The sequence below is a fragment of the Variovorax sp. FG153 genome, assembly GCF_057809595.1.
In genome coordinates this window covers 1-55,778 of sequence record NZ_JBMDKG010000005.1, presented here as the reverse complement: position 1 = coordinate 55,778, position 55,778 = coordinate 1, and the positions used below count along the sequence as shown (strand labels likewise).

Annotated in this window: 47 protein-coding genes (1 of these 47 running past the window's edge); 27 read left to right on the top strand and 20 right to left on the bottom strand. The window is 70.3% G+C overall.

The genetic code is table 11. The annotated features are described in order from the left end of the window. The 3 genes in view from ACODT0_RS08155 to ACODT0_RS08145 are tightly spaced (at most 26 nt apart) and all read left to right on the top strand, a layout consistent with a single transcriptional unit that may run on beyond the window. Nucleotides 1–129, top strand: partial view of a DUF3830 family protein gene (locus ACODT0_RS08155; RefSeq protein WP_489041026.1) — the end only. The gene continues 288 nt to the left of window position 1, outside the view; 129 of the gene's 417 nt are visible here — the last part of the coding sequence; its start codon lies beyond the left edge, outside the window; the stop codon is at nt 127–129. Between the two features lie 26 nt (nt 130–155). Beyond that, nucleotides 156–1,199, top strand: coding sequence for an ABC transporter substrate-binding protein (locus ACODT0_RS08150; RefSeq protein WP_489041025.1), 1,044 nt, complete (start codon nt 156–158; stop codon nt 1,197–1,199). 10 nt (nt 1,200–1,209) lie between these two features. Continuing rightward, the gene (locus ACODT0_RS08145) at nt 1,210–2,712 is read left to right on the top strand and encodes an amidohydrolase family protein (protein ID WP_489041024.1); all 1,503 of its coding nucleotides are present in this window, start codon (nt 1,210–1,212) and stop codon (nt 2,710–2,712) included. A 136-nt stretch (nt 2,713–2,848) separates the two neighbouring features. Here the strand turns inward: ACODT0_RS08145 and ACODT0_RS08140 are convergent, their stop codons facing one another. After that, nucleotides 2,849–3,652, bottom strand: coding sequence for an exodeoxyribonuclease III (locus ACODT0_RS08140; protein WP_057591267.1), 804 nt, complete (start codon nt 3,650–3,652; stop codon nt 2,849–2,851). A gap of 11 nt (nt 3,653–3,663) precedes the next feature. Between ACODT0_RS08140 and pyrE the strand changes: the two genes are divergently transcribed. Beyond that, a complete protein-coding gene (gene pyrE / locus ACODT0_RS08135; RefSeq protein WP_057591266.1) occupies nt 3,664–4,347 on the top strand; it encodes an orotate phosphoribosyltransferase in 684 nt (227 codons plus the stop codon). 12 nt (nt 4,348–4,359) lie between these two features. Continuing rightward, on the top strand, nt 4,360–5,070 hold the full coding sequence (locus ACODT0_RS08130; RefSeq protein WP_261215356.1) for a DUF4124 domain-containing protein: 711 nt from the start codon (nt 4,360–4,362) through the stop codon (nt 5,068–5,070). Between the two features lie 80 nt (nt 5,071–5,150). On the opposite strand, the gene gatB is transcribed toward ACODT0_RS08130, so the two are convergent. Genes gatB through gatC form a run of 3 tightly spaced genes read right to left on the bottom strand, consistent with a single transcriptional unit; the run spans nt 5,151 to nt 8,453 of the window. Further along, on the bottom strand, nt 5,151–6,641 hold the full coding sequence (gene gatB / locus ACODT0_RS08125) for an Asp-tRNA(Asn)/Glu-tRNA(Gln) amidotransferase subunit GatB (protein ID WP_057591264.1): 1,491 nt from the start codon (nt 6,639–6,641) through the stop codon (nt 5,151–5,153). 1 nt (nt 6,642) lies between these two features. After that, nucleotides 6,643–8,157 carry an Asp-tRNA(Asn)/Glu-tRNA(Gln) amidotransferase subunit GatA gene (gene gatA, locus ACODT0_RS08120; RefSeq protein ID WP_489041023.1) on the bottom strand — a complete coding sequence of 505 codons (1,515 nt, stop codon included), beginning with the start codon at nt 8,155–8,157 and terminating at the stop codon, nt 6,643–6,645. After that, on the bottom strand, nt 8,154–8,453 hold the full coding sequence (gene gatC / locus ACODT0_RS08115; protein WP_057591262.1) for an Asp-tRNA(Asn)/Glu-tRNA(Gln) amidotransferase subunit GatC: 300 nt from the start codon (nt 8,451–8,453) through the stop codon (nt 8,154–8,156). The genes gatA and gatC overlap by 4 nt, the downstream gene beginning before the upstream one ends. A 224-nt stretch (nt 8,454–8,677) precedes the next feature. On the opposite strand from gatC, the gene ACODT0_RS08110 reads away from it, so the two are divergent. From ACODT0_RS08110 to ACODT0_RS08065, 10 genes are all read left to right on the top strand, one after another. After that, complete coding sequence (locus ACODT0_RS08110) at nt 8,678–9,721, top strand: rod shape-determining protein (RefSeq protein ID WP_057591261.1); 1,044 nt, start codon at nt 8,678–8,680, stop codon at nt 9,719–9,721. Nucleotides 9,722–9,805: 84 nt separating this feature from the next. Further along, complete coding sequence (gene mreC / locus ACODT0_RS08105; protein WP_057591260.1) at nt 9,806–10,813, top strand: rod shape-determining protein MreC; 1,008 nt, start codon at nt 9,806–9,808, stop codon at nt 10,811–10,813. Further along, nucleotides 10,810–11,331, top strand: a complete 522-nt coding sequence (gene mreD / locus ACODT0_RS08100) for a rod shape-determining protein MreD (RefSeq protein WP_057591259.1) — start codon at nt 10,810–10,812, stop codon at nt 11,329–11,331. The genes mreC and mreD overlap by 4 nt, the downstream gene beginning before the upstream one ends. After that, nucleotides 11,328–12,092: a hypothetical protein gene (locus tag ACODT0_RS08095; RefSeq protein ID WP_489041022.1), complete on the top strand. Its 765-nt coding sequence runs from the start codon at nt 11,328–11,330 to the stop codon at nt 12,090–12,092. The genes mreD and ACODT0_RS08095 overlap by 4 nt, the downstream gene beginning before the upstream one ends. 26 nt (nt 12,093–12,118) lie before the next feature. Next, nucleotides 12,119–14,089, top strand: coding sequence for a penicillin-binding protein 2 (mrdA, locus tag ACODT0_RS08090; protein ID WP_413761763.1), 1,971 nt, complete (start codon nt 12,119–12,121; stop codon nt 14,087–14,089). A gap of 229 nt (nt 14,090–14,318) precedes the next feature. Beyond that, the gene (xylF, locus tag ACODT0_RS08085) at nt 14,319–15,341 is read left to right on the top strand and encodes a D-xylose ABC transporter substrate-binding protein (RefSeq protein WP_057591256.1); all 1,023 of its coding nucleotides are present in this window, start codon (nt 14,319–14,321) and stop codon (nt 15,339–15,341) included. Nucleotides 15,342–15,441: 100 nt separating this feature from the next. Next, complete coding sequence (locus ACODT0_RS08080; RefSeq protein ID WP_057591255.1) at nt 15,442–16,632, top strand: sugar ABC transporter permease; 1,191 nt, start codon at nt 15,442–15,444, stop codon at nt 16,630–16,632. Between the two features lie 2 nt (nt 16,633–16,634). Then, nucleotides 16,635–17,435 carry an ATP-binding cassette domain-containing protein gene (locus ACODT0_RS08075; protein ID WP_296732839.1) on the top strand — a complete coding sequence of 267 codons (801 nt, stop codon included), beginning with the start codon at nt 16,635–16,637 and terminating at the stop codon, nt 17,433–17,435. A 23-nt stretch (nt 17,436–17,458) separates the two neighbouring features. After that, on the top strand, nt 17,459–18,613 hold the full coding sequence (locus ACODT0_RS08070; RefSeq protein WP_489041021.1) for an ROK family transcriptional regulator: 1,155 nt from the start codon (nt 17,459–17,461) through the stop codon (nt 18,611–18,613). Between the two features lie 175 nt (nt 18,614–18,788). Beyond that, nucleotides 18,789–21,188 carry a membrane-bound PQQ-dependent dehydrogenase, glucose/quinate/shikimate family gene (locus tag ACODT0_RS08065; protein ID WP_489041020.1) on the top strand — a complete coding sequence of 800 codons (2,400 nt, stop codon included), beginning with the start codon at nt 18,789–18,791 and terminating at the stop codon, nt 21,186–21,188. On the opposite strand, the gene ACODT0_RS08060 is transcribed toward ACODT0_RS08065, so the two are convergent. The 4 genes from ACODT0_RS08060 to ACODT0_RS08045 all read right to left on the bottom strand — a co-directional run bounded on the left by ACODT0_RS08060 (nt 21,185) and on the right by ACODT0_RS08045 (nt 24,962). Then, nucleotides 21,185–22,180, bottom strand: coding sequence for a Bug family tripartite tricarboxylate transporter substrate binding protein (locus tag ACODT0_RS08060; protein WP_489041019.1), 996 nt, complete (start codon nt 22,178–22,180; stop codon nt 21,185–21,187). The two genes, ACODT0_RS08065 and ACODT0_RS08060, sit on opposite strands and share 4 nt — an antisense overlap. 43 nt (nt 22,181–22,223) lie before the next feature. Further along, nucleotides 22,224–23,096 carry an isocitrate lyase/PEP mutase family protein gene (locus ACODT0_RS08055; RefSeq protein ID WP_261215388.1) on the bottom strand — a complete coding sequence of 291 codons (873 nt, stop codon included), beginning with the start codon at nt 23,094–23,096 and terminating at the stop codon, nt 22,224–22,226. Nucleotides 23,097–23,178: 82 nt separating this feature from the next. Then, a complete protein-coding gene (locus ACODT0_RS08050) occupies nt 23,179–23,694 on the bottom strand; it encodes a LeuD/DmdB family oxidoreductase small subunit (protein WP_489041018.1) in 516 nt (171 codons plus the stop codon). After that, nucleotides 23,691–24,962 carry a 3-isopropylmalate dehydratase large subunit gene (locus tag ACODT0_RS08045; RefSeq protein WP_489041017.1) on the bottom strand — a complete coding sequence of 424 codons (1,272 nt, stop codon included), beginning with the start codon at nt 24,960–24,962 and terminating at the stop codon, nt 23,691–23,693. Before ACODT0_RS08045 ends, ACODT0_RS08050 begins: the two co-directional genes overlap by 4 nt. 123 nt (nt 24,963–25,085) lie before the next feature. Here ACODT0_RS08045 and ACODT0_RS08040 point away from each other — a divergent pair, with 123 nt between their 5' ends. Then, the gene (locus tag ACODT0_RS08040) at nt 25,086–25,931 is read left to right on the top strand and encodes an IclR family transcriptional regulator (protein WP_489041016.1); all 846 of its coding nucleotides are present in this window, start codon (nt 25,086–25,088) and stop codon (nt 25,929–25,931) included. A 1-nt stretch (nt 25,932) separates the two neighbouring features. Here ACODT0_RS08040 and ACODT0_RS08035 read toward each other — a convergent pair whose 3' ends face one another. Beyond that, nucleotides 25,933–27,195 (bottom strand): helix-turn-helix domain-containing protein, encoded by a 1,263-nt coding sequence (locus ACODT0_RS08035; protein ID WP_057591246.1) that lies wholly within the window; start codon nt 27,193–27,195, stop codon nt 25,933–25,935. A 133-nt stretch (nt 27,196–27,328) separates the two neighbouring features. Between ACODT0_RS08035 and ACODT0_RS08030 the strand changes: the two genes are divergently transcribed. Next, complete coding sequence (locus ACODT0_RS08030; protein WP_489041015.1) at nt 27,329–29,458, top strand: PQQ-dependent dehydrogenase, methanol/ethanol family; 2,130 nt, start codon at nt 27,329–27,331, stop codon at nt 29,456–29,458. 26 nt (nt 29,459–29,484) lie between these two features. Here ACODT0_RS08030 and ACODT0_RS08025 read toward each other — a convergent pair whose 3' ends face one another. After that, nucleotides 29,485–30,465, bottom strand: a complete 981-nt coding sequence (locus ACODT0_RS08025) for a response regulator transcription factor (protein ID WP_489041014.1) — start codon at nt 30,463–30,465, stop codon at nt 29,485–29,487. Between the two features lie 188 nt (nt 30,466–30,653). Here ACODT0_RS08025 and ACODT0_RS08020 point away from each other — a divergent pair, with 188 nt between their 5' ends. Next, nucleotides 30,654–32,783: a carboxypeptidase regulatory-like domain-containing protein gene (locus ACODT0_RS08020; protein ID WP_489041013.1), complete on the top strand. Its 2,130-nt coding sequence runs from the start codon at nt 30,654–30,656 to the stop codon at nt 32,781–32,783. An 83-nt stretch (nt 32,784–32,866) separates the two neighbouring features. On the opposite strand, the gene ACODT0_RS08015 is transcribed toward ACODT0_RS08020, so the two are convergent. After that, a complete protein-coding gene (locus ACODT0_RS08015) occupies nt 32,867–33,844 on the bottom strand; it encodes a tripartite tricarboxylate transporter substrate-binding protein (RefSeq protein ID WP_057597706.1) in 978 nt (325 codons plus the stop codon). A gap of 263 nt (nt 33,845–34,107) precedes the next feature. On the opposite strand from ACODT0_RS08015, the gene ACODT0_RS08010 reads away from it, so the two are divergent. The 3 genes from ACODT0_RS08010 to ACODT0_RS08000 all read left to right on the top strand — a co-directional run bounded on the left by ACODT0_RS08010 (nt 34,108) and on the right by ACODT0_RS08000 (nt 37,578). Next, nucleotides 34,108–35,289 (top strand): M48 family metalloprotease, encoded by a 1,182-nt coding sequence (locus tag ACODT0_RS08010; RefSeq protein ID WP_489041012.1) that lies wholly within the window; start codon nt 34,108–34,110, stop codon nt 35,287–35,289. A 116-nt stretch (nt 35,290–35,405) separates the two neighbouring features. After that, nucleotides 35,406–36,872, top strand: coding sequence for an NAD-dependent succinate-semialdehyde dehydrogenase (locus ACODT0_RS08005; protein WP_057597704.1), 1,467 nt, complete (start codon nt 35,406–35,408; stop codon nt 36,870–36,872). Nucleotides 36,873–36,999: 127 nt separating this feature from the next. After that, the gene (locus tag ACODT0_RS08000; protein WP_057597703.1) at nt 37,000–37,578 is read left to right on the top strand and encodes a type 1 glutamine amidotransferase domain-containing protein; all 579 of its coding nucleotides are present in this window, start codon (nt 37,000–37,002) and stop codon (nt 37,576–37,578) included. Nucleotides 37,579–37,587: 9 nt separating this feature from the next. Here ACODT0_RS08000 and ACODT0_RS07995 read toward each other — a convergent pair whose 3' ends face one another. Then, on the bottom strand, nt 37,588–38,757 hold the full coding sequence (locus tag ACODT0_RS07995; RefSeq protein WP_296732793.1) for a citrate synthase: 1,170 nt from the start codon (nt 38,755–38,757) through the stop codon (nt 37,588–37,590). An 83-nt stretch (nt 38,758–38,840) separates the two neighbouring features. On the opposite strand from ACODT0_RS07995, the gene ACODT0_RS07990 reads away from it, so the two are divergent. Both ACODT0_RS07990 and ACODT0_RS07985 read left to right on the top strand, forming a co-directional pair. Beyond that, a complete protein-coding gene (locus ACODT0_RS07990) occupies nt 38,841–39,953 on the top strand; it encodes a citrate synthase/methylcitrate synthase (protein WP_296732789.1) in 1,113 nt (370 codons plus the stop codon). Nucleotides 39,954–40,032: 79 nt separating this feature from the next. Then, nucleotides 40,033–41,070, top strand: a complete 1,038-nt coding sequence (locus ACODT0_RS07985; protein ID WP_413761751.1) for a hypothetical protein — start codon at nt 40,033–40,035, stop codon at nt 41,068–41,070. Here the strand turns inward: ACODT0_RS07985 and ACODT0_RS07980 are convergent. The 7 genes from ACODT0_RS07980 to ACODT0_RS07950 form a co-directional block, all read right to left on the bottom strand. Beyond that, nucleotides 41,061–42,308, bottom strand: a complete 1,248-nt coding sequence (locus tag ACODT0_RS07980; RefSeq protein ID WP_057597144.1) for a phenylacetate--CoA ligase family protein — start codon at nt 42,306–42,308, stop codon at nt 41,061–41,063. The two genes, ACODT0_RS07985 and ACODT0_RS07980, sit on opposite strands and share 10 nt — an antisense overlap. Before the next feature lie 335 nt (nt 42,309–42,643). Continuing rightward, nucleotides 42,644–43,456 (bottom strand): ABC transporter ATP-binding protein, encoded by an 813-nt coding sequence (locus ACODT0_RS07975; protein WP_057597143.1) that lies wholly within the window; start codon nt 43,454–43,456, stop codon nt 42,644–42,646. A gap of 149 nt (nt 43,457–43,605) precedes the next feature. Next, nucleotides 43,606–44,937, bottom strand: coding sequence for an ABC transporter substrate-binding protein (locus ACODT0_RS07970; protein ID WP_057597142.1), 1,332 nt, complete (start codon nt 44,935–44,937; stop codon nt 43,606–43,608). A 65-nt stretch (nt 44,938–45,002) separates the two neighbouring features. Further along, complete coding sequence (locus tag ACODT0_RS07965) at nt 45,003–46,067, bottom strand: branched-chain amino acid ABC transporter permease (protein ID WP_057597141.1); 1,065 nt, start codon at nt 46,065–46,067, stop codon at nt 45,003–45,005. 3 nt (nt 46,068–46,070) lie between these two features. After that, nucleotides 46,071–47,000 (bottom strand): branched-chain amino acid ABC transporter permease, encoded by a 930-nt coding sequence (locus ACODT0_RS07960; protein ID WP_422099660.1) that lies wholly within the window; start codon nt 46,998–47,000, stop codon nt 46,071–46,073. A 1-nt stretch (nt 47,001) separates the two neighbouring features. Continuing rightward, entirely contained in the window at nt 47,002–47,784 is a 783-nt protein-coding gene (locus ACODT0_RS07955) for an ABC transporter ATP-binding protein (protein ID WP_057597139.1), read from the bottom strand. 1 nt (nt 47,785) lies between these two features. Continuing rightward, nucleotides 47,786–49,759, bottom strand: a complete 1,974-nt coding sequence (locus ACODT0_RS07950) for an AMP-dependent synthetase/ligase (RefSeq protein ID WP_261215420.1) — start codon at nt 49,757–49,759, stop codon at nt 47,786–47,788. Nucleotides 49,760–49,844: 85 nt separating this feature from the next. On the opposite strand from ACODT0_RS07950, the gene ACODT0_RS07945 reads away from it, so the two are divergent. Both ACODT0_RS07945 and ACODT0_RS07940 read left to right on the top strand, forming a co-directional pair. Continuing rightward, nucleotides 49,845–50,633: a Crp/Fnr family transcriptional regulator gene (locus tag ACODT0_RS07945; RefSeq protein ID WP_057597138.1), complete on the top strand. Its 789-nt coding sequence runs from the start codon at nt 49,845–49,847 to the stop codon at nt 50,631–50,633. Further along, nucleotides 50,630–51,100, top strand: a complete 471-nt coding sequence (locus ACODT0_RS07940; RefSeq protein ID WP_261215422.1) for a hypothetical protein — start codon at nt 50,630–50,632, stop codon at nt 51,098–51,100. Before ACODT0_RS07945 ends, ACODT0_RS07940 begins: the two co-directional genes overlap by 4 nt. 15 nt (nt 51,101–51,115) lie before the next feature. Here ACODT0_RS07940 and ACODT0_RS07935 read toward each other — a convergent pair whose 3' ends face one another. Continuing rightward, nucleotides 51,116–52,549, bottom strand: a complete 1,434-nt coding sequence (locus ACODT0_RS07935) for a sigma-54 interaction domain-containing protein (protein WP_057597136.1) — start codon at nt 52,547–52,549, stop codon at nt 51,116–51,118. Nucleotides 52,550–52,834: 285 nt separating this feature from the next. Here ACODT0_RS07935 and ACODT0_RS07930 point away from each other — a divergent pair, with 285 nt between their 5' ends. Further along, nucleotides 52,835–53,767 (top strand): 3-hydroxyacyl-CoA dehydrogenase family protein, encoded by a 933-nt coding sequence (locus ACODT0_RS07930; RefSeq protein WP_489041011.1) that lies wholly within the window; start codon nt 52,835–52,837, stop codon nt 53,765–53,767. Between the two features lie 99 nt (nt 53,768–53,866). Next, entirely contained in the window at nt 53,867–55,666 is a 1,800-nt protein-coding gene (locus ACODT0_RS07925; RefSeq protein ID WP_489041010.1) for a tannase/feruloyl esterase family alpha/beta hydrolase, read from the top strand. Nucleotides 55,667–55,778 lie beyond the last annotated feature (112 nt).

The window sequence follows — 55,778 nt, the reverse complement described above, 5'->3', positions numbered from 1 at the left end:
TCGAGCCGCATGGGCCAGCTCGCGGGCAACCACTTCCTGAGCATCGTCGAGGGGCGCGAGCAGTTGCGCGAACTCGGCCGGCGGGTGCTGTGGGAGGGCGCGCAGGACGTGCTCTTCGAGGCCGCCTGAACTTCACGCAAGACCAAGGAGCTGCCATGCTGCAAACCCTCTCGCGCCGCGGCGCACTCGCGGCCCTGCCCGCGCTGGCGGCCGCGCTCGGCGCGCCGCGTGCCTTCGCGCAGGCACCCACGCCGATCAAGTTCGTGCTCGACTGGAAGCTGCAGGGCATCCATGCCTGGTACTACCTCGCGCAGGACCGCGGCTACTTCGCGGCCGAGAAGCTGGCCGTGAGCATCGACCAGGGCGACGGCTCGGCGGCCGCCGTCACCAAGGTGATGAACGGCGCCTACCAGGCCGCCTTCGGCGACATGAACGCCATCGTGCAGAACGCCGCCACGCGGCCGGCCGACGCGCCCGTGATGGTCTACATGCTCTACGACCGCGCGCCCTTCGCGCTGATCGTGAAGGCGTCGGGACCGATCAAGACGCTCAAGGACCTCGAGGGCCGCACGCTCGGCAGCCCGGCCGGCGGCGCCGCGGCGCGCATGTTCCCGGTGATCGCGGCGCGCGCGGGCATCGACCCGGCCAAGGTGCAGTGGACCGGCATGGCGCCCAACCTGCAGGAGCAGATGCTGCTCAAGGACCATGTCGACGGCTCGGCCGTGTTTTCGGTCACCAGCTACATGAACCTGGTGGCGCAGGGCGTCGACCCCGACCGCGACATCCGCTGGTTCCACTATGCCGACCATGGCGTGGACCTCTACGGCAACGGCGTGATGGTGTCGCGCGCGCTGCTGCGCGACAGGCCCGAGGCCGTGGCCGGGCTGGTGCGTGCGATCCACCGCGCGGTGCTCGACACCATCGCCGATCCCGACGCGGCCATCGCCGCGCTCGCCAAGCGCGAGCCGCTGCTCGATGCCGCGCTCGAGAAGCGGCGCCTGCTCTACACGCTGCGCACCGTGATGCTGACGCCCTCGGTCGCGCAGGCCGGCATCGGCGATGTCGACGATGCGCGCATGGGCCGCGCCATCGCGCAGCTGCGCACCGCCTTCGAGCTGCCGCGCGCGCCCGCGCCCGGCGAGGTGTTCGACCGGCGCTTCCTGCCGCCCGCGGCCGCGCGCCGAGTGGTGGCGAGCTGAGGCGTCGCGCATGAGCCTCGCCCCGCACCCCGACGCCATCGACTGCGCCTGGCTGCTGGCCGAGCCGGGCCTGCGGCCCGCGCAGGCCGGCATGCGCATCGCGCTCGAGGGCGAGCGCTTCGGCGCGATCGCGCCGCGCGATGCCGCCGGCCCCGCGCCGCGCCGGCTCGCGCTGCCGGCGCTGGCCAATGCGCACGACCATGCGCGCACCTTCCGCAGCGCCACGCTCGGCGCCTTCGGCCAGCCGCTCGAGAGCTGGCTGCCCTTCCTGGGCACGGTGCCGGGCATGGACCCCTACCTCTGCGCCGCCACCTCGTTCGCGCGTTCGCTGCGCCATGGCGTGACGCACCTGATGGTCCACTACACGCGCGTGCAGGGCGGCATGGACTACGTCGACGAGGCGCGCGCGGTGGCGCGGGCCGCGCGCGACGTGGGCGTGCGCATCGGCTTCGCGGTCGCGATGCGCGACCGCCACGGCATCGCCTACGACGACGATGCCGCCGTGCTGGCCCTGCTGCGCCCCGGCATCCGCGACGCGGTGGCGCGGCGCCTCGCGGTGCAGCCCGTCGAGCCCGCGCGGCAGCTCGCGCAGGTCGACGCCGTGGCGCGCATGGTCGAGGAGGAGGGCCTGGGCGCGCACGTCACCGTGCAGTACGGGCCCACTGCGGTCCAGTGGTGCGGCACGCCGCTGCTCGAGGCCATCGCGCGCGCTTCGGCCGATACCGGCCGGCCGGTCCACATGCACCTGCTCGAGACGCGCTACCAGCGCGACTGGGCCGATGCCCACCATCCGGGCGGCATCGTGCGCTTCCTCGATGCGATCGGCCTGCTGAGCCCGCGCCTCACGCTCGCCCACTGCACCTGGGCGCGGCCCGACGAACTCGCGCTGATCGCCGAGCGCGGCGCCACCATCGCCGTCAACACCAGCTCGAACCTCGGCCTCCAGTCGGGCATCGCGCCGCTGGCCGAGATGCTGCGCCAGGGCTGCCGCGTGGCCATGGGGCTGGACGGCATGGCCTTCGACGAGGACGACGACGCCCTGCGCGAGATGCGCCTGGCCTACGCGCTGCACCGCGGCTGGGGCTACGAGCGCGCGATGACCCCGGCCCAGCTCTGGTCCTTCGCGGCCGGCCACGGCCCGCGCAGCGTGGGCGGCGCGCTGGTGTCGGGCGGCCGCATCGCGACCGGCGCCCCGGCCGACCTGGTGCTGCTGGACCTCGAGGCGCTCGACGATGACGCGCTGTTCGACGACATCGACCCGCTCGAGCTGGTGCTGGCCCGCGCCAGCGGCCGTCACGTGGCGCAGGTGCTGGTCGGCGGGCGGCTGGCGGTCGATGCCGGACGGGTGCTGGGCATCGACGAGCCCGCGCTGCGCGCCGAGCTGCTGGCGCGCATGCGCGCGGCGCTGGCGGCCGACCCCTCGCATGCGCAATGGCGCCGCACGCTGGGGGCGCTGGCGGAGGACCTGGGGCCGCTGTACCGCGAGGGGCGGATCGGGCGCTGCTGCGGCTGAAATCGGACAGCCGAACGCAGAAGGAAGACCAAAGCGCGCAGAGGTCGCAGAAGGGTCCAAGAAAATTTGGCTGTTCCTTCTGCGACCTCTGCGTAACCTTCGCGCCCTCTGCGTTCGGCTGCCCGTTCCCGATTTCCTAGAGCGTGAAGTCGTACTCCAGCGTGATCGGCGCGTGGTCGCTGAACTTGATGGTCTTGAAGATCTGCTCGGTGCGCGCGAGCGCGGCGGTCTTGGGCGTGGCGAGGTGGTAGTCGAGCCGCCATCCCACGTTGTTGGCATAGGCCTGGCCGCGGTTGCTCCACCAGGTGTAGGCCTCGCCGGTGGTGTCGGGCTTGAGCATGCGGTAGACGTCGACCAGCCCCGCGCCCTCGGCGCCGGCGTCGAGCAGCTTCGTCATCCAGGCGCGTTCCTCGGGCAGGAAGCCGCTGTTCTTCTGGTTGCCGCGCCAGTTCTTGAGGTCGATCTCCTTGTGGGCGATGTTGATGTCGCCGCACAGCACGAACTCGCGCTGCTTCTTCAGCGCCACCAGGTGCGGGAAGAAGCCCTTGAGGAAGCGGAACTTGGCCTGCTGGCGCTCCTCGCCCGAGCTGCCGCTCGGGAAATAGCAGCTGATGACCGAGAACTTGCGCTTCGGCGTGTCGAAGCGCAGCTCGAGGTAGCGGCCCTCGGCGTCGAATTCGGCGTCGCCCCAGCCCACCACCACCTCGCTGGGCACGTGCTTCGTGTAGATCGCGGTGCCCGCATAGCCCTTCTTCTCGGCAAAATGGAAGTGGCCCTTGAGGCCGGCCATCTCCTCGAAGCGGCCTTCGATGTCGCTGGCCTGGACCCGGATCTCCTGCATGCAAATACAATCCGGCGCCAATTCGGCCACCCAGTCGGCAACGCCCTTGGTGGCGGCCGAACGCAGGCCATTGAGATTGAGACTGGTCAGTTTGAACACAAGGAATTCCGATGGCTGTAGATGGTGAGAAAAGCAGTGCGGTGGCGCAGGACTTCGTCCAGTTCGCGCTCGACGCGGGCGTGTTGCGCTTCGGCGAGTTCAAGACCAAGGCCGGCCGCATGAGTCCTTATTTCTTCAATTCGGGCCTCTTCGACGACGGCGCCAAGATCGCGCGGCTCGCGGGATTCTATGCAGACCGCCTGATCGAGAGCGGGCTCGAGTTCGACATGATCTTCGGCCCGGCCTACAAGGGCATCCCGCTGGGCGCCACGGTGGCGGCCGAGCTCGCGCGGCGCGGCCGCAACGTGCCCTTCGCCTACAACCGCAAGGAAGCCAAGGCGCACGGCGAGGGCGGCAACCTGGTCGGCGCGCCGCTCAAGGGCCGGGTGCTGATCGTCGACGACGTGATGTCCGCGGGCACCGCGGTGCGCGAATCGATCGCCGCGATCCAGGCCGCGGGCGCGGTGCCGCACGCGGTGGCGATCGCGCTCGACCGGCAGGAGAAGGCGACCGAGAACGGCGTCGACGTGGACCACAGCGCGGTGCAGTACGTGCGCAACCAGCTCGGCCTGCAGGTGGTGGCGATCGCCACCCTCGACGACCTGCTGAGCTACCTCTCGGGCGACGCGGCCGCCGACCTCGGCACCCACCGCGAGCGCGTGCTCGCCTACCGCACGCGCTACGGCGCGCTCTGAAGGAAACCCCCGATGCACCGCCCGCCGCACCACGCCGGCCACAGCCGATTCCGCGCCATCGGAAACGCCCGTGCCGCGCTGGCCGTGGTGCTCGCCGCCGGCTGCACGCTGGCGCTGGCCCAGGCGCAGAAGGGCGCGCCCGTGCCCGGCGCCGCGGGCATCTATTCGTGCGTCGATGCCAAGGGCCGCACGCTGACGGCCGACCGGCCGATCGCCGAGTGCAGCGACCGCGAGCAGCGCGAACTGAGCCCGAGCGGCATGACGCGGCGCCGGCTCGAGCCCACCTACACGGCGCGCGAGCAGGCCGAGCGCGAGGACCGCGCGCGCGAGGCCGCGGTGCAGGCCGCGCGCATCGCCGACGAGCGCCGGCGCGAGCGCGCGCTGCTGATCCGCTACCCGAACGCCGCCGCCCACGAGCGCGAGCGCGGCGAGGCGCTGGTGCAGGTCGACGCGGTGATCCAGGCGGCGCGCAAGCGGCTGTCCGAACTGGCCGACGACCGCAAGAAGATCGACGAGGAGCTCGAGTTCTACAAGGGCGACGCGAGCAAGGCGCCCGGCGTGCTGCGGCGCCGGCTCGACGACAACGCCAAGAGCGTGGCGGTGCAGAACCGCTTCATCGGCGAGCAGGAAGACGAGAAGAAGCGCGTCAACGCGCGCTTCGACGAGGAGCGCGTGCGGCTCAAGCAGCTGTGGTCGGGCGATACCGCGACCACCGCGCGCTGACCGGCATCCCCCCAAAGAAAAAACGGTGAAGCGGCCCGCGCGGGGCCCGCTTCACCGTCGTGCCGGGGCGAAGCCCGGGCTCAGGCCAGCTTGGCCTTCAGCAGTTCCGTGACCTGCGCGGGGTTGGCCTTGCCGCCGCTGGCCTTCATGACCTGGCCCACGAGGCCGTTGAGCGCCTTCTCCTTGCCGCCGCGGTACTCCTCGACGTTCTTGGCGTTCTTCGCGATCACCTCGTCGAGGATCGCGTCGAGCGCGCCGGCGTCGTTCATCGGCTTCAGGTCCTTGGCCTCGATGATCGCGTCGACGTCGCTGCCTTCGCCGGTCCACAGTGCCTCGAAGACCTGGCGCGCGGCATTGTTCGGCAGGGTGCCGTCGGCGATGCGCTTCACGAGCTGGCCGAGCTGCGCGGCGCTGACCGGCGCGGCCTCGATGCCGATCTCCTGGGCATTGAGGCGGCGTGCGATCTCGCCGGTGATCCAGTTGCTCGCGAGCTTCGGCGTGGCGCCGGCCTTCACCGCGTCGTCGAAGTAGCGCGCGAGCGCGGGGCCCTGCGTGAGCTGCGCGGCGTCGTATTCCGAGAGGCCGTGGTCGCGCACATAGCGCTCGGCCATCACGCGCGGCAGCTCGGGCATCTCGGCCTTCACGCGCTCGATCCAGTCGGCGGCGATCACCAGCGGCGGCAGGTCGGGGTCGGGGAAGTAGCGGTAGTCGGACGAGTCTTCCTTGGCGCGCATCGCGCGCGTCTCGCCGGTGTCGGGATTGAACAGCACGGTGGCCTGCTCGATCTTGCCGCCGTCCTCGAGCGTGTCGATCTGCCAGCTGATCTCGTAGTCGATCGCCTGCTGCATGAACTTGAAGCTGTTCAGGTTCTTGATCTCGCGGCGCGTGCCGAGCTTCTCGCCGGGGCGGCGCACCGAGACGTTGGCGTCGCAGCGGAAGCTGCCTTCCTGCATGTTGCCGTCGCAGATGCCGATCCAGGTCACGATCTTGTGCAGCTCCTTCGCATAGGCCACGGCCTCGGCGGTGGAGCGCATGTCGGGCTCGGTCACGATCTCGAGCAGCGGCGTGCCGGCGCGGTTCAGGTCGATGCCGCTCTGGCCCACGAAGTCCTCGTGCAGCGACTTGCCCGCGTCCTCCTCGAGGTGGGCGCGCACCAGGCGCACGGTCTTCTGTTCCTCGCCGACGAAGAAGCTCACCGAGCCGCCCTGCACCACGGGGATCTCGAACTGGCTGATCTGGTAGCCCTTGGGCAGGTCGGGATAGAAGTAGTTCTTGCGCGCGAACACGCTGCGCGGCGCGATGTGCGAACCGAGCGCGAGGCCGAGCCGGATCGCGCGTTCGACCGCGCCCTTGTTCATCACGGGCAGCGTGCCGGGCAGCGCGAGATCGACCGCGCAGGCCTGCGTGTTGGGCTCGGCGCCGAAGGCCGTGGAGGCGCGGCTGAAGATCTTGCTCGCGGTCGAGAGCTGGGCGTGGGTCTCGAAGCCGATGATGACTTCATAGCCGCGCACCAGCGGGCCGGTCGGGCGGCCCTGTTGCTGTGCTTCGAAGGTGTTCACTGTCTCGCTCATGTCAGAAGCCCTCCGGCGTGCGCGCATGCCAGTCGGTGGCCAGCTGGAAGCGGTGCGCCGCGTTGAGCAGCTTCGCTTCGCCGAAGTAGTTGCCGATCAGCTGCAGGCCCACGGGCATGCCGCCGTCGAAGCCCACCGGCAGGCTCATGCCGGGCAGGCCGGCCAGCGAGGCCGGCAAGGTGAAGATGTCGGCCAGGTAGTCGGCCACGGGATCGTCGCCGTGCTCGCCGATCTTCCAGGCGGTGGTCGGCGCGGCCGGGCCGGCGATCACGTCGCACTGCGCGAAGGCCTGCTGGAAGTCGTCGGCGATCATGCGGCGCACCTTCTGCGCCTGCAGGTAGTAGGCGTCGTAGTAGCCGTGCGAGAGCACGTAGGTGCCGATCATGATGCGGCGCTTGACCTCGTCGCCGAAGCCTTCGGCGCGCGTGCGCTCGTACATCTGCGTGAGCGCGGTCTTCTTGCTCGCGGGGTCGAGGAAGTCCTTGGCGCGGTGGCCGAACTTCACGCCGTCGAAGCGGCTCAGGTTGCTCGAGGCCTCGGCCGCGGCAATGATGTAGTAGACGGGAATCGACAGCTCGGTGCGCGGCAGCGAGACCTCGACGCGCTTGGCGCCGAGCTTCTCGTACTGCAACAGCGCTGCATCGATGGCGGCGCGCACGCCGGGTGCCACGCCCTCGCCGAAGAACTCCTTCGGCACGCCGATGCGCAGGCCCTCGAGCGAGTCGTTCAGCGCGCGGCCGAAGTTCTCGGCCGGGCGGTCGAGCGAGGTCGAGTCGCGGTCGAGGTCGGGGCCGCAGAAGGCCGACAGCAGCAGCGCGCAGTCCTCGGCCGAGCGGGCCATCGGGCCGGCCTGGTCGAGGCTGGAGGCGAAGGCCACCATGCCGTAGCGCGAGGCGCGGCCGTAGGTGGGCTTGATGCCGGTCACGCCGCAGAACGAGGCCGGCTGGCGGATCGAGCCGCCGGTGTCGGTGCCGGTGGCGGCCGGCGCGAGGCGCGCGGCCACGGCGGCCGCGCTGGCGCCCGAGGAGCCGCCCGGGATGCGCTCGAGGTTCCAGGGGTTGCGCACCGGCACGGCCCGGTCGTGGCCGACGGCGGGCACGGCCACGTTCTCGTTGGCCGAGCCCATCGCGAACTCGTCGCAGCTGAGCTTGCCCAGCGTGACGGTGCCGGCCTCGGCGAGGCGGCGCACCACGGTGGCGTCGAAGGGCGAGCGGTAGCCCGCGAGCATCTTCGAGCCCGCGGTGGTGGCGAAGTCGGTGGTGGCGAAGATGTCCTTGTGCGCGATCGGCACGCCGGCCAGCGCCGGGGCATTGCCGGCCGCGAGCGACGCGTCGGCCGCGCGGGCCTGGGCCAGCGTGGCGTCCTCGTTCACTTCGACGAAGCTGCCGAGCGCCTGGTGGGCCTTCATGCGGCCGAGAAAGTGCTGCGCGGCCTCGACGGCCGAGACTTCGCGCCCGGCCAGCGCCTTCGCCAGCGCGGCCACCCCGAGTTGGTGCAGGTCCTTGGCGCCGCTCATTCGATCACCTTGGGCACGAGGAACAGGCCGGCTTCGACGGCGGGGGCGCTGCGCTGGTTGGCTTCGCGGTTGTCGGGCTCGCTCACGACGTCCTCGCGCAGGCGCAGGACGATGTCCTCGATGGCGGCCACGGGATGGGCCAGGGGCTCGACGCCGGTGGTGTCGACCGAGCGCATGCGCTCGACCACGTCGAAAAAGCCATTGAGCTGGCTGAGCATGCGCTCGCTTTCGTCGGGGGCGAGCTGCAGCCGCGCCAGGGAGGCGATGCGGGCGATATCGGAAGCGGAAAGGGACATGGTGGAACCGGCCGAAAAACCGGAGGTAAATAGCGCGCCGCAAGGGCCGCCAACACGGGATTCAGAGGGGATTCGGGTATTATCCCGCCTTTGCCGCAACCCCCGCGAACGCGCCGGCTTTTGCTGCAAAAACGATCAAATTCACCCTTCCAGCACCCCCAAAACACCCATAGAGTGAGCGACGTTCTGCCGATGCGCAGCCCGTGCTCCAGAGGATTCCGCACATGTTTGGAGCTTTCCGTCGGTATTTCTCCACCGACCTCGCGATCGACCTCGGCACCGCCAACACGCTCATCTTCGCCCGCAACAAGGGCATCGTGCTGGACGAACCCTCGGTCGTCGCCATCCGCCACGAAGGCGGCCCGCATGGCAAGAAGGTGATCCAGGCCGTCGGCCGCGAGGCCAAGGCCATGCTCGGCAAGGTGCCGGGCAACATCGAAGCCATCCGCCCGATGAAGGACGGCGTGATCGCCGACTTCGTGATCACCGAGCAGATGATCAAGCAGTTCATCAAGATGGTGCACCCGCGCACGCTGCTCACGCCGAGCCCGCGCATCATCATCTGCGTGCCCTGCGGTTCCACCCAGGTCGAGCGCCGCGCCATCAAGGACGCGGCCGAGGCCGCGGGCGCGACCTCGGTCTACCTGATCGAGGAACCCATGGCCGCGGCCATCGGCGCCGGCCTGCCCGTCAGCGAAGCCTCGGGCTCGATGGTGGTCGACATCGGCGGCGGCACCACCGAGGTGGGCGTCATCAGCCTCGGCGGCATGGTCTACAAGGGCTCGGTGCGCGTCGGCGGCGACCGCTTCGACGAGGCCATCATCAACTACATCCGCCGCAACTACGGCATGCTGATCGGCGAGCCCACGGCCGAGGTCATCAAGAAGAGCATCGGCTCGGCCTTCCCGGGCTCCGAGGTCAAGGAAATGGAAGTCAAGGGCCGCAACCTCTCCGAGGGCGTGCCGCGCAGCTTCACGATCAGCAGCAACGAAGTGCTGGAAGCCCTGACCGACCCGCTCAACAACATCGTCTCGGCCGTCAAGAACGCGCTCGAGCAGACCCCGCCCGAACTCGGCGCCGACATCGCCGAGCGCGGCATGATGCTCACCGGCGGCGGCGCGCTGCTGCGCGACCTCGACCGCCTGCTGGCCGAGGAAACCGGCCTGCCGGTGCTGGTCGCCGAGGACCCGCTGACCTGCGTGGTGCGCGGCTGCGGCATCGCCCTCGAGCGCATGGACCGGCTGGGAAGCATCTTCACGAGCGAGTGAATGCAGCGCCGCCTCCATCGGCCGGCCCCCGCTTGCGCGGGCCGGCCTTTTGTCATCTGATGCCGCAGCACCCGACCTGATCCCATGCCCCTGGGCACGCTCGACCGCACCGCGCCACCCCTGTTCAACCAGGGGCCATCGGCGCTGAGCAAGCTGATCTTCTTCAGCACGCTCGCGCTTTTCCTGATGGTGGCGGACGCCCGCTTCCACATCGTGCAGCCGGTGCGCCAGGCCATCGCGGCCGTGCTCTACCCGGTGCAGTGGGTGGCGCTCAAGCCCGTGCAGTTCGTGGTGGGCGCCGGCGGCTACCTCGAGGACCTGCAGACCGCGCAGAAGAACGAGGCCGACGCGCGCAAGGCGCTGATGCTGCAGGCCGAGCGCGCGAGCCAGGCCGACACGCTGGCGCAGGACAACGCGCGGCTGCGCGCGCTGCTCGAGCTGCGCCAGCTGCAGCAGACGCCGGGCCGCGCGGCCGAGGTGCTGTACGACGCGGCCGACCCCTACACGCGCAAGATCGTCATCGACCAGGGCCTGGCCCAGGGCGTGGCGCCGGGTTCGCCGGTGATCGACGCGCAGGGCGTGCTCGGCCAGGTGACGGCGGTGCAGCCCTTCACGAGCGAGGTCACGCTGGTGATCGACCGCGACCTCTCCATTCCCGTGCAGAACACCCGCACCGGCGTGCGCAGCGTGGCCTTCGGCGATGCCTCGGCGCATGGCGGCGGGCTCGAGCTGCGCTTCATGGCCGCCAACGCCGACCTGCAGGAGGGCGACCTGCTGTCCACCAGCGGCGTCGACGGCATCTATCCCGCCGGATTGCCGGTGGCGAAGATCGAGCGCATCGAGCGCCGCGCCGACTCGGCCTTCGCGCGCATCTACTGCGTGCCGCTCGCGCACGTGATGGCCGCGCGCTACGTGCTGGTGCTGCAGCCCACGGGCGCGCCCTCGGCACCGCCGCCGCCGGCCGCGGCCGCGCCGGCGCCGCGCCCGAAGAAGGCCGAGGGCAAGGCCGGCGCGGCCGTCAAGGGCGCGGAGAAGGCGTCCGAGAAGAACGGCGCCGCCGCACCGAAGAAACCCGCGGAGGCCGCGCGATGATCAAGCGACCCGGCCAGCAGCAGCTTCTGCTGCCCGTCAGCCCCGTGTTCATGTGGGGCAGCCTCGTGGTGGCCCTGCTGATCAACATGGTCCCGATCGGCCGCGCCGCCTGGATGCCCGACCTGCTCGCGCTGGCGATCGTGTTCTGGGGCGTGCACCAGCCGATGCGCGTGGGCATCGGCGCCGCCTTCGTCTTCGGCCTGCTGATGGACGTGCACCAGGCCTCGATGCTCGGCCAGCATGCGCTGTCCTACACCACGCTGGGCTTCTTCGCGATCACCATCCACCGGCGCCTGCTCTGGTACCCGGTGCTGTCGCAGGCGCTGCAGGTGCTGCCGCTGTTCGCGCTGTCGCAGCTGATCGAGATCGTCACGCGCATCATCGGCGGCGGGGTGTTCCCGGGCTGGTCGGTACTGATCTCGCCGGCGGTCGAGGCCGCGCTGTGGCCGCTGGCCACCTTCGTGTTGCTGGCGCCGCAGCGCCGCACGCCCGAGCCCGACGAAAACCGCCCCTTGTGACCATGTCCGTCGCCGGGCCTTCCCTGCCGCCGTCCGTGCGGGCCTTCGTGGATGCCGCCGTCGTGGTCGGCGACCTCGGGTTGCCGCAGTGGTATCCCGAGCCCGGCGGCATCGACGCTTTCCAGGTCGGCTACCGCTCGAACGGCAACACCGGCGAGGACCTGAGCAGCGAGGCGCCGGGCCAGTGGCATCCCGCCTGGCTCGCGGTGGCGGCCAACTACTTTCGCGACCCCTACTTCATCGACCTGCGCGAGGCCGACGCGGGCTATCCGGTCTGGTGGGCGCCGGCCTCGGCCGGCCGCTGGACGCCGTCGCCCGTGGCCGCGTCGATCGAGCGCTTCGGCGCGCTGCTGCGCTCGCTGGCGGCGCTGGGCGACGACCCGGGCGCGATGCTCGCGCGCATCGAGCGCGAGCCCGGCACCGGGGGCGCGCCCTGGCGCGAGATCCGCGCCAACCTCGCCGAGGCCATGGACGCGCCCGACGAGGAAGATGAAGAGCCGTCCGCGCCGGTCGACCCCGCGCACTGGACGCGCGGCACGCTGGTGCTGCGCGACGCGGGCGCGCGCCGCGTCGAGGTCGCGCAATGCGTGGTGCGGCTGCTCGGTGTCGCGCCGGCGCGTGCGCTCGCGCTGCTCAAGGCGCCGCCGCTGGAACTGCGCAGCGGTTTCCAAACTCATCTGGAAGCCGACCTGCGCAGCCTGCGCGCGCTCGGCGCCACGGTGGACTTCGTGCCGGTTGCCTCGGCACCGCATGAAGCCTAAGCTCATCCATTGACCGTTCGCCGCCCATGACCGAAATCCGCAACGTCGCCGCCGACCTCGCGCGCTTCAAGCGCCGCGTGATCGTGATCGGCCTCACGGTGCTGTTCGCCTTCGGGCTGCTGTCGTCGCGGCTGATCTACCTGCAGGTCACGCGCCACGAGGACCTGGCCGAGCAGGCCGAGAGCAACCGCACGGCCGTGGTGCCGGTGGTGCCCAACCGCGGGCTGATCCTCGACCGCAACGGCATCGTGCTGGCCTCCAACTACTCGGCCTACACGCTCGAGATCACGCCCTCGAAGGTGGGCGACGTCGAGCAGACCATCGACGACCTGACGCAGGTGGTCGAGGTCTCGCCGCGCGACCGGCGCCGCTTCAAGCGCCTGCGCGAGGACTCGCGCAGCTTCGACTCGATCCCGATCCGCACCCGCCTGAGCGACGAGGAGGTCGCGCGCTTCGCGGCCCAGCGCTACCGCTTTCCGGGGGTGGAGATCAAGGCGCGGCTGTTCCGCAACTATCCGCAGGGCGAGCTCGGCTCGCACGTGCTCGGCTACATCGGCCGCATCAACCAGCGCGAGAAGATCGCGATGGAGGACTGGGACGAGGAAGAGCAGGCCAACTACAAGGGCACGGACTACATCGGCAAGCTCGGCATCGAGCAGAGCTACGAGAAGACGCTGCACGGCCAGACCGGCGTCGAGCAGATGGAGACCTCGGCCGGCGGCCGCGCGGTGCGCCGGCTCGCGAGCCACCCGGCCACGCCGGGCAACACCGTCATGCTGTCGATCGACATCAAGCTGCAGAAGCTGGTCGAGGAGATGTACGGCGACCGGCGCGGCGCGCTGGTGGCGATCGATCCCAAGACCGGCGAGGTGCTGGCCTTCGTGAGCAAGCCCACCTTCGACCCCAACCTGTTCGTCGAGGGCATCGACACAGAGAGCTGGCAGGCGCTGACCGAGTCGATCGACAAGCCGCTGCTCAACCGCGCGCTGCGCGGCACCTACCCGCCCGGCTCCACCTACAAGCCCTTCATGGCGCTGGCCGCGCTGCAGACCGGCAAGCGCGGCGCCAGCGTGGTGGTCAACGACCCCGGCTACTTCAACTTCGGCGGCCACCGCTTCGGCAGCCCCGAGGGCAACCTCGGCGGCGTCGACATGCGTCGTTCGATCCAGCTGTCGAGCAACATCTACTACTACTCGCTGGCCAACGAGATGGGCGTGGACCTGATCCACGACTTCATGAAGCCGCTGGGCTTCGGCCAGATCACCGGCATCGACCTCGGCGGCGAGGTGCGCGGCGTGCTGCCGAGCACCGAGTGGAAGCGCAACACCTACAAGCGGCCCGAGCAGAAGAAGTGGTACGCGGGCGAGACCATCTCGCTGGGCATCGGCCAGGGCTACAACAACTTCACCATGCTGCAGCTCGCGCAGGCCACGGCGATCGTGGCCAACGGCGGCATCAAGCACAAGCCGCACCTCGCGCTCGCCACGCGCGACACCGTCAGCGGCCAGGTGGTGCCGTTGCCGCAGCCGCCGGGCATGAACCTGGGCCTCACGGCGGCCAACATCGCCGTCATCCGCGAGGGCCTGACCAGCGTGGTCACCAGCGGCACTGCGCGCAGCGTGTTCGCGGGCGCCGCCTACCAGGCCGCCGGCAAGACCGGCACGGCGCAGGCCGTGACGCAGGCGCAAAACACCAAGTACAACGCGCGCGCGCTCGAGGAGCACCAGCGCGACCACGCGCTGTTCATGGCCTTTGCGCCGGTCAACGATCCCAAGATCGCGCTCGCCGTGATCGTCGAGAACGCCGGCTGGGGCGCGGGCGCGGCCGCGCCGATCGCGCGCCGCGTGTTCGACTACTGGCTCGCCGACCAGTACCCGAGCGAGGCCGACATGGCGGCCGTGCGCATCGGCAAGGCCGGCGCGCCGATGGGCAAGCCGCGCGTGGCCAGCGAGGTCGCCTGGCCCGCCGCGGCGCCGACGAACGCGCCCGCGCCCTGAGCGGGGCGCTTCCTTTCCTCTCCCTGCGTCCCGCTCGGGGAATTCCCCGATGCCCCCGCCGCGCCTGCGATGGGATAGTTAGTTCGCCAGCCAAACTAAGTAGCGCCAAGGTTCTCAATCGGGTCCGTGGCGAACCACAGGCGTGGCATGGGGCGGGTCCCGGCCTTCGAGCGCCGATCCCGAAGCACAGGCCGCCTGCACCGGGCGACTCAACACTGGAGAGACATCGATGCAACTGAAACACACCCTGGCCGCGATGGCCTTCGGTCTGACGGCCGTGGGCGCCATGGCCCAGACCGTGGTCGGCGTGAGCTGGTCCAACTTCCAGGAGGAACGCTGGAAGACCGACGAGGCCGCGATCAAGGCCCAGCTCGAGAAGCAGGGCGCCAAGTACATCAGTGCCGATGCGGGCGGCTCGCCCGAGAAGCAGCTCGGCGACATCGAGGGCCTGATGGCCAAGGGCGCGAAGGCGCTGATCGTGCTGGCGATGGACAAGGACGCGATCCTGCCCGCCGTGACCAAGGCCACGCGCCAGAAGGTGCCCGTGGTGGCCTACGACCGCCTGATCGAGGCGCCCGGCGTGTTCTACATCACCTTCGACAACGTCGAGGTCGGCCGCATGGAGGCGCGCGAGGTGCTCAAGGTCAAGCCCAAGGGCAACTACGTGATCATCAAGGGCTCGCCGGCCGACCCGAACGCCGACTTCCTGCGCGCGGGCCAGCAGGAGGTGCTGGCCGAGTCGATCAAGAAGGGCGACATCAAGATCGTCGGCGACGAATACACCGAGGGCTGGAAGCCCGAGGTGGCGCAGAAGAACATGGAGCAGATCCTCACCAAGAACGGCAACAAGGTCGATGCCGTGGTGGCCGCCAACGACGGCACGGCCGGCGGCGCGGTGGCCGCGCTCACGGCCAAGGGCCTGCGCGGCGTGCCGGTGTCGGGCCAGGACGCCGACTTCGCGGCGCTCAACCGCATCGCGCTGGGCACGCAGACCGCCACCATCTTCAAGGACTCGCGCGAGCTCGGCCGCGAGGCCGCGAGCGCCGCGCTGGCGCTGGCGCAGGGCAAGCCGGTGGAGAAGGCCGGCACCTGGAACTCGGGCCCGAAGAAGGTCTCGCTGTCCTCGCGCCTGCTGACGCCGGTGCCGGTCACGCGCGACAACCTCGACGTGGTCGTCAAGGCCGGCTGGATCAAGAAGGACGAGCTCTGCAAGGGCGTCTCGGGCGCGAACGCGCCGGCGGCCTGCAAGTAAACGGCAGACCGGGGCGCAGCGCGCTGCGCTGCGCCTCCTCCTTCCACGGGCCGGCCCCGCGCGCGGCCGCCCATCCCCTTCTTTCCGAGGGAGTCCTCCCATGAGCAATCCAACCCCCGGCTGGTGGCGGCGCAGCGGCGTCGACCTGCGGCTCGTGCTGATGTGCGTGCTGCTGGTGGCGCTGGCGATCGGCTTCAACCTGATGTCCGGCGGCGTGTTCCTCACGCCCGAGAACCTCTACAACGTGGCCCAGCAGACGGCCGTGGTCGGCATCGTCTCGACCGTGATGGTGCTGATCATCGTGGCGCGCCACATCGACCTGTCGGTCGGTTCGGTGATGGGCTTCGTGGGCGTGCTGATCGCCTACCTGCAGTACACCTCGGGCTGGTCCTGGCCCACGGCCTGCCTCGCGGGGCTCGCGGTGGCGCTGCTGGTGGCCATCTACCAGGGCTGGCTCACGGCGGTGCTCGGCGTGCCCTCGTTCGTGGTCACGCTCGGCGGCCTGATGTCGTTCCGCGGCGCGGCCTTCCTGGTGGCCGACGGCAAGACCCAGCCGGTCAACGACGAGTTCTTCCAGCGCCTGGGCGGCGGCTACGACGGCGGCATCGGCGTCACGGCCAGCTGGGCGATCGCGGGGCTGGTGGCCGTGGTGCTGTTCGCGCGCATGGTGCAGAAGCGGCGCGCGCGCACGCGCCACGAGATGCCCAACGAGCCGCTGTGGATCGAGTTGCTGCTGACCGCGGTGCCGGCCGCCGTGGTGCTGCTTTTCGCGGCCGTGATGAACCACTACAAGATCGACTCGAAGGACGCGCCGCAGGGCATCCCGATCCCGGTGCTGATCTGGGCCGTGGTGGCGATCGTGCTGTCGTTCATCGTGCACCGCACGCGCTTCGGCCGCTACGTCTTCGCGATGGGCGGCAACCCCGATGCGGCGGCGCTGGTGGGCATTCCGGTCAAGCGCGTCACGCTGATGCTGTTCGCGCTGCTCGCGGTGCTGGTGACCATCGCGGCCATCGTCTCGATCGCGCGGCTGAACGCCGGCACCAACTCGCTGGGCACCGGCATGGAGCTCTACGTGATCGCCGCGGCCGTCATCGGCGGCACCGCGCTGGCCGGCGGCAGCGGCTCGATCTTCGGCTCGGTGCTGGGCGCGCTGATCATGCAGTCGCTCGACAGCGGCATGCTGCTGCTCGACGTGCCCATCGGCAAGCGCATGGTGATCATCGGCCAGGTGCTGATCGTGGCCGTGGTGTTCGACGTGCTCTATCGCCGCAAGTTCGGGGAGAACTGAAGATGGCCGACATCGACAAGACCCGGCCGCTGGTCGAGCTGCAGGAGATCCGCAAGGCCTTCGGCGGCGTGAAGGCGGTCGACGGCGTGAGCGTCAACCTCTATCCCGGCGAAGTGGTGGCGCTGCTGGGCCACAACGGCGCCGGCAAGTCCACGCTGATGAAGATGCTCGCGGGCGCCTACCCGATCGATTCGGGCGAGGTGCGCATCGCGGGCGACAGAGTCAACATCCGCACCCCGGCCGAGGCGCAGGCGCAGGGCATCGAGACCATCTACCAGACGCTGGCGCTGGCCGACAACCTCGACTCGGTGGCCAACCTGTTCCTGGGCCGCGAGAAGATGACGGCCTGGAACACGCTCGACGACCACTTCATGGAAGTGCAGGCGCGCAAGGTGTTCCAGCGCCTGAACAAGAACTTCACCAACATCCGCATCCCGGTGCGCCGCCTCTCGGGCGGCCAGCGCCAGGTGGTGGCGATCTCGCGCGCGCTGTACTTCAACGCGCGCATCCTGATCATGGACGAGCCCTGCGCCGCGCTCGGCCCCGAGGAGACCGCGATGGTCGGCCGGCTCGTGAAGCAGCTCAAGGACGACGGCGTGGGCATCTTCCTGATCACCCACGACATGCCCGACGTGTTCTCGCTGAGCGACCGGCTCGCGGTGATGAAGAACGGCAAGCTGGTCGGCACCTACCGCACCGCCGACGTCACCGAGGACGAGGTGCTCGGCATGATCATCGCGGGCAAGCGGCCCGAGGGCCGCGAGCAGGCGCCGCACGCGGCGACGGCGGTGGCCGCGGCCTGAGGCTTTCCCATCCGGCCCCGCGCATGAAGACCATCGGCGACCAGCAACTGCTCAAGCGCATGAACCGCAGCGTGCTGCTGCGGCTCCTGCGCGCGCAGCCGGGGCTGTCGCGTGCTCGGCTCGCGAGCGAGAGCGGCCTCACCAAGTCGACCGTGAGCCTGCTGGTGCGCGAGCTGCTCGACGAAGGCTGGCTCAGCGAATCGGGCGCCGCGGTGGCCGACGGGCTCGGGCGGCCCTCGACCCCGCTGCAGATCAATGTCGGCGTGCGCGCGCTCATGGGCATCGAGATCGCGGTCGACACGGCGCGGCTGGCCTGCGTCTCGCTGCAGGGCGAGGTGTTGCATTCCGACGAGCAGGCGCTGGCCGACAGCGCGCCGGCCGGCACCTGCGCGCAGGTCGCGCGCATGGCAGCGGCCGCGCACCGCCGCCTGGCCGAGCGCGGGCTGCGGCTGTCGAGCATCGGCGTGTGCGTGCCGGGCGCGGTCGACGACTGCACCGGCGAGGTCCGCTTCGCGCCCAACCTCGGCTGGCGCAACGTGCGCCTGCTGCCGATGCTCGAGGACGCGCTGGCCGCGGCCGGCCTCACGGGCGTGACGGTGCAGCTGCAGAACGATGCCGATGCCGCCGCGCTCGGCGAGTACGAGTTCGCCGCGGGCGAGGGCGAGGACCCGCTGATCTTCGTCAACTGCGACGTGGGCGTGGGCGCGGGCGTGGTGCTCAACGACCGCCTGTTCACCGGCGCCCAGGGCATGGCCGGCGAGATCGGCCACACCATCCTCGAGCTCGACGGCCCGCCATGCTCGTGCGGCCGGCGCGGCTGCGCCGAGGCCTTCTTCGGCGCCCGCGTGCTGGCGCGCGAGGGCGTGGACATGCCGCGCGCCGCCGCGCTGTTCGGCGTGCTGCTGCAGAACCTCTGGGTCACCTTCAATCCGCGCGCCATCGTGCTCGGCGGCAAGTCCTGCGCCGAGCACCGCGGCTTCGCGCAGGCCGCCTTCGCGAGCGTCAAGCACCATGCCGACGGCGCCGGCATGCCCGCGCCCGAGCTGCGCACCGCGCGCTACGACGCGCTCGCGCCCGCGGTGGGCGCGGCCGCGCTCGCGCTGCACGAGTACCTGCGGCCGCTGCAGCCCGATGCGCGGGCGCGGCGGGCGCGGGCGGCGCTGGGCGCGCGGGCCTGAGCTGCCGGGACTCGCGAGTACCTTCGTCCACGCCGCGCCCGCGCGCTGCATACCTTGGTCCCCGCGCGCGCCATCTGCCGCGCCGCGCCGGGAGGCACATGCGCGAACCGCCTACGCCGGCATGGCGCGCGCGGGACTACGGTGAGGACTTGCCCGCCGTTCCGGAGTCCCCGCCATGCCCTCGTCCACCCGTCCCCGCGCCAGCGCGCTGCTCCTCGTCCTCGCGCTGCTGATCGGACTGGCCGGCCTGGGGCTCGTCGTCGCGGGCGGCTGGCTGATCGCGCTCGGCGGCTCCTGGTACTACCTGCTCGCGGGCCTGGGGCTCGTCGCCACCGCGGCGCTGCTGCCGCGCGGCGGCGGGCGCGGCCTGATGGTCTATGCGCTGGTGGTCGCGGCCACGCTGGCCTGGGCGCTGTGGGAAGTAGGGCTCGCATGGTGGCCGATGGCCGCGCGCGGCGACCTGTTCTTCCTGCTCGGCCTGCTGCTGCTCACGCCCTGGGTCGCGCGTGCGCTCGCGCGGCGCGACGGTGCCGGCATCGTGGCCTCGCGCCGGGCGCTGAGCCTGGTGCTCGCGGCCTTCGCGGTGGCGGCCGTGCTGTCGTGGGTGCGCGGCGACGAGCGTCTCGATGGCATCGCGCCGCAGGCCGATCCGCCCTTCACCAGCGAGGCGCTGCCCCCCGCGGGCGCCGACTGGACCGCCTACGGCGGCACCGCCATGGGCCAGCGCTATTCGACGCTGGGCCAGATCACGCCAGTGAACGTGTCGCAGCTCGAGGAGGCCTGGCACTACCGCACCGGCGACGTGCGCGGCCAGCCCGGCGATCCCGAGGAGACCACCTTCGAGGTCACGCCGCTGAAGGTCGGCGAGCGGCTGTTCCTCTGCACGCCGCACCAGTCGGTGGTGGCGCTGAATGCCACCACGGGACAGGAGCTGTGGCGCCACACGCCGAAGATCGCGCCCTCGCTCGCGCTGCAGCATCTGACCTGCCGCGGCCTCTCGTACCAGCCGCCGCCGGCCGCGGCCCCGTCGCCCAACCTCTTGGCCGATGGCGCCTGCGCTGCCAAGCTGTTCATGCCCACGGCCGACGGCCGCGTGCTCGCGCTCGATCCCGAGAGCGGCAAGCCCTGCCTGCGCTTCGGCGGCGGCAGCGGCCAGATCGACCTGTGGAAGAACATGCCCAACGTGAAGCCGGGCTCGTACTACGCGACCTCGCCAGTGGTGGTCACGCGCTCGCTGATCGTGGTGGGCGGCACCGTGCTCGACAACGTCTCGACGCAGGAGACCTCGGGCGTGATCCGCGCCTTCGACATCGAGACCGGCGCGCTGGTGTGGAACTGGGATTCGGGCCGGCCCGAGGACACCGCGCCGATCGGCCCGGGCCGGACCTACTCCGTCAACTCGCCCAACAGCTGGTCGATCTCGAGCGTGGACGAGAAGCTCGGCATGGTCTACGTGCCCATGGGCAACCAGCCGCCCGACCAGTGGGGCGGCAAGCGCACCGAGGGTGCCGAGCGCTACGCCTCCTCGGTGGTCGCGCTCGACCTCGCGACCGGCCGCGTGCGCTGGCATTTCCAGACCGTGCACCACGACCTCTGGGACTACGACGTGCCCGCGCAGCCCAGCCTGGTCGATCTGCGCGTGGGCAGCGTGCGCGTGCCGGCGCTGGTGCAGCCGACCAAGCAGGGCGAGCTGTTCGTGCTCGACCGCCGCACCGGCCAGCCCGTGGTGCCGGTGCGCGAGCAGGCCGCGCCGCAGGGCGCCGCGCAGGGCGACCGCACCGCGCCGACGCAGCCGGTATCGGGCCTGTCCTTCGACCCGCCCGCGCTGCGGCCGGCCGACATGTGGGGCGCCACCGTGTTCGACCAGCTGGCCTGCCGCATCGCCTTCCACCGGCTGCGCTACGAGGGCCGCTTCACGCCGCCGTCGACGCAGGGCTCGCTGATCTACCCGGGCAACTTCGGTGTCTTCAACTGGGGCGGCGTGGCGGTCGATCCGCAGCGCCAGATCGCGTTCGCCACGCCGGCCTCGCTGGCCTTCGTCTCCACCTTGATCCCGCGCGCCGACGACAGCACGCTCTACGTGCAGGGCGGCAAGCCGCCCGAGGGCAGCCTGCCCGCGCTCAACGAGAACTTCGGCGCGCCCTTCGCGGTGAAGCTCCATCCCTTCACCTCGGCGCTCGGCCTGCCGTGCCAGGCGCCGCCCTGGGGCCACGTGGCCGCCGCCGACCTGCGCAGCGGCCAGATCCTCTGGAAGCACAAGAACGGCACCGTGCGCGACAGCTCGCCGCTGCCGCTGCCCTTCGCGATGGGCGTGCCCAGCCTCGGCGGCCCGATCCTCACGGGCGGCGGCGTGGCCTTCCTCTCGGGCACGCTCGACTACTACCTGCGCGCCTACGACGTGAACAGCGGCAAGGAGCTCTGGCGCAGCCGCCTGCCCGCGGGCGGGCAGGCCACGCCGATGACCTACGAGGGCGGCGACGGCCGCCAGTACGTGGTGGTGGCCGCGGGCGGCCATGGCTCGCTGGGCACGCGCACCGGCGACCACGTGATCGCGTACGCGCTGCCCAAGCGTTAGTCCAGCTGCAGCCCCGCGTCCTGCGCCGCCTTCGGCAGGATCGCGAGTTCGCGCTTGAGCACCTCGGCGAAGGCCTCGGGCGTGTTGCCGGTCGCGGGCGCCACGCCGCCGAGGTCGTTGAGCCGCTTGCGGAAGGCCGGCTCGGCCGTGATCTTGGCGATCTTCTCGCCGAGCAGCTTGACCACCGCGGGCGGCGTCTTCGCGGGCGCGACCACGCCGAACCAGACGTCGAAGTCCACGCCGCCGGGCACGCCCTGCTCGGTCAGGGTCGGCACCTCGGGCCACAGCTCGGAGCGGCCGTTGCGCAGCTGGCCGATGGCCTTGAGCCTGCCCGACTGGATGAAGCTGCGCACGTCGCCCGTGCCCAGCAGGCCCCAGCTCACTTCGTTGGCCATCAGCGCCTGCACCAGCGGCGCGCCGCCCTTGTAGGGCACGTGCGTGAAGTTGCCGTCGGCGTTGGCGTTGAAGGCTTCCGAGGCCAGGTGCGAGAGCCCGCCCGCGCCGGCCGAGCCGTAGGGCATGCCGCCCTTGCCGGCCTTTTTGCCCGCGGCCAGCAGCTCCTGCACGTTCTTGTACGGCGACTTCTCGGGCACCACCAGCAAGAGCGGCGCCAGCGACACGCGCGCGACCGGCACGAAGTCCGAGGCCTGGAAGCCCGCCTTCTTGTAGATGACCGGGTTGATCGACAGCATGCCCGTGAGCGTCACCGCCAGCGTGTGGCCGTCGGCGGGGCTCTGCATCACGTTGACCATGGCGATGTTGCCGCCCGCGCCGGGCCGGTTGTCGACCAGCACGGTCTGGCCCAGCTCCTCCTGCAGGCGCGGGCCCAGCATGCGCGCGGCCACGTCGGTGGCGCCGCCCGGCGGGTAGGGAACGACCAGGCGGATCGGCTTGGTCGGATAGGCCGCGTCCTGCGCCAGGGCGGCGCCGCCGAAGGCCAGCGCCAGGGATCCCGCCGTGAGGACACGGCCGATGAGGGTGAGGGTACGCACGTGTGCTCCTGATTCTTCTGATGGGAAAACGGACGGGGCCGGCTCAGCGGACCTCGTAGTGCGCCTGCCGTTCCTCGAGCGCATGCCAGCCGATGATGTGCTTGAAGTCGGCCATCGAGGTCTGGGCGAAGGGCAGGTCGGCGAAATCGCCCGAGCGGCGGCGCGCCAGTTCGCGCAGGTTGGCCTGCACCGTGTGCACGGTGGTCAAGAGGCCCGCGATCGGATAGCTCGCGAAGGCCGCCACGCTCTCGATCTGTTCGCGCGTCAGCGCCGTCATCCAGGTGCCGGCCATCAGCATCAGCGACAGCCGGCGGCCGCAGGCCTCGCGCAGCTGCACCAGCTGCTCGTAGCGCTCGAAGGTGCGCGAGATCGGCTGGATCAGGTCGGCGCCGGCCTCGGCATAGCGCGCGGCGCGCTCGAGCGCCTCGCCGGGGTCCTGGGCATCGGTGCGCGCGACGATCAGCAGGTCGGGGTCCTGGCGCGCATCGAGCGCGGCCTTGATGCGCGCCACCGCGTCGTCGATGGACACCAGCGTGGAGGGCGCCGCCGCGGCCGGGCAGCGCTTGGGGCTCAACTGGTCCTCGAGCTGCAGCGCCGCGGCGCCGGCCTTCTCGAACTCGCGCACCGCCCGGCCCACGTTGAGCACGCTGCCGTAGCCCGTGTCGGCGTCGACGAAGATCGGCTTGCGCACCACGTTCGCCATGCGGTTCACGGTGGCGACGTTCTCGCTCAGCGTGTAGAGCTCCATGTCGGGCTGGCCCAGCAGCGCGGCGGAAACGCCGAAGCCGGTGCTGAAGATGCCGTCGAACTCGGACTGGTCGACCAGCAGGGCCGACAGCGCGTCCTGCGCGCCGCCGAACCAGAGCGTCGGGCCGTGGGTGATGCGCTGGCGCAGCGCCTGGCGGGATGAGGTCATCGTGTGTCTCCAGAAAAAGGGCGTGGCGACCCGACATGGGCGCTGCGCCATGAACTCACTGCAAAGGAAGAGAAAAGGAGGCTCAGCTCGCGGGGGCCACGCGTCGCTTCAGATAAGGGATGAGTCCGCCCGCGTCGAGCATGCCGCGCTCGGAGGCCGAGAAGGGCTGCAGCATCAGCGTCTGGCCCGAGCGCAGGTTTCTCACTTCGTTCGTGTCCCAGTCGACCGTGAGCTCGTCGCCGCGCGCCGTGGCCGCGCGGATGCCCGGGCAGCTCACGAGCGGAAAGCCCATGCTGGTCTCGCCGCGGAAGAAGCCCGGCGAGAAGGATTCGGCGATCACAGCGACGATGCCCAGGTGCCGCATGGCGCGCATGGCCGGGTAGTGCGGATGGCCGTAGCCGAAGTTGTGGCCGCCGACCAGCAGGTCGCCCTTGTGCACGCCGGCCGCGAAGCCGGGCATGTAGTCGGCCATGGCCAGCGCGGCCAGTTCCTTCACGTCGGTGATCTTGATGTTGCGCACGCCGACGATCAGGTCGATGTCGTAGTCGTCTTCCTCGAAGACCCAGGCCGCGCGGCCGCGCAGGTTCTCGAGGCTCATGCGGAAACTCCCTCGCGCGCCGCCGCCAGGTAGGGCCGCGGATCGGCGATGCGGCCCTCGAGCGCCGAGGCCGCGACCACGGCCGCGTTGCAGATGTAGATCTCCGAATCCACGCTGCCCATGCGTCCGGGCGTGTTGAGCGTGCCGGTGGAAACGGCGCGCTGGCCGTCGCTCATGGTGGCGATGCGGCCGAAGCAGTAGTCGCAGCTCGGCGAGCTGATGAAGGCGCCGGCTTCGACCAGCACCTCGATCAGCCCCTCGCGCGCGGCCGCCGCCATGATGGCCTTGGAGGTCGGCACCACGTGCAGCTGGAAGCCCGGCTGGATGCGGCGCCCGCGCAGCACCTCGGCCGCGATGCGCAGGTCCTCGAGCCGGCCGCTCGCGCACGAGCCCAGGTAGCCGGTGTGCACCTCGATGCCGGTGTAGTCCTGGAGGTCGCGCGTGTTGGCGGGGCTCGGCGGGATCACCACGATGGGCTCGAGCGCCGAGACGTCGATCGTCACCACGCTTTCGTACGTCGCATCGGCATCGGGGTAGACCGGATCGAGCGCGATCTTCGAGCGGCCCTGCACGTAGGCCAGCGTCTTCGCATCGGGCGCGATCAGCATCGTGGTCGCGCCCAGGAACATGGCCTGGCCGCAGAGGGTCTGGCGGCCCTCGATGCTCATGGCGTCGATGACGGGGCCGCAGAGCTCCACCACCTTGAAGCGGCAGGAGGCCGGGCCCATCACGCGCACCATGTGATGGAACACGTCGCGCGCCATCACGCCGGGCTGCAGCGTGCCCGTGAGTTCGACCTTCACCGTCGCGGGCACGGTCAGGGTCAGCGTCTCGGTCACGAAGGACTCGAGCACGCCCTTGCGCGCGCCGAAGGCGAAGGTGCCGAAGGCGCCGAGCTGGCTCACGTGGCCGTCGAAGTGCACGGCGAAGGCGCCCGGCGTGGCATAGCCGAGCTCGGCCGCGACCTGGTGGCCGATGCCCTCGCGCTCGTGCACCGGCACGCCCTGTTCCTTGCCCCAGGCGCGGGTGATCTTGTGCAGCTCCTCTTCCTTCGGCGCGGTGGCCGGCACCATGTGGTCGATGAACAGCACGAAGCGCTCGGGGCTCGCGACCTTCTCGATGCCGAAGTCCTCGCGCGTCTCCTTGAAGAACACGTCGGTGTAGCCCGGGAAGTCGTAGGCGATCACGAAATCGGGCCGCGCCGTGATCTCCTCGCCCGGCGCCACGCGCGGCCGGCCGGCGGCGCGGGCCAGGATCTTCTCGGTCATCGTCTGGGGCATCTTGTTCGGCTTTCGACTTCCACGATGTGGCAGTCCTTGGGTTTCGATCCACCGATTACAGTCGAGGGAAATTCTTCCCCATTGGGGAGCAACCCGAATTACTGCCGCATCGTGGAAACTAAACGCCGCACCACCGCCAAGACCGCCCCGCCGCCGGCCGCCGCCGCGCGCTCGGGCACGCAGAGCATCGAGCGCGTGGTGGGCATGCTGCGCGTGGTGGCCTCGCGCGGGCGGCGCGGCATGCGCATCGCCGATGTCGTGAGTCTCAGCGGCCTGCCGATGTCGACCTGCTTTCGCATGCTGCAGCGGCTCGAGGTCGAGGGCCTGCTGGTGCGCGACCTGCTCACGCGCAAGTACCACCTGGGCCCGCTGCTGCACGAGCTCGGCATGCTGGCCCAGCCGCGCTACCACCTGAGCGAGTTGTGCGAGCCGGCGCTGCGCACCGTCGCCGAACTCACGCAGGACACGGTCTACCTCAGCGAGCGGCGCGGCCCCGAATCGATCTGCACCAGTCGCGCGCTCGGTGCCTATCCGATCAAGGCGCTGACGCTCGACGTCGGCATCCGCCGGCCCATGGGCGTGGGCGCGGGCGGCCTTGCGATCCTCAGCGCGCTGCCGGAGGCCGAAGCCGAACTGATCGTGGCCTCCAACGAGGCGCGCTATGCGAAGTTCGGCGCCGCCTTCGCACCGGGCTTCCTGCGCGAAGCCATCGCGCAAACGCGCGCGCAGGGCCACTCCTTCCTCGACAGCGCGGCCACGCCGGGCGCGGCCGCCATCGGCGTCGCCTTTCCGCCCGACAACCCGATCGCGGCCGTGAGCGTGGCCGCGATCTCCAGCCGCATGGGGCCGGCGCGCCGCGCCGAGGTGGCGAAGATCATCGAGCAGCAGGTGCGCGCGATCTGCGTGCTGCTCGAATCGCAGCCGGTGGAGGCGGGCTCGGGCCGCGAGGGCGAGTGAGCTAGGCGTCGCCGGGCTCGTCGCTCCCCTGTTCCCAGCCGCGCAGCCGCCGGTACAGCGTGCCGCGCGACACGCGCAATTGCCGCGCCGCCTGCGACACGTTGCCGCCGTGCGCGGCCAGCGTCTCCTCGATCAGCTTGCGGCTGTGCTCGCGCAGCGTGCCGGCCTGCGGCGCGGCCGGCGCATCGGCGGACTGCTGCTCCGGCGTGTCCTCCTGCTGCATCTGCTGCGGCGGCTCCTGTGCCGGCGCCGGTGCCTCGACGCGCTGCGCCAGCGCCACCGCGTGTCCGAAGTCGACGCCGTCGGCCCCCTGCAGCCGCGCCTGCACCCACACGCCGAGCCCGCTGGCCAGCCGCAGCGGCTGCGCCGACTCGCGCCGGCCCAGCCGCAGCAGGCTCGCGAGGTCGTGGCCCAGCAGGCATTCGACGCCGCGCGCATCGGGCTGCTCGGGCAGGTGGCCGATGAGCCGCGCCCCCGCGCCGTTGAGCCAGGCGATGGTGCCGTCCGACGCGATGCCCGCGAGGCCCTCGAGCGGCGTGCCCAGCAGCGTGGGGCTGGCCTGGAAGCGCAGGATCAGCTGCTCGCGCGACTGCGCCTGCAAGAGGCGGTTCTCGATCGTGGTCGCATAGAGCGCCACCATCGAGGCGGCGTCGAAGCCGAAGCGCTGCGCCTCCACCGTGAGGTCGAGCACGCCCGCGAGCCGGCCGTCGATGCCGCGGATCGGTGCCGCGGCGCACTGCATCTCGCGCAGCACGTCGAAATAGTGCTCGGCGCCGTCGACCGTGCAGGCCAGGCCGGTGCTCGCGACGATGCCCGGCGCGGTGGTGCCCACCACGCGCTCGGAGATGTTCACGCCCACGCGCGCGGTCTTGCGCAGCACCGGCTGGTGCGCGGGCGCGGACTCGTGCGTGACGTGCACCACCACGCCGTCGCGGTCGGTGAGGATCACGCGGCAGTCGGTGCCCGCGAGCGAATGCTCCATGGTCGCGAGCTCCTGGCGCGCCACCTCGAGCAGCTCGCGGTTGCGCGCCAGCGTGGCATGCAGCCGGCTCGGCGTGACGGGATCGAAGGGCACGATGCGCTGGCGGTCGCTGTGGGTGCGGCAGCAGCGCATCCACGACTGCAGCACCGCTTCGCCGACGAGGCCCGAGGGCCGCACGCCTTCCTCGAAGAACTGCTGCCGCGCGAGTGCCACGCGCTGTGCCGGCGTGGTGGCGAAGAGTTGGCGCGGCGCGTTCGCCGTGCCCAGCCTGTCGAGGGTCATGTGCCATCGCCTCCGTGGGGTACCGGGACCAGCATCGAATGTGTTCCGCAATGGAACAGCACCGGATCGGGGAAATCCCGAAGGTGAACGCGCGCGCCGCCCGGACGATTCTCTGGGCACAAGGAGACCCACGATGACCCGAAGAAGGAATTCCTCCGCGCTGGCGGCGCTGGCCGCCGCATGGCTGTTCGCGCTCGCATCGATCGCCTCGGCGCAGGGCAGCGGGCCCTCCGCCCAAGACCGTGCCGCGGCGGCCGCCCGGCGCGTCGACGGCGGCTTCATCCGCGCCAACGCGGCGCAGAAGCAGACGCCCGACTGGCCCAGCATCGGGCTGGACTACGCCGAGACCCGCTTCAGCAAGCTCGACCAGGTGAACGCCGGCAACGTGAAGCAGCTCGGCCTGGTCTGGTCGTACAACCTCGAGTCCACGCGCGGCGTCGAGGCCACGCCGCTGGTGGTCGACGGCATCATGTACGTCACGGCCTCGTGGAGCGTGGTGCATGCGATCGACACGCGCACCGGCCAGAAGCTGTGGACCTTCGATCCCGAGGTCGATAGGTCCAAAGGCTTCAAGGGCTGCTGCGACGTGGTGAACCGAGGCGTTGCGTTGTACCAGGGCAAGGTCTACGTGGGCGCGTTCGACGGGCGCCTGATCGCGCTCGATGCCGCCACCGGCCGCAAGCTCTGGGAGAAGAACACCATCGAGGGCCAGAAGGGCAGCTACACCATCACCGGCGCGCCGCGCGTCTTCAAGGGCAAGGTGATCATCGGCAACGGCGGCGCCGAGTACGGCGTGCGCGGCTACATCACGGCCTACGACGCGGCCACGGGCGAACAGAAGTGGCGCTGGTTCACCGTGCCCGGCGACCCGGCCAAGCCCTTCGAGGACGAGGCCATGGCGCGCGCCGCCAAGACCTGGGACCCCGACGGCAAGTACTGGGAGGCCGGCGGCGGCGGCACCGTGTGGGACTCGATGGCCTTCGATCCCGAGCTCAACCTGATGTACATCGGCACCGGCAACGGCTCGCCCTGGGCCCACAAGGCACGCAGCCCCAAGGGCGGCGACAACCTCTACCTGGGCTCGGTGGTCGCGCTCAACCCCGACACCGGCAAGTACGTCTGGCACTACCAGGAGACGCCCGGCGACAACTGGGACTACACCTCCACGCAGCCGATGATCCTGGCCAACATCAAGGTCGACGGCAAGCAGCGCAAGGTGGTGCTGCATGCGCCGAAGAACGGCTTCTTCTTCGTCATCGACCGCACCAACGGCAAGTTCATCTCGGCGAAGAACTTCGTCGAAGTGAACTGGGCCACGGGCTACGACAAGAACGGCCGGCCGATCGAGATCGCCGCCGCGCGCCAGAACGAGAAGCCCGGCGACAGCATCCCCGGCCCCTTCGGCGCGCACAACTGGCACCCGATGTCCTTCAATCCGCAGACCGGCCTGGCCTACCTGCCCGCGCAGCACGTGCCGCTGAACCTGATGGACGACAAGGACTGGAAGTTCGACCAGAACGCACCGGGCCGCCCGCATGCCGCGCTGGGCTGGAATACCGGCAAGTTCGCCAACGTCGAGCCGCCCACGAGCAAGCCCTTCGGCCGCCTCGTGGCCTGGGATCCGGTGAAGCAGAAGGAGGCCTGGGGCGTGGACTATGTGTCGCCGTGGAACGGCGGCACGCTCACCACCGCGGGCAACCTGGTGTTCCAGGGCACGGCCGACGGCCGGCTCGTGGCCTACGACGCGCGCAACGGCGACAAGCTCTGGGAGACGCCCACCGGCACCGGCGTGGTCGCCGCGCCCGCCACCTACATGGTCGACGGCAAGCAGTACGTGTCGGTGGCCGTGGGCTGGGGCGGCGTCTACGGCCTCGCGCAGCGCGCCACCGAGCGCCAGGGCCCGGGCACCGTCTACACCTTCGCGGTCGGCGGCACGGCCAAGATGCCGGACTTCGTGCAGTACCGCATGAGCAAGCTGGTGCAGGGCGTGAAGTACGACCCGGCCAAGGTCCAGGCCGGCACCATGCTCTACGTCAGCAACTGCGTCTTCTGCCACGGCGTGCCCGGCGTGGACCGCGGCGGCAACATCCCGAACCTCGGCTACCTCGATTCCGCCTACATCGAGAACCTCGACAAGTTCGTGCTCAAGGGCCCGGCGATGGCGCGCGGCATGCCCGACTTCACGGGCAAGCTGTCGGCCGACGACATCGAGAGCATCAAGGCCTTCATCCAGGGCACGGCCGACGCGATCCGGCCCAAGTAGCGCGAGGCCGCGGAGGGGCGCGCCGCTCAGCCGGCGCGGGCCATTTCCTGGATCAGGCCGGCCACGTTGCCGACCTCGAGCTTCTCGTAGATCGACTGGATGTGGTTGCGCACCGTGGCCGGCGCGCGGTGCAGCATGGCCGCGATCTCCTTGTGCGTGTTGCCGCGCGCCACCAGTTGCGCGATGGTGTGCTCGCGCGGCGTCAGGTCGTCGGCGCGGCAGCGCGCGCGGCACTTGAGGAACAGCAGCCGCTGCTCGACGTGGTGGCTCGCGACGAGGGCGCGGCCCGCATAGCGCGGCTGCCCCTGCAGGAAGGCCTCGAGCATCGCGCCGGGCAGCGTGCGGCCGTGCCAGCCCGGCCATTCGCGGCGCAGCAGTTCCTCGAAGGCGCTGTCGGCGTGGTAGAGCACGCCGTGCAGGTCGCCGATGGCCGAGCCGCCGGGCGTGCCGCCCAGCGGGGCCTCGAGCCGGTCGAGGTGCACGATGCGGTTGAGCGACAGCGCCTGCATCGCATGCGGCGCCAGCGCCGACAGCAGCTGCGTCTCCTCGGGCGTGCCATGGGCCTCGGCGTCGGCGCGGAACAGCGTGATCCAGTGCACCAGCCCGCTCGCGGCATTCACGTCCGAGGTGATGAAGAAGTTGGCCTGCTCGTGGCGCCGGCCGTGCTCGCGCAGCGCGCCCTGGTGCCGGCCCGAGAACCAGGCGTCGGCGTTGAAGGCCAGCGTGGTGCGCGGGCGGCGCGCGACCTCGGCGGCCGCGGTGTCGAGGTGCTTCACGCGCTCGTAGCTCTCGATCATCTCCATCGACTGGTTGTGCAGGTGCAGCGTGTGGATGTCGATGCCGGCCGTGCCGCGCGAGGCCGTGCCCCACATGCAGGAGTCGAAGGGCAGCACCGGCTTGATCAGCTGCAGCGCCGCGTCCTGGAAGTCGTCGATCGGCAGTTCGTGCGCGTGTCGGTACAGCCGCAGCAGGAGCCCGCTGAAATCTTGTAGCCCGGGAGTACTCATCGGGTTCGATCTTCGGAAGCTGGCGCCGCTCACGCATCACCCGTTCAGGGGAGGGCGCGGGATGTGTGAATGGTGCATTTGCACCATTCGCCGAGCGAAAACGAAAGATATCGTTTCCGCAGTCTCCGGATTCACCGGAGCCGATCCATCCCAACCCCGACAACACCAAGAGAGAGAGGAGCTCGACCATGTCCCTGCCCGTGCGAAGAATCCCCCTGGCCCTGTCCGCGATGACCCTCGCGCTGCTCGCCGCCTGCGGCGGCGGTGGTGGGGGCGGCGGCGGCGGCTTCGGCTTCATCCCGCCCTCCTCTTCCGGCGGCGGCACCACGCCGCCGGCCGCATCCACCACCACGCTCAGCGGCACGGCCGCCACCGGCGCGCCCTTCGCGGGCGCCGCGCTCACCGTGTTCGACCAGACCGGCGCCAAGGTCTGCGAGGTCCGCACCGGAGACGACGGCCGCTACAGCTGCACGCTGCCCGCGGGCACCAAGGCGCCGCTGGTGATCCAGGCGGTGCGCGACGACCTCGTGCTCTACAGCACCACCGCGAGCAGCGCCACCGGCACCGCCAACGTCACGCCGCTGACCACCGTGGTGGTGTCGCGGCTCGCGCCCGGCGGCGATCCCGCGAAGCTGCTCGAGGCGGTGCAGGCCAACGCCGGCACGGTCACGGCCGGCACGATCGGCGCGCAGGTCAAGCAGCTGCTCGATGCGCTGCAGCCGCTGCTGAGCGCGCTGGGCACCACCATCGATCCGATCGGCGGCGCCTTCAGCGCCGACGGCACCGGCCAGGACCGCGTGCTCGACACCCTGAGCGTCTCGGTGCGCCCCGACGGCAGCGCCGCGAGCATCGAGATCACCGTCAAGTCGCTGCCGGCCGGCGAGGACAGCGCGCCGGTGTCGCTGGTGTTCCGCAGCGGCGATGCGCGGATCGAACCCTTGCCCGCGATCGCCGCCGAGGCCGTGCAGCAGCCGCCCACGCCGCAGATGGTGCAGGCGCTGCTCGAACGCCTCAACGCCTGCTATGCGCTGCCGCTCGCGCAGCGCGTGAACAGCACCGTCAACGGCGACGGCAATGCCTACGGCGACGCCTCGAACGTGGTCGCTCCGGCCTGCCGCACGCTGTTCGTGGGCGACGACCCGGCCAACTTCGTCTCGTTCGGCGCGCGCATCGGCCGCGTCGAGAGCGGCGCGCGCCGTTCCTTCGAGAGCCTGTTCCGCGCCGGCCCGACCAACCTCAAGCACGACCGCGGCAACTTCGAGTACTTCTACGCCAACGGCGATGTCGCGCTCACCTACCGCTGGACCGACGTGCTGGGCAACACCGACAACGACGTCTTCAACGCGCGCATCGTCGGCGGCGCGCTCAAGCTGGTCGGCAACGAGAACGCCTACCGCGCCAGCGTGCGGCCGCACCTGGACATGAAGGACTTCCTCAAGCACCAGAACCTGGTGTTCCATTCGGTCGGATACACCGTCAGCGTCGACAACCGGCGCGACGCGCAGGGCAACCCGCTGTTTTCGAAGGTGGTGGCGACCTCGACCGCGCTGCCGGGCCGCTCGCTGGTGCTGGTGCCCAACGGCAGCATCACCACGCTGGTGCTCACGGCCGACGGCTCGCAGGGCGGCACGCCGCTGGCTTCGCCCGTGTGGCGCATGGCGGCGCAGTACCGCGACGCCACGCAGGTCGGCAGTCCGTCCGACATCGACAGCGCCAACCTGTTCGCCGCACCGGCCTTCACCGACGCACAGCTCGCCGCGCTGCCCGACCAGGCCGTGTGGCGCCTCGAGTTCTTCCATGTCGACCCCGAGCGGCCCAACGTGGTCCAGTACGCGCGCACCTTCTCGCGCGTGCCGACGATCGCCGAGGCGCGCGCCGCCGCGCTGGTCGAGCTCACGCCGGCGCTGCGCGCCGAACTGCTCGAGGAGACCCGCAACACCGGCCGCGGCCTGGTGTTCCCGGCCATCGATCCCAACGACCCCTCGTCCAACAACGTGGACTTCAGCGCCGCCGGCAACACCGACGGCTGGAGCGTTCCCTCCGGTGCCTATGCGCCGATCTCGCTGGGCATCTTCGGCCGCGCGCCGGGCAACACCGTGCGCTACAGCGAGAGCGTGACGCTGCGCTCCAACCTGCGCAAGGTGATCGCCTACTGCCAGCCCTCGGGCGCCCAGGACACCCACTGCGCGCCGGGCACCGGCAGCAACCGCCAGTACGCGCAGGGCACCTCGATCAGCAACTTCGTGTTCAGCGCGCGCACGCCGCGCCTGGTCGACCAGCGCCGCAGCTTCGAGCTCTGGACCGTGACCCAGCCCTGACGGGCGCGCGAGCGGCCATGAAAAAGCCGCCTGGCCCCGCGAAGGGCCAGGCGGCTTTTCTTTCGATGCGAAGCGATCCGCGCTCAGTCGGCGTAGACGCCGGCGGCCTTGATGATCGGGCTCCACTTGGCGATCTCGGCCTGCACGAACTTCTTGTGGCCATCGGGCTCGATGCGGCCATCGACCGCGACCACGGCGCCCAGCGCTTCTTCCTTCTTCAGGAAGTCGGGGTCCTTGAGCGCGACCTTCAGCGCGTCGTTGATCTTCTTGAGCACCGGTGCCGGCGTGCCCTTGGGCGCGTAGAGGCCGTGCCAGATCGTGACCTGGAAGTCCTTCAGGCCCGACTCCTGCAGCGTGGGCAGGTCCTTGAGCAGCGGCACCGTCAGGCGCTTGGGCGTGGTCACGGCATAGGCCTTGACCTTCTTGCCCTCGATCTGCGGCGAGGTGTTCGTGGTCTGGTCGCACAGCAGGTCGATCTGGCCGCCGATCAGGTCGGTGATGGCGGGGGCCGTTCCCTTGTAGGGCACGGGCGTCATCTCGGTCTTCATCGCGCTCTGGTAGAGCAGGCCGCACAGGTGCGAGGCCGAGCCTACGCCGGCGTTGCCGAGGTTGATCTTGCCCTTGTTGGCGGCGATCCAGTCGGTCAGTTCCTTGTAGTTGTTGGCCGGCAGGCTGGGCTTGGCGATCAGCGTCATCGGCACGTCGTTGATGATGCCCAGGTACTCGAAGTCGCTCTCGACCTTGAACGGCACGTTGCGCACCAGCGTCGGGATGGTCGACATCGCGATGTGGTTGAGCAGCAGCGTGTAGCCGTCCGGTGCCGCGCGCGCCACCTTGGCCGCGCCGATCGAGCTGCCCGCGCCGGGCACGTTGTCGATCACCACGCTGGCGCCGCCCAGCGGCTTGCGCAGCGCCTCGGCCAGGTCGCGCGCGACGCGGTCGGTGGGGCCGCCGGCGGCGAAGGGCACCACGATGCTGATGGGCTTGCCGCTCGGGTAGTCCTGGGCGTGGGCGCCGATGGCAACAGCGGCGATCGCCGTCAGGGCTAGCAGTTTTTTCATGGAGAGGACCCCCGGAAGAGGAAAAAGGAATGAAGGGAAATTGAAAGCGGGCGCGATCTTAAAGGCTGACCATGCGCTGACGAATCCCCACAAGCCCTAGTCCACATGGCAAGGCGGGCGGCGGCTCCTGCGGAAGGAGGGGCGCCACCGTCGCGCCGCGTGGCTCGGGCATGATGTTTCCCTGGGAGACGCGCCATGGGGGGCGCGCATGCCGCAACGACGGTGCGGCCCGCCGGGCCGCGACAAAAGAAGGGAAAACACACATGGATCCTCTGGTCTATCCGCGCGAGCGCACGCTCGGCGCGATCACGCTCGTGCTCGGCCTGCTGGTCTGGCTGGCCCTCCTGGTGGGCACCTTCGGCATCCTGCTGCTCTACCTGCTGATGGGCTTCATCGGCTACTGCTTCGCGCACTCGGCGCTGATCGCCTGGATCAAGGGCACCGGCGTGAAGCTCTCGCCGACCCAGCTGCCCGAGCTCAACGCGCGCTTCGAGGCCTGCTGCGCGCGCCTGGGCATCGCCAAGCCGCCCGAGGCCTACCTGCTGCACGGCGACGGCATGTTCAATGCCTTCGCCACCCGCTTCCTCGGGCGCGACTTCGTGATCCTGCTGTCGGACGTGGTCGACGCCATGGAGCCGCAGCCCGACGGCATCAACTTCTACATCGGCCACGAGCTCGGCCACATCCGGCGCAAGCACCTCACGGGCCATTTCTGGCGCGCGCCGGTGCTGTGGCTGCCGCTGCTGGGCGCGGCCTATGCGCGCGCCAAGGAATACACCTGCGACCTGCACGGCGCCGCCTGCTGCGAGCAGCTCGATTCCGCGCCGCGCGCGCTGCTGGCGCTGGCCGCCGGCGCGCACCAGTGGCGCAACGTCGACATGAACGCCTATGCGGCGCAGTCGCGCGCCAATGCCGGCTTCTGGGGCTCGTTCCACGAGGTGGTCGGCGGCTACCCCTGGCTCACCAAGCGCGTGGCGCGCGCCATCGATCCGGCCGCGCGCCTGCCCGAGCGCAATCCCGCGGCCTACCTGCTGGGCCTGTTCGTGCCCTACGCGGGGCGCGCCGGCGGCGGCGCGCTCGGCATCCTGGTGACGGTGGCCGTGATCGGCATCCTGGCCGCGGTGGCACTCCCCGCCTACCAGGACTACCAGTCGCGCGCGGTGGTCGCGCAGGCCTGGGCCAACGGCGCGCCGGTGCGCCTCGCGCTCGCCGAGTACTACCGCGAGAAGGAGGAGATCCCCGAGAGCCTCGAGGCTGCGGGGCTGAGCGACACCCTGTCCGACGGCACCGCGCTGCGGCTCGACAGCGACACCATGGTGGTCGAGGTGCAGACCGCGCGCGGCACGCTGCTGATGGAGCCCGCGTCCGCCGGCGACGGCCTGCGCTGGACCTGCGGCGCCGGCGAGGGCCTGGCCGAGAAGGCCCTGCCCGCGAGCTGCAAGTAGGTCTTCAAACCCGAGCCGCACGCGCGGATTTGGCGCGCACGGCTTGCGGCCCGGGCCCGGGCGTGGTCCCCTCGTCGTTTCCCCTTTCAGCAACGACGACCCGGAGACCCTGCCCGATGCCCGCCCTTCGACTCAAAGACCCGACCCTGCTGCGCCAGCAGGCCTACGTTGCCGGCGCCTGGATCGATGCCGACGACGGCACCACCGTCGCGGTGACCAACCCCGCCAACGGCGAGACCATCGGCACCGTGCCGATGTGCGGCACGGCCGAAACCGAGCGCGCCATCGCGGCCGCCGAGAAGGCCCAGAAGGGCTGGGCCCGGCTGCCCGCCAAGGAGCGCTCGGCGATCCTGCGCAAGCTCAACGACCTGATGCTGGCCAACGTCGACGATCTCGCGCTGATCATGACCACCGAGCAGGGCAAGCCGCTGGCCGAGAGCCGCGGCGAGATCGCCTATGCCGCCTCGTTCATCGAGTGGTTCGCCGAGGAGGCGCGCCGCGTCTACGGCGACACCATTCCCGCGCCGCAGGCCGACCGCCGCATCCTCGCGCTCAAGCAGCCCGTGGGCGTGACGGCCGCCATCACGCCCTGGAACTTCCCGGCCGCCATGCTCACGCGCAAGGCCGGCCCCGCGCTGGCCGCGGGTTGCGCGATGGTGGTCAAGCCCGCCACGCAGACGCCGTACTCGGCGCTGGCCTTCGCCGAACTGGCCGAGCGCGCGGGCGTGCCCAAGGGCCTGCTGTCGGTGCTCACCGGCTCGGCCAGCAAGATCGGCGGCGAGATGACGCGCAGCCCGATCGTGCGCAAGCTCACCTTCACCGGCTCCACCGAGGTCGGCCGCACGCTGATGAAGCAGTCGGCCGACACCATCAAGAAGCTCTCGCTCGAGCTCGGCGGCAACGCGCCCTTCATCGTGTTCGACGATGCCGACATCGACGCGGCCGTCGAGGGTGCGATGGTCTCGAAGTACCGCAACACCGGCCAGACCTGCGTCTGCGCCAACCGCCTCTACGTGCAGCGCGGCGTGCTCGAGGCCTTCACGCAGAAGCTGGTGGCCAGGGTCCAGGCGCTCAAGGTCGGCGACGGCACCGAGGCCGGCGTCAACCAGGGCCCGCTGATCGATGCCAAGGCGGTCGAGAAGATCGAGGAGCACGTGGCCGACGCCGTGGCCAAGGGCGCGCAGGTGCTGGCCGGCGGCAAGCGCCATGCGCTCGGCGGCCTGTTCTACGAACCCACCGTGATCGGCGGCGCCACCGCCGACATGCTGTTCGCGCGCGAGGAGACCTTCGGCCCGCTGGCGCCGATCTTCGCCTTCGACACCGAGGAGGAGGCCGTCGCCGCGGCCAACGACACCGAGTTCGGCCTCGCCGCGTACTTCTACAGCCGCGACATCGGCCGCATCATGCGCGTGGCCGAGTCGCTGGAGTCGGGCATCGTGGGCGTCAACACCGGCCTGGTGTCGACCGCCGAGGCGCCGTTCGGCGGCGTCAAGCAGTCGGGGCTGGGGCGCGAGGGCTCGAAGTACGGGCTCGACGATTTCCTCGAGGTCAAGTACGTCTGTCTCGCGGGCCTCGACAAGTAAGCGAAGGTTGCCGGCCGTCGAACTGTCCGACAAAGGGGGCCGGCACCGGCCGATGCGGCGTGCATGGCTCGGGCCTAGGGTGAAGTTTCATTGCCTTCGAGAAACCTCACCCAAGGAGTGATTCACCATGCCCACCATCACCACCTCTTCACTGGACGGAATGACGGTCGCGATCCTCGTGTCGGACGGCTTCGAGCAGGTCGAGATGACCGAGCCGCGCAAGGCGCTGGAGGCCGCGGGCGCGAGGACGCAGGTCGTCTCGCCGCTCGACGGCAGCGTGCGCGGCTGGAAGCACCACGATCCGGCCGACACCTTCGAGGTCGACGTGCCGCTCAAGATGGCGAACCCCGACGACTTCGATGCGCTGCTGCTGCCCGGCGGCGTCGTCAATCCCGATGCCCTGCGCATCGACGAGAAGGCGGTCGCGTTCGTGCGCGCCTTCGTCGAGGCCGGCAAGCCGATCGCGGCGATCTGCCACGGGCCCTGGACCCTGATCGATGCCGGCGGCGTGAAGGACCGGCGCATGACTTCGTGGCCCTCGCTGCGCGCCGACCTGCGCAACGCGGGCGCGCGCTGGAGCGACCAGGAGGTCGTGGTCGACCATGAGCTCGTGACCAGCCGCAAGCCCGACGACCTGCCGGCCTTCAATCGCGAGATGGTGCGCTTGTTCGAGCTGGCGCACGAGGCGGCGCTGCAGCACCACTGAGTCCGCGCTTCAGTCCTGCGCGACGGCCGGCCCCGTGTAGCGCGCCCGCGGCCGTATCAGGTGGCCCGTGGCTGCCTGCTCGAGCACGTGCGCGGTCCAGCCCACGCTGCGCGCGAGCGCGAACAGCACCAGCGGCGCATCGGCCGGCAGCTTGTGCACGGCCGCGAGCGCGGCCAGCGCGAAGTCGATGTTGACGGGCTCGCCCACGAGGCGCTCGCCGGCCTCGCGCAGCGCTGCGAAGGCCGGCGGCAGTTCGAGCTCCTCGAGCAGCGCGGCGCAGCGCACATCGCCGGCCGGATAGAGCGGATGGCCGAAAGCCGCGAGCGGCCGGTCGTGCGCGAGCCACTCGCGCGCGGCCGCGTCGGCGCTCGACTGCTCGGTTTGCCGCACCAGCGCCTGCACGGCGCGCGCCGCGCCGCCATGCAGCGGGCCGGTCAGGGTCGCGAGGCCGGTCAGCAGGCAGGCCGCGAGCGAGGCGCCGGTGGAGGCCGTCACGCGCGCCGCGAAGGTCGAGGCATTGAGTTCGTGATCGGCCAGCAGCACCAGCGCACGGCGCAGTTGCGGTGCCGCGCGCGGCCGGCGCCACGCCGCGGCGAGGCGCGCATGCAGCGGCTGCGCGGCGGCGCTCGCCGGCACCTTGCCGATCAGCGCATCGGCCAGCGTGCCCACCACCTCGGCGGCCTCGGCGCGCAAGGCCTGCGGCGAGCGGCCGCGCGAGGGCGGGTCGATCGCCGCGCGCAGTGCGAGCGCGCGCAGGCCCGCCTGCAGCGCTGGCAAGCCGTCGCGCTCGGTGGCCTCACCGGAGGAAGACAGGCGCGGCGGCGCACATTCCCACAGCAGGCCCGCCACGTCCTCGAGCGTGGCCCCGATCGACAGCGCGCAGGCGTCCTGCCCGCGGTACCAGAGCCGCCCGCCGGCCACGGTCGACACGGCCGAGGGCAGCACCGGCTCGCCCCACTGGATCGCCTCGCTCGCCACCGCCTCGCTGCTGCGCCGCCCCTGCGCGCGCGCCGCGAGCCGCTGCACGTCGTCGCGGTGGTAGAGGCTGCGCCGCGGGTCGGCGGCATCGGGCTTGGCGCGGATGCGGCCGCGGCTCACGCCGGCATAGAGCGTCTGGGGCCGCACCTGCATCAGGGCGAGCGCTTCGGCGGCGGGAAGCCAGGGCGAGGAGCGGGTCATGTTGATGGAATGGATCAAGATTGACGTCAATGTTAGCGGCGCCAGAATCGTCCGCATCGTGAACACGAATGGAGCATGAAACGATGAACGACGATGGACTCGAAGGCGTGGTGGCGGCGCACACCGTGCTGTCGGAGGTGGATGGCGCGGCGGGCCGGCTGGTGATCCGCGGCCACACGCTCGACGAGATCGCGCGCAGCTGGCAGTTCGAGGACGTGGCGGCCGCGCTGTTCGAGGGCTTCTTCGAACGCGCGCCCGATGCCGCCAGCCTGCGCGTCGCGCTGGGGCGCGCGCGGCGCGAGGCCTTCGAACGGCTGCAGCCCGGCGACGAGGCGCAGCTGCGCCGCCTGCCGCCGATCGAGGCCGTGCGCGCGCTGCTCGCGCGGTTGCCCGACGGCGACGACCTCGCGACCGCGCTGCGCCTGCTGGCGGGCCCGGCGGTCTATACGGGCGCGGTGATGCGCTGGCGGCTCGGCGTGCCGGCGCTCGCGCCCGACGAAGGCCTGGGCCACGCGGCCGACATGCTGCGCATGCTGCATGGCCGCGCGCCCACGGCGGCGCAGGCGGCGGCGCTCGACACCTACCTCGTCACCGTCTGCGACCACGGCCTCAATGCCTCGACCTTCGCGGCGCGCGTGGTGGCCTCCACCGGCGCGGGCCTGGCCTCGGCGGTGCTCGCGGGCATCAGCGCGCTCAAGGGGCCGCTGCATGGCGGCGCGCCCGGGCCGGTGCTCGATGCACTCGACGCCATCGGCAGCGCGGCCCATGCGCGCGCCTGGCTCGAGGCGGCCGTGGCCGAGGGCCAGCGCCTGATGGGCTTCGGCCACCGCATCTACCGCGTGCGCGATCCGCGCGCCGATGCGCTCAAGGGTGCGCTGAAGCGGCTCAGCGCCGAGGGCGGGGTCGACGCCGCGCGCTTCGCGCTGGCCGAGGCCGCGGAGCAGGCCGCGCTCGCGATCCTGCGCGAGAAGAAACCCGACCGGCCGCTCGAGACCAATGTCGAGTTCTACACGGCGCTGCTGCTCGAGGCGCTGGGCTTCGGCCGCGAGAGCTTCACCTGCGTGTTCGCGGCCGGTCGCACAGCGGGCTGGCTCGCGCATGCGCGCGAGCAGGTGCAGAAGGGGCGGCTGATCCGGCCGCAGTCGGTCTACGTGGGGCCCGAACCCGCCGCGCGGGAGCCCGCACTCGCGCACTGAGCCTACACGGCGGGCCCGCCGTCCTCCGATACGCTCGTGGCGACTGTCTTCCATTTCCAGCGACACGACGTACCGACCGATGACGACCGCCGACCCCGCCCATGCCCGCGCGCTGCGCCTGCCGCGCGACTTCGCGCTGATCGCGGTCGGCCTCGATGCCGTGCTGCTCGCGGTCAACATGGCGATGCTGCTGCTGCCGGGCACCGACGATGCGGCGCAGATCCGCCGCGCCTACGCGCAGGCCGGCGTGTGGATCCTGCTGGTCGCGAGCACGGCGATGTCGTGGGCGCTGATCGGCGGCCTGGCCTGGAGCCATGGCCGCCAGGCGCTCGAGCGGCTGGGCGTGCCGCGGGTGGCGCTGTCGGGCGGCGCGCGGCTGCGTTTCGGCGGGGCCTGGCTGCTGGTGCTGGTGCTCAACCACCTCGCGCTCACGCCGCTGTTCTACGAGCTGCAGCTGATGTTCATGCCGGGCGGCCGCTATGCCGAGGCGCTGGGCGGAGCGATGCCGCGCCTGAGCCTGGGACTCGCGGCACTGCTGCAGTCGCTGGTGCAGCTCGCGGTGCTGGTGCTGGGCCTCTGGCTCGCGGCGCGCTTCGCGTTGCGCCGCAGCCGCTCGGCAGCGGCCGAGGCGCTCGATGCGCGCGCGCCCGATGAAGTCTCGACGGTGCCGGCCGGTGCCTCGCCGCGCGCGGCGGTGGCGCTGCTGGTGGGGGCGTTGTTCGCGTCGCTGCAGGTCTGGAGCGCGCTCGCGGCGGCGCGCTGGGCCGGCGCCTCGCAGGACGGCGGGCCCTGGGCGTTGCTGTTGACCTGGGCCCTGCCTCCGGTCGTGGCCTGCGCGCTCGCGGTCTGGGGCGGCTGGCTGGGCACGCGCCCGGGCCTGTGGCCGGTGCGGCCGTTCCGCGCGGTGTCGGCCGCGCTGCTGAGCTTCGTGCTGGTGCAACTGGGCTGCATCGCCTTCGCGTTCCTCTGGTTCGCGCTCGCGGTGGGCGCGGTCCAGGCGCTGCAGGGCATCGGCGCGATGGCCGGCTTCATGGTCGTGCTGATCGCGCTCTACGCGGCGCTCACGGTGCTGCTGGCGCGCGCGATGACGCGCCGGTTGTACCGGCGCTACTTGTAGCTGCGCGCGTCCTCGATCACCTTGCCGTCGTTCGGCAGGCTGCCGGGCGCCACCAGCTCGATGGTGCCGCGCAGCTTGGTCACCTCGCGCACGGCCTCCGCGATGCGCACCACCAGGCCTTCGGGCGCGCCCGCGCATTCGAGCCGGAAGTTCATCTGGTCGTCGCCCATCTCACCCGACACGACGAGCCGCGCGCGCTGGATCTCGGGAAAGCGCCGCGCGATGTCGGCCACCTGCGAGGGATGCACGAACATGCCGCGCACCTTGGTGGTCTGGTCGGCGCGGCCGAGCCAGCCCTTGATGCGCTTGTTCGTGCGGCCCGTGGGGCAGGTGCCCGCGAGCACGGCCGAGAGGTCGCCGGTGCCGAAGCGCACCAGCGGATAGTCGGGGTTGAAGGTGGTCACGACGATCTCGCCGACCTCGCCGTCGGGCACGGGGTCGCCGGTGCCGGGGCGCACGATCTCGACCAGCACGCCCTCGTCGAGCACCAGGCCTTCGCGCGCGCTGGTCTCGTAGGCGATGAGGCCGAGGTCGGCGGTGGCATAGCACTGGGTGCCCTTCACGCCGCGCGCGGCGATCCAGTCGTGCAGGCTCGGCGGGAAGGCCTCGCCCGAGACCAGGGCCTTGGTGAGCCAGGGCAGCTTCTGGCCCTTCTCCTCGGCCTTCTCGAGCAGGATCTTGAGGAAGCTCGGCGTGCCGGCATAGCCTTCGGGCTTGAGGTCGACCATGGCCTCGAGCTGCTGTTCGGTCTGGCCGGTGCCGCCCGCGAACACGGTACAGCCGACGGCGCGCGCGCCGCTCTCCATGATGGAGCCGGCCGGTGTCATGTGATAACTGAAGCTGTTGTGGATCAGCTCGCCGCTGCGAAAGCCCGCGGCATGCAGCGCGCGCGCGGTGCGCCAGTAGTCGCGCGCCTCGCCCTCGGGTTCGTAGATGGTGCCGGGGCTCGCGAACACGCGCGGCATGCGGGTGCCGCGCGCAATGGCCGAGAAGCCACCGAAGGGGTCGTTCTCGCGGCCTTGCTTCTGCAGTTCGAGCAGTTCCGACTTGCGCGTGACCGGTAGTTTCGCGAGGGCCTCGCGCGTGGTGACGTCGGCGGCCTTGATGCCGTCGAGGATCTTCGAGAGGGCGGGCGCGGCGGTCTGGGCCTGGGTGATCTGTCGGGGCAGCGCGGCCAGCAGGTCGCGTTCGCGTTCGGCAGGGTCGCGGATCTCTAGTGCGTCGTAGTGGTCGGTCATGTCCGTACCCTTCAATCTGTTCAATTCGGATTTCTGCTGTCTTGCTTCGAGAGGGGCGTCCGGGGCGCGTGCACAGGACAGCGGGTACTTCCCTCCGCGAATGTCCCTCGCCCTTCGGGCTCCTCCTTGATTTCGCTGCGGGAAGCACCCACTGCCCTGTGCACGAGAGGCGCTGCGGTGGTGCCGGCGGTTCAACAACCGCTGCGTCCAGGCGCGCGTCGATGGGGTACTCCCCGCAGCGAAATAAAGGAGGAGCCGAAGGCGGGGGACATTCGCGGAGGGGAGTACCCCATCGGCGCGAGCCCGTCCCCACACGCAAGCAGTAGGCAAACACATCAAGCCAGCCACCTCTTGCGCCGCTTGTAGCTCTTCACATCCCGGAAGCTCTTGCGATCCGCTCCACCCACGCCGAGGTAGAACTCCTTCACGTCTTCGTTCTCGCGCAGGCTCTGCGCCGCGCCGTCCATCACGATGCGGCCGTTCTCGAGGATGTAGCCGTAGTCGGCGTAGCGCAGCGCCATGTTGGTGTTCTGCTCGGCCAGCAGGAAGGTCACGCGTTCCTTGGCGTTGAGGTCCTTCACGATCTCGAACACCTCCTCCACGATCTGCGGCGCCAGGCCCATCGAGGGCTCGTCGAGCAGCACCATCGTCGGGTTGGCCATCAGCGCGCGGCCGATCGCGCACATCTGCTGCTCGCCGCCCGAGGTGTAGGCCGCCTGCGAGGTGCGCCGCGTCTTCAGGCGCGGGAAGTAGGCATAGACCTTCTCGAGCGTCTGCTGCACCGCGGCCTTGCCGTCGGTGCGCGTGTAGGCGCCCGTCATCAGGTTCTCCTCGATGGTCAGGTGCGCGAAGCAGTGGCGGCCTTCCATCACCTGGATCAGCCCGCGCTTGACCAGCTCGGCCGGCGACAGCGCCTCGATGCGCTCGCCGCGCAATTCGATCGTGCCCTTGGTGACCGCGCCGCGCTCGCCCGCGAGCAGGTTGCTCACCGCGCGCAGCGTCGTCGTCTTGCCCGCGCCGTTGCCGCCCAGCAGCGCCACGATCCCGCCCTCGGGCACGGTCAGCGACACGCCCTTGAGCACCAGGATCACGTGGTTGTAGATGACCTCGATGCCGTTGACGTCGAGAAGGATGTTGGGTTGGCTCATGGTGTTCTTTCGGACATCCGCAAAGACATGCATCTACGAAGCGATGCCTTTGCGGATATCGCCTCCCGTGCAGGGGAGGCAGGCCCCCTTCCGCCTGGCGGGAGGGGGTAGGGGGAGAGTGCCGTCGACCGGTGGCACCTGCCAGAGCGTCAGCTCTGGCAGTCGGCCGCGTCGCGACGCGTCAGCTTCTTCTCGGTGGCGTACTTGTCGGCCGCTGCCTTCGCCATCGGCTTGATGATCTGCTCGTCGGCCTGGTACCAGTCCGACATGCCGCCCCATTGCGCGCCGTCCCAGGTGTGGACGCGCGCCCAGGTCGAGCCGATGTGGTCCTGGCACGAGGTGCTCACCGGACGCATCACGCCCGAGAAGCCCAGTGCGTCGAGCTTCTTCTGGTCGAGCGCGAGGTTCTCGAAGCCCCAGCGCACCTGCTCGCCGGTCATGACCTTGCCCTTGCCGAAGCGCTCCTGCGCGCGGCGCACGGCCTCGACCGACAGCATCTGGATGATCACGCCGCGCGTGTAGAGGACCGAGCCCACCTCGTCCTTCGGACCCGTGCCCTGGCCCTTCTCGTGCACCTGCTTGAGGATGTCCTGGATCACCTTGGGCTGCGTGCCCGAGGTGTTGAGCGCCAGCGCGTTGTAGCCCTTGGCATTCGCGCCCACGTCCTTCACGTCGGGCTCGGCGCCGGCCCACCACACGCCGTACATCTTCTCGCGCGGGTAGCCCGTGGCCACGGCTTCCTTCAGCGCGGTGGAGTTCATCACGCCCCAGCCCCACAGCAGCACGTAGTCGGGACGCTGCTGGCGCACCTGCAGCCAGGCGGACTTCTGCTCGACGCCGGGCGCGGTCACGGGGATCAGCGAGAGCTCGAAGCCGTTCTGCTTCGCGCGCTCCTGCAGCAGCGGGATCGGTTCCTTGCCGAACGGCGAGTCGTGATAGACCAGCGCGATCTTCTTGCCCTTGAGCTTGTCGAGGCCGCCTTCCTTCTTGCCGATGTGCTGGATCAGGATGTCGGCCGCGGTCCAGTAGCTGCCCATCAGCGGGAAGTTCCACTTGAACACGCCGCCGTCCTGCGAGGCCGCGAGGCCGTAGCCCAGCGTGATCAGCGGGATCTTGTCGGTCAGCACCTTGTCGGTCAGCGCGAAGGTGATGCCGGTGGCCTGCGGGTCGAACAGCGCGACGCCCGGGCGGCCCTTGAGGCGCTCGTAGCATTCCACGCCCTTGTCGGTGGCGTAGCCGGTCTCGCACTCTTCGTAGGAGATCTTCACGCCGTTGATGCCGCCTTGCGCATTGACCAGCTTGATGTAGTCCTGCTTGCCGTTGGCCCAGGGCGTGCCGTTGGGCGCGTAGGGGCCGGTGCGATAGACCAGCAGCGGGAAGAACTGCTCCTTGGCCTGGGCCTGTGCGAGCGAGGGCGCCAGCGCGGTGCCGAGGGTGCCGGCCACCAGGGCGGCGGTCAGAGCGAGCGATTTCAGTTTCATGCCTGTCTCCTTCTTGGGGGCACCGCGGTGCCGGGTTGTCAACGCCGAAAAAACGCCTGGAAAGCTCAATGGGGGAAGGGCCACAGCCGCAGCTTCTCCTTGGCCGTGGACCACAGCCGCGCGAGGCCGTGCGGCTCCACGATCAGGAAGAACACGATGAGCGCGCCGAAGATCATGTATTCGAGGTGCGAGGCCAGCGCGGTCGAGATCGAGAAGCCCAGCCAGCCCGGCAGCTGGTTCAGCAGCAGCGGCAGCAGCACGATGAAGGCGGCGCCGAAGAAACAGCCCATGATCGAGCCGAGGCCGCCGATGATCACCATGAACAGCAGCTGGAACGAGCGGTCGATGCTGAAGGCGGCCGGCTCCCAGGCCCCCAGGTGCACGAAGCCCCACAGCGCGCCGGCCACGCCGACGATGAAGCTGCTGACCGCGAAGGCCGTGAGCTTGGCGTAGACCGGGCGGATGCCGATCACCGCGGCCGCCACGTCCATGTCGCGCATCGCCATCCACTCGCGGCCGATCGCGCTGCGCACCAGGTTCTTCGCGAGCAGCGCGAAGATCACCACCAGCGCCAGGCAGAACAGGTACTTCTGCACCGGCGACTCGATCGGGATGCCGAACACGTTGAGGCCCGCCACGCTGACCGAACCCGACGACGAGTTGTTGGTGAACCACTGGATGCGCAGGAAGGCCCAGTCGGTGAAGAACTGCGCCGCCAGCGTGGCCACCGCGAGGTACAGCCCCTTGATGCGCAGGCTCGGAATGCCGAACAGCACGCCGATCACCGTGGCGCACAGGCCGCCCAGCAGCAGCGAGGCGATCAGCGGCATGCCGTCGATGCGCACGTGGAAGTTGTAGGCCGCGTAGGCGCCCACTGCCATGAAGGCACCGGTGCCCAGCGAGATCTGGCCGCAGTAGCCCACTAGCACGTTGAGTCCGATGGCCGCGAGCGACAGGATCAGGAAGGGCGTGAGGATGGCGCGCATCCAGTAGTCCGACACGCCGAGCGGCACCGCGATGAAGGCCACCGCGAGCAGCGCGAGGATCGCCACGCGGTCCTGCAGGATCGGGAAGATCTGCTGGTCGGCGCGGTAGGTCGACTTGAACTGGCCGTTTTCTCTGTAGAACATGTCTCAGACCCGATCGATGATCTTCTCGCCGAACAACCCCTGCGGCCGTACCAGCAGGAACACGAGCGCCAGCACATAGGCGAACCAGATCTCGATGCCGCCGCCGAGCATCGGCCCGAGGTAGATCTCCGAGAGCTTCTCGCCCACGCCGATCAAAAGGCCGCCGATGATCGCGCCGGGGATCGAGGTCAGACCGCCGAGGATCACCACCGGCAGTGCCTTGAGCGCCACCAGCGAGAGCGAGAACTGCACGCCGAGCTTGGAGCCCCAGATGATCCCGGCCACCAGTGCCGAGAAGCCGGCCACCGACCACACGATCACCCAGATGCGGTTGAGCGGAATGCCGATCGACTGCGCCGCCTGGTGGTCGTCGGCCACGGCGCGCAGCGCGCGGCCGGTGGCGGTCTTCTGGAAGAAGATCGCGAGCACCACCACCAGCGCCGCCGCCACCAGCGCCGCGATCAGGTCCTCCTGGCTCAGCAGCAGGCCGCCCTGGAAGGTGCTCTCGAGCACCATCAGCGGTTCCTTCGGCATGCCGACGTCGATCTTGTAGATGTCGTTGCCGAACAGCGTCTGGCCCAGGCCGTCGAGGAAGTAGGCGATGCCCAGCGTGGCCATCAAGAGCGTGATGCCTTCCTGGTTCACCAGCTTGCTGAGCGCGAGCCGCTCGATCAGCCAGGCCACCACCACCATGATCGCCATCGCCGCGACGAAGGCCAGGATGTTCGCGAGGATCAGGCTCTGGAAGCCCAGCCACTGCGGGATCCATTCGGCGAAGCGCGCCATCGCGAGCGCCGCGAACAGCACCATCGCGCCCTGCGCGAAATTGAAGACGCCCGAGGCCTTGTAGATCAGCACGAAGCCGATCGCTATCAGCGAATAGAGCATGCCGACCATCAGGCCGCCGAAGAGGGTTTCTAGGAAAAAGCCCATATCAATGCTCCACGCCCAGGTACGCCCGGATCACGTCTTCGTTGTTGCGCACTTCGTCGGGCGTGCCGTCGCCGATCTTCTTGCCGTAGTCGAGCACCACCACGCGGTCGGAGATGTCCATCACCACGCCCATGTCGTGCTCGATCAGCACGATGGTGGTGCCGAACTCGTCGTTCACGTCGAGGATGAAGCGGCTCATGTCCTGCTTCTCCTCCACGTTCATGCCGGCCATCGGCTCGTCGAGCAGCAGCACCTGCGGCTCCATCGCGAGCGCGCGGCCCAGGTCCACGCGCTTCTGCAGGCCGTAGGGCAGGCGGCCCACCGGCGTCTTGCGGTGCGCCTGGATCTCGAGAAAGTCGATGATGTGCTCGACGAACTCGCGCTGCTTGAGCTCCTCGCGCTCGGCCGGGCCCCAGCGCAGCGCCTGCGCGAGCAGGCCGCTCTTCATCTTGAGGTTGCGCCCCGTCATGATGTTGTCGAGCACGCTCATGCCCTTGAACAGCGCGAGGTTCTGGAAGGTGCGCGCCACGCCCATCTCGGCCACCTGGCGCGAGTTCATGTGCTTGAAGGTCTGGCCGCGGAAGGTGATCGAGCCCTGCTGGGGCCAGTACACGCCGTTGATGCAGTTGAGCATCGAGCTCTTGCCCGCGCCGTTGGGGCCGATGATGGCCCGCACCTCGTGCTCGCGCACGTTGAAGCTGATGTCCGTCAGCGCCTTCACGCCGCCGAAGCTCAGGGAGATGTTCTGCACGTCCAGGATGACGTCGCCGGTTTTTCTTGCCATGTCAGGCCGCCTTTGCCATGCCGGGGAAGCGCTTCGCCTCGACGATCTTCAGGGTCGCGCTCACCGCGCCGGTGCGGCCGTCCTCGAACTTCACCTGGGTCTCGATGAACTGCTCGGTCTTGCCGCCGTACAGCGCCTCGACCAGCACCGCGTATTTCTCGGCAATGAAGCCGCGGCGCACCTTGCGCGTGCGGGTCAGCTCGTCGTCGTCGGGGTCGAGCTCCTTGTGCAGCACCAGGAAGCGCGCGATCTGCGTCTCGCCCATGCCGGCTTCCGCCGCCAGGTCGGCATTGACCTTGCCGAGGCACTCGGCGATCAGCGCCAGCACCTCGGGCTTGCCGGCCAGGTCGACGTAGCCGCCGTAGGCCAGGCCGCGGCGCTCGGCCCAGTTGCCCACGGCCTCGAAGTCGATGTTGACGAAGGCACTGACCTCGTCGCGCGCATGGCCGAAGCACACGGCTTCCTTGATCTGCGGGAAGAACTTGAGCTTGTTCTCGATGTAGTTGGGCGCGAACATCGCGCCGCCCGCGAGCCGCCCCACGTCCTTGGCGCGGTCGATGATCCGCAGATGCCCTTCGCTGTCGAGCACGCCGGCGTCGCCGGTGTGGAAGTAGCCGTTCGCATCGAGCACCTCGGCCGTGGCGTCGGGGCGCTTGTAGTACTCCTTGAGCACCGAGACGCCGCGCACCAGCACCTCGCCGTCGTCGGCGATCTTGAGTTCGATGCCCGGCGCGGCCGTGCCCACGGTCTGCAGCTTGACCTTGCCGTCCTGCTGCAGGCAGACATAGGCGCAGGTCTCGGTCTGGCCGTAGAACTGCTTGAGGTTGACGCCGATCGAGCGGTAGAAGCGGAACAGGTCGGGCCCGATCGCCGCGCCCGCGGTGTAGGCCACGCGGATGCGGCTCATGCCCAGCACGTTGCGCAGCGGGCCGTAGACCAGCAGGTTGCCCAGGCCGTACAGCAGCCGGTCGCCGGCGCCCACGGGCTGGCCGTTGAGGATGTCGGCGCCCACGCGCTGCGCGAGCGCCATGAACTTCGCATAGAGCCAGCGCTTCGGAGCGGCCGCGTCCTCCATGCGGATCGACACCGCGGTGAGCAGGCCCTCGAAGGTGCGCGGCGGGCCGAAGTAGTAGCTCGGGCCGATCTCGCGCATGTCGTTCATCACCGTGGCGGCCGACTCGGGGCAGTTGAGCGTGAAGCCGCCCACCAGCCACTGCGCCACCGAGAACAGGTGGTCGCCGACCCAGGCCATCGGCAGGTAGCTCATGATGTTGTCGCCGGGGCCGAGCCTGTCGGTCTCCACGCCGCCGCGGCCCGCCGCGATGAAGCTCGCATGCGTCTGGCACACGCCCTTGGGGCGGCCGGTGGTGCCCGAGGTGTAGAGGATCACGCCCACGTCGGTGGCCTCGCCGCTGGCCACCGCGGCGTCGAACACGCCGGGGTGCGCCTGGTCGTAGGCGCGGCCGAGTTCGCGCAGCCGGTCGTAGCTGATCAGGCCGGGCTGGTCGTAGTGGCGCAGGCCCTTCGGGTCGTCGTAGACGATGTGGCGGATGCCCTGGCGGCCCTCGCCGCGTGCCACGCGCTCGGCCTGCAGGTCGCGGCACTCGAGCAGCTTGTCGACCTGCTCCTGGTCCTCGACCACCACGAAGTCGATGGCCGCGTCGTCGAGCATGAAAACCATCTCGTTGGCCACCGCGTCCTGGTACAGCGGCACCGGCACGCCGCGCAGGCTCTGCGCCGCGACCACCGCCATGTAGAGGTGCGGACGGTTGGCGCCGACGATCGCGAGGTTGTCGAAGGATTGGAAGCCCAGGCTCGCGAGGCCGCACGCGATCTCGCGCACTTCCTGCGCCACGGCGCGCCAGGTCCAGGTCTGCCAGATGCCGAGGTCCTTCTCCCGCACCGCGGGCGACTCGGGCTGCGCTTGCGCATGCGCAAGCAGCAGGCGGGGAAAGGTGAGGGCGTTTGTTTGCACGGTGCGCGGATCGTAGGGCCGCACTTTGACGCCGAGTTGTCGTTCCAACGACAATCCTAGGGACACTACTCCCCGGAGTTTCCCGATGCCGAACGGCAGCCCCTCGCTCAACCTCCCCCTCGCCGCGGGCAGTTCGATCAAGGACCGCGTGCGTCCGCCCAATGCGGCCGAGCTCGAGGGCATCCCCTGGCTGCTCACGCTCACCGCGCCTGAGCGCCGCCGCGCCGAGGCCGCGCTGGTGGTCGGCGAGGCCGAGGTCGGCGATCTCGTGTGCCGCGTGGGGCGTTCGCCCACCTACTGGTTCGGCGTGGTCGAGGGCCTGCTCAAGATGAGCAACGACAACGCCGACGGCGGCTCGGTCACCTACACCGGCGTGCCGCCCGGCGGCTGGTTCGGCGAGGGCACGGTGATGAAGCGCGAACCCTACCGCTACAACATCCAGGCGCTGCGGCGCAGCCTCGTCGCGGGCCTGCCGATCGAGAGCTTCCACTGGCTGCTCGACCATTCGATCGGCTTCAACCGTTTCGTGATGAACCAGCTCAACGAGCGCCTGGGCCAGTTCATCGCCGCGCTCGAGATCGATCGCCTCAACAACCCCGACGCGCGCGTGGCGCGCAACCTGGTCTCGCTGTTCAACCCGGTGCTTTATCCGGGCGTGGGCGAGGTGCTGCGCATCACGCAGCAGGAACTGGCCTACCTCGTGGGCCTGTCGCGCCAGCGCGTGAACGAGGCGCTCAACGGGCTGTCGGCGCAGGGCCTGATCCGCGTCGAGTACGGCGGCCTGCGCGTGCTCGACCTGCCCGGGCTGCGCGCGACGGCGATGACGAGCCGCAAGGCTTCCTCCACAGACACCGGCCACGGAAAGAAATCATGAGCCTGCAAGACCAACTCCAGATCGTTCCCGCCGATGCCGACGTGGCCGGCTTCGTGCCACCGCCGCCGCCCGCGCCCAAGGCCGAGGAGCCGGGCCCCACGCCCGAGCAGCTGGCCGAGCGCAATGCCGCGCTGAGCGAGCGGCTCGAGGCGATGGACGAGCTGCTCGCCAAGCCGCTCAAGGACATCCTCGCCGAGCACGAGAAGGCCGGCGAGTCCGCGCTCGCGTGGGATCGCTTCGGCGCGATGTGGATGCTGTCGCAGCGCGCGATGCGGCGCGTGGCGCTGGACCTGGGCGCGCAGCTCGGCGTGAGCGAACAGGAGATCGTGGCGCGCGCGCTCGCCCATGCGAACGCGGTGCTCAACGGCGCGGACGAGAACGACCTGGGCGGCACGATCGCGCCCGCGCAGATGGGGCACATCGCGCGGCACCGCAACTTCCTGCGCGGCCAGTTCCGCGGCGGCTGAGCGTGCGCGGAACCGCTAGCGCTCGAGCGCCATCTGCTTGAGCTTGTTGTAGAGCGTCGAGCGGCTGATGCCGAGCAGGCGGGCCGCGAGCAGCTTGTTGCCCCTGGTCTCCTGCAGCGCATGGAGCAAGGCCTTCTGCTCGGTCTCGTTCACGGCGGCGTGCAGGTCGTGGCGCGCCGGGGCCACCGTCGCGGTCGACGCAGCAACCGCGGCCGGCCGCGCGCCGTCGTTGAGCAGCATGTGCTCGGCGCGCAGCTCCGAGGCATCGCCAGACACCACGCAGGCGCGCTCGAGCACGTTGCGCAGCTCGCGCACGTTGCCGGGCCAGCCGAAGCGTGCGAGCCGCGCCAGCGCGTCGGGCGCGACGTCCTTCTCGCGCATGCCCAGCGTGGCGCAGAGCTCGGCCAGCAGCAGGTCGACCAGCTCGGGCAGGTCCTCGAGCCGCTCGCGCAGCGGCGGGATCTGGATCGGCACCACGCTCAGGCGGTAGTAGAGGTCGGCGCGGAACTGGCCGGTCTCGACCAGCTGCCGGAGGTCGCGGCTGGTGGCCGCGATCACGCGCAGGTCGAGCGGGATCACGGTGTTGCCGCCGATCGGCTCGATCTCGCGCTCCTGCAGCGCGCGCAGCAGCTTGACCTGGATGCGCATCGGCATGTCGCCGATCTCGTCGAGGAACAAGGTGCCCTTGTCGGCCAGCATCATCTTGCCGGTGCGGCCCTTGGGATGGGCGCCGGTGTAGGCGCCCGGCGCGGAGCCGAAGAACTCGGCCTCCATCAGTTCCTCGGGAATGGCCGCCACGTTGACGCCGATGAAGTTCTGCCGCGCGCGCCGCGAGGCCGCATGGATGCCCTGCGCGACCATCTCCTTGCCCGTGCCGGTCTCGCCGAGCAGCAGCACCGTCGAGTCGGTGGCCGCCACCTGCCGCGCGCTGCGCCGCACCTGCGCGGCCTGCGGGCTCGAGCCGACGAAGTGGCTGAACTCGTACTTCGTGCGGCGCAGCTGGTTGAGCTTCGAGCGCGTGCGCTCGAGCTCGCTCTGCAGCTGCTGGATGCGCGCGAGCATCGGCCGCAGCGGATCGATCTCGTCGAACAGCACGAAGCAGAAGCCGCCGATGACTTCCTGTTCGTCGTTCTTGATCGGAAAGCGCGACACCACGGCCCAGCGGTTGTTGACCTCGATCACGTCGAACGGGATCGAGCGGCCGGTCTCGACCACCTCGGGCATGCGGGTGGTGGGCACCACCGTCGAGATGTGCTGGCCGACCACCGGCCGGTCGGGCTCCAGGCCGATGAAGGCCAGGTAGCGCGCGTTGGCCCAGATGACCTTGCTGTCGCGGTCGACCACGAAGGCGCCCTCGGCGAGCTGGCCGAAGAGCTCGAAGAAGGACTGCAGGGCCTGGCCCCGGATGCTCGCCAGGTCGAAGGCCTGGTCTCCCTTGATCTGCAGCATGGCTGACTCCCTTGGTTCGCGGTGCGAATGCCCACCGCGCGCGCAACGACTGTAGTGGCTCCGAATCGCTGTCCAGTTATTGGACGTTGTGTGCAGTGGCTTGAACACTATTGGACATTGCTCGCACGGTATTTCGCGGGCGTGCCGCATGCGGGTTTGTACGAAGCGCCCGAGTGAAAAGCGCGTCCCTCGGCGAGGGGCGCAGTGTCCGGGCACGCTTTCTGCAAAAACCAGCGCAAGGCACCGAACGATCTCGGTGCCAAACGATGCCGGGAGACAAGCTGCATGCATGGAAAGAATCGACGCGTGGCCGTGGTGGGCGCAGGGCTCATGGGCGTGGGCATCGCCACCTGCCTGGCGCTTGCCGGTGAAGACGTCGACGTGTTCGATCTCAGCGATGCGCGGCGCGGCGAACTGCCCGCGCTGGCCGAAAAGATCTTCGAGGAATTGATCGCCGCGGGCCGCATCGAGGAGGTCGGGCGCGACGCGGCGCTGGCGCGGATTCGCGTGGTCGCGACGCTCGCGGCGATCGCCGATGCCACGCTGGTCTTCGAGGCGGTCGTCGAGCGGCTCGAGGTCAAGCATGCGCTCTATGCGGAGCTCGAGGCGCTCCTGCCTTCGTATGCGCTGATCGCGAGCAACACCAGCGGCTTCATGCCCGACGTCCTGTGCGAGCGCATGCAGCATCCCGAGCGCTTCCTGGTCGCGCACTTCTGGAATCCCCCGCATGTCATCCCCTTCGTCGAGCTCGTGCCGGCGACCGCGACGGCCCCCGATGCCAGCGCGGCCGTGCGCGAGCGGCTCGAGCATGCCGGCTTCGAGGCGGTGCTGCTGAGCCGGGCCGCGCCCGGCTTCATCGGCAACCGCATCCAGTTCGCGGTGCTGCGCGAGGCGCTGCACCTGGTGCAAAGCGGTGTCGCCGATGCGGCCACCGTCGATACCGTCGTCCGCTCCTGCATCGGACGCCGCTACGCATCGTTCGGCCCCTTCGAGACGGCCGATCTCGGCGGCCTGTGCACCTTCCTCGACATCGCGGGCCACCTGATGCCCGAACTCGAGAGCGACGCCTCGGGGCTGCAGCTGTTGAAGGCCATGGTCGCGACCGGCCATTGGGGGGCGACGGTGGGCCAGGGCTTCTACGAGTGGACCGACGCGCACTGGCAGTCGGTGCGGGAGCGAAGGCTGCGCATGTTGGCGGACATGCGCCCGCCGCGCTGAACGCCGCCGGTCCGGCCCGCGCGGCCAGCGCGGCAACGGAGGTGTTTCCCGCCGCGCCCGCGTGGCGACTTTTCGAATTCATCACAACGAGAGACAAGCATGCACCGAAGCACATCGACCCCCTCGCGGCGCGCCGCTCCAGCCATGCCGTGGGTGCTGGCCCTCGCCGCCGCGGCCTTGCTGGGCGCCTGTGGCGGCGGAAGCAGCGGCGTGACCCTCGGCGCCATCGTTCCGGGCGCGCCCGGGCCGCAGACGCCGCCGGCACCGCCGCCGTCCGTTGAGGCGACACCGCTGGGTTGCGAGCAGATGGCCAGGCTGTCCGTGCCCGCATCGGCGATCGCGCTCGCCACCGGCGGCGCCAAGGTGACGGCGGCCACGCTGGTGCCCGCGGGCGGCAAGGCGCCGAAGAACTACGGCGAGCACTGCAAGCTCAGCGCCGAGATCGCGCCGGTCGATCCCGCCGCGCCGCCGATCAGGATGACGCTGCTGCTGCCCACCGAGTGGAACCGCAAGGCGATGATGTATGGCGGTGGCGGCTACGACGGCACCATTCCCGGCGTCGGTGGCAATTTTTCCGCCGGTCCGGTCGATGTTCCCGACCCGATCGGCCGCGGCTATGCGATCTTCGCGAGCGACTCGGGCCACGACGCGGCCACCGACCCGAAGAACCCGGGGGCCTTCGCGCTCAACGAAGAGGCCTTGCACAACTTCTCGTTCGAGGCCTTGAAGAAGACGCGTGATGCGGCCGTCTTCCTGATCCGCCAGCGCTATGCGCGAGAGCCGGAACGCAGCTACTTCTTGGGCGGTTCGTCGGGCGGTCGCGAGGCGCTGGCGGTGGTGCAGAAATGGCCGACCGATTTCGACGGTGCCATCGCCTTCTATCCGGCCTTCAACGCGGCCGGTCTCGATCTGCAGTTCGGCCGCATCACGCGTGCGCTGGCCAGGCCGGGCGCCTATCCGAGCCTCGCGAAGCGCGCGGCGCTGTTCGATGCGTCGATGCAGGCCTGCGACGCCCTCGACGGCGCGAAGGACGGGGTGATCGGCAACCAGAGCGCCTGCAACCGGCGCTTCGATCCCGCGACGGCCCTGCTCGATGGACGGGCGCTGCGCTGCCCCGGCGGCGCCGATACCGCGGACGACTGCCTGTCGGACGCGCAGATCGCCGCCTTCAAGGTGATCGACACGCCGGCGATCTTCAACTATCCGCTGGGCAGCGGCGAGAACCAGTATCCGGGCTTCAACGTCTGGGGCGCCGAGTTCGGCCGGCCCGGCACGGGCACCAAGGCCGACGAGACCCAGATGCTCCTCACGTACCTGGGCCTCGGCTGGAGCGCCCCTGCCTTCCCTATGCCCGAAAGGGCGCCATACCTCTCGGGATTCTGGGACCAGTGGGTGCGCTTCTTCGTCACGAAGGACCCGGGCTTCGATTCGCTGACGCTCGATCCCGAGAATCCCGGCCCGTGGCAGGCCCGGATCGCGGAGCTCACGCGGCTGCAGGACATCAACCAGGCCGACCTGTCCGCGTTCGCCGCGCATGGCGGCAAGCTGCTGATGGCGCACGGAACGGCCGATCAACTGGTCACCCCGCGCGCGACCGACCAGTACTTCAACCGGGTGCGCGCCACCATGGGCGCCGAGCGCGTGAAGAGCTTCATGCGCTACTACCAGATCCCGGGCTACGGGCATGGAAGAAGCCTGGTCTTCAACGCCAGCTGGGATTCGCTGGCCGCGCTCGAGAACTGGGTGGAGCAAGGCACGGCACCGAGCGCGCAGACCGTGGCCGATACCCAAGGCGTTCCGGGCCGTACCCGACCGCTTTGCGACTACCCCGCATGGCCCAGGTACAACGGCCGCGGCGACCTCGACCTGGCGGCGAGCTTCTCGTGCGTCGACGAATGAGGGCCTCGCGCATGAAAGAACCCATCGCATCGAAAGAGGCCCGTCGATGAGCGGCTGCATTCTCGAAACACGCCAGCTCACCAAGGAATTCAAGGGTTTCACCGCGGTCAGC

Excerpts from the sequence above, each read along its gene's own strand:
- ACODT0_RS08150 (WP_489041025.1), top strand. The coding sequence starts at position 156 with ATGCTGCAAACCCTCTCGCGCCGCGGCGCACTCGCGGCCCTGCCCGCG.
- ACODT0_RS08130 (WP_261215356.1), top strand. The coding sequence starts at position 4,360 with ATGCACCGCCCGCCGCACCACGCCGGCCACAGCCGATTCCGCGCCATC.
- ACODT0_RS08055 (WP_261215388.1), bottom strand. The coding sequence starts at position 23,096 with ATGACCTCATCCCGCCAGGCGCTGCGCCAGCGCATCACCCACGGCCCG.
- ACODT0_RS08005 (WP_057597704.1), top strand. The coding sequence starts at position 35,406 with ATGCCCGCCCTTCGACTCAAAGACCCGACCCTGCTGCGCCAGCAGGCC.
- ACODT0_RS07980 (WP_057597144.1), bottom strand. The coding sequence starts at position 42,308 with ATGACCGACCACTACGACGCACTAGAGATCCGCGACCCTGCCGAACGC.
- ACODT0_RS07995 (WP_296732793.1), bottom strand. The coding sequence starts at position 38,757 with ATGACCCGCTCCTCGCCCTGGCTTCCCGCCGCCGAAGCGCTCGCCCTG.
- ACODT0_RS08015 (WP_057597706.1), bottom strand. The coding sequence starts at position 33,844 with ATGAAAAAACTGCTAGCCCTGACGGCGATCGCCGCTGTTGCCATCGGC.
- ACODT0_RS08030 (WP_489041015.1), top strand. The coding sequence starts at position 27,329 with ATGACCCGAAGAAGGAATTCCTCCGCGCTGGCGGCGCTGGCCGCCGCA.
- mreC (WP_057591260.1), top strand. The coding sequence starts at position 9,806 with ATGCCCCTGGGCACGCTCGACCGCACCGCGCCACCCCTGTTCAACCAG.
- ACODT0_RS08145 (WP_489041024.1), top strand. The coding sequence starts at position 1,210 with ATGAGCCTCGCCCCGCACCCCGACGCCATCGACTGCGCCTGGCTGCTG.
- ACODT0_RS07970 (WP_057597142.1), bottom strand. The coding sequence starts at position 44,937 with ATGAAACTGAAATCGCTCGCTCTGACCGCCGCCCTGGTGGCCGGCACC.
- pyrE (WP_057591266.1), top strand. The coding sequence starts at position 3,664 with ATGGCTGTAGATGGTGAGAAAAGCAGTGCGGTGGCGCAGGACTTCGTC.
- ACODT0_RS07925 (WP_489041010.1), top strand. The coding sequence starts at position 53,867 with ATGCACCGAAGCACATCGACCCCCTCGCGGCGCGCCGCTCCAGCCATG.
- mreD (WP_057591259.1), top strand. The coding sequence starts at position 10,810 with ATGATCAAGCGACCCGGCCAGCAGCAGCTTCTGCTGCCCGTCAGCCCC.
- ACODT0_RS08020 (WP_489041013.1), top strand. The coding sequence starts at position 30,654 with ATGTCCCTGCCCGTGCGAAGAATCCCCCTGGCCCTGTCCGCGATGACC.
- ACODT0_RS08010 (WP_489041012.1), top strand. The coding sequence starts at position 34,108 with ATGGATCCTCTGGTCTATCCGCGCGAGCGCACGCTCGGCGCGATCACG.
- ACODT0_RS07990 (WP_296732789.1), top strand. The coding sequence starts at position 38,841 with ATGAACGACGATGGACTCGAAGGCGTGGTGGCGGCGCACACCGTGCTG.
- ACODT0_RS08080 (WP_057591255.1), top strand. The coding sequence starts at position 15,442 with ATGAGCAATCCAACCCCCGGCTGGTGGCGGCGCAGCGGCGTCGACCTG.
- ACODT0_RS07945 (WP_057597138.1), top strand. The coding sequence starts at position 49,845 with ATGCCGAACGGCAGCCCCTCGCTCAACCTCCCCCTCGCCGCGGGCAGT.
- ACODT0_RS08000 (WP_057597703.1), top strand. The coding sequence starts at position 37,000 with ATGCCCACCATCACCACCTCTTCACTGGACGGAATGACGGTCGCGATC.
- ACODT0_RS07940 (WP_261215422.1), top strand. The coding sequence starts at position 50,630 with ATGAGCCTGCAAGACCAACTCCAGATCGTTCCCGCCGATGCCGACGTG.
- ACODT0_RS08025 (WP_489041014.1), bottom strand. The coding sequence starts at position 30,465 with ATGAGTACTCCCGGGCTACAAGATTTCAGCGGGCTCCTGCTGCGGCTG.
- ACODT0_RS08050 (WP_489041018.1), bottom strand. The coding sequence starts at position 23,694 with ATGAGCCTCGAGAACCTGCGCGGCCGCGCGGCCTGGGTCTTCGAGGAA.
- gatC (WP_057591262.1), bottom strand. The coding sequence starts at position 8,453 with ATGTCCCTTTCCGCTTCCGATATCGCCCGCATCGCCTCCCTGGCGCGG.
- ACODT0_RS08070 (WP_489041021.1), top strand. The coding sequence starts at position 17,459 with ATGAAGACCATCGGCGACCAGCAACTGCTCAAGCGCATGAACCGCAGC.
- ACODT0_RS08035 (WP_057591246.1), bottom strand. The coding sequence starts at position 27,195 with ATGACCCTCGACAGGCTGGGCACGGCGAACGCGCCGCGCCAACTCTTC.
- ACODT0_RS07955 (WP_057597139.1), bottom strand. The coding sequence starts at position 47,784 with ATGGCAAGAAAAACCGGCGACGTCATCCTGGACGTGCAGAACATCTCC.
- ACODT0_RS07930 (WP_489041011.1), top strand. The coding sequence starts at position 52,835 with ATGCATGGAAAGAATCGACGCGTGGCCGTGGTGGGCGCAGGGCTCATG.
- ACODT0_RS07975 (WP_057597143.1), bottom strand. The coding sequence starts at position 43,456 with ATGAGCCAACCCAACATCCTTCTCGACGTCAACGGCATCGAGGTCATC.
- ACODT0_RS08065 (WP_489041020.1), top strand. The coding sequence starts at position 18,789 with ATGCCCTCGTCCACCCGTCCCCGCGCCAGCGCGCTGCTCCTCGTCCTC.
- ACODT0_RS07960 (WP_422099660.1), bottom strand. The coding sequence starts at position 47,000 with ATGGGCTTTTTCCTAGAAACCCTCTTCGGCGGCCTGATGGTCGGCATG.
- gatA (WP_489041023.1), bottom strand. The coding sequence starts at position 8,157 with ATGAGCGGCGCCAAGGACCTGCACCAACTCGGGGTGGCCGCGCTGGCG.
- gatB (WP_057591264.1), bottom strand. The coding sequence starts at position 6,641 with ATGAGCGAGACAGTGAACACCTTCGAAGCACAGCAACAGGGCCGCCCG.
- ACODT0_RS07985 (WP_413761751.1), top strand. The coding sequence starts at position 40,033 with ATGACGACCGCCGACCCCGCCCATGCCCGCGCGCTGCGCCTGCCGCGC.
- mrdA (WP_413761763.1), top strand. The coding sequence starts at position 12,119 with ATGACCGAAATCCGCAACGTCGCCGCCGACCTCGCGCGCTTCAAGCGC.
- ACODT0_RS08075 (WP_296732839.1), top strand. The coding sequence starts at position 16,635 with ATGGCCGACATCGACAAGACCCGGCCGCTGGTCGAGCTGCAGGAGATC.
- ACODT0_RS08110 (WP_057591261.1), top strand. The coding sequence starts at position 8,678 with ATGTTTGGAGCTTTCCGTCGGTATTTCTCCACCGACCTCGCGATCGAC.
- ACODT0_RS08045 (WP_489041017.1), bottom strand. The coding sequence starts at position 24,962 with ATGACCGAGAAGATCCTGGCCCGCGCCGCCGGCCGGCCGCGCGTGGCG.
- ACODT0_RS07935 (WP_057597136.1), bottom strand. The coding sequence starts at position 52,549 with ATGCTGCAGATCAAGGGAGACCAGGCCTTCGACCTGGCGAGCATCCGG.
- xylF (WP_057591256.1), top strand. The coding sequence starts at position 14,319 with ATGCAACTGAAACACACCCTGGCCGCGATGGCCTTCGGTCTGACGGCC.
- ACODT0_RS07965 (WP_057597141.1), bottom strand. The coding sequence starts at position 46,067 with ATGTTCTACAGAGAAAACGGCCAGTTCAAGTCGACCTACCGCGCCGAC.